Here is a 54,453-nt window from a genome sequence, read left to right on the forward strand (position 1 = left end):
CCCCGCCCCGCGCCGCCCCGCGCTGGTTGGTGGTGGCGCCGCCCCCGGGCCCCCCCCCCCGCCCCCCCCACTCCTCACACTCGGCACGGTGGCTTCAGTGGCGGGGGGAGGGGCCGGCACGGTGGCTTCAGTGGCGGGGGGAGGGGCCGGCGCGGTGGCTTCAGTGGCGGGGGGAGGGGCGCGGCGCGGTGGCTTCAGTGGTGGGGGGAGGGGCGCGGCGCGGTGGCTTCAGTGGTGGGGTGGGGGAGGGGTGCGGGCCTCGGCGGTGGTACGGCGGGAACTGTCCGCAGGGTGCGGAACGGGGAGAAGTAGAGGAAAGCTGTGCCGGCGAGCGACGCCAGGCTGGCGATCCACAGGGTGGCGTGCAGTCCGAAGACGGTGCCGAGTACTCCGCAAACAGGCTGCCCAGTGGTGCGGCGCCCCAGCCGACGAAGCTCATCGTGGCGCTGACCCGGCCCTGCAGCTCCGGTGGGCACACCCGTTGCCGGGCGCTCACCTGCAGGATGTAGCTGACGATCATGCAGAACCCGGCCAGCAGAGTCGCCACCACGAACCAGCTCACCTGCCAGCCCGGTCCGGTCAGTGCCTGCAGTGTGAAGGCCACGCCGATACCGGTCGACGACACGAGCAGTGTGCGCGCATCGCCGTACCGGCTGCTCATCTTCTCTGTCACGTGCGCCGGCCAGGCCGATCATGCTCAGTACGCCGATCGTGCTCGGCCGCAGGTGGATCTCGCGGACCAGGATCACGATCATCACCGCTCCGGCCGCGGCCTGGAACAGCATCGTGGTCGCGGTGTTCAGCGCGATCGGCCGCAGGAGTGGGTGCCGGAAGACGTAGCGCGTGCCGTCAGCGATCTCTCGCCGCAGGTTCGGCTGCTCCGGTCTGGCCGGCTTGCCGAGCAGTAGCCAGGCGGCTGACTGAGCAGGGTTGAGTCGATCCGACCCAAGTCTCGGCTCAGGGTTCGCTCAGGGTTAAAAGTGTCGAAACTGTCGGCCGGCTCCGACAGGATGGGTGGCCTGCGTCACATCCAGAAGGGGGACGTGCGGCATGGCTGCAATCGAGGCGACTGGCCTCGTGAAGACATTCAAGTCCAGGAAGAACACGGTCAAGGCACTCGACGGGATCGACCTCGAGGTGCCAGAGGGGAGCGTGCTCGGCCTGCTCGGGCCGAACGGTGCGGGGAAGACGACGACGGTCCGGATCCTCACCACGCTGATGGCGCCGGACGAGGGGTCGGCCCGGGTGCTCGGGCACGACGTGACGAAGGAAGCCGACACGGTTCGCTCGCTGGTCGGTCTGTCCGGTCAGTACACAGCAGTCGACGAGCTGCTCACCGGCCGGGAGAACCTTTGGATGTTCGGCCGGCTGTACCGGCTGAGCAGTGAGCAGGCGAAGCAACGAGCGGACGAGTTGCTGGAGATCTTCGACCTGACCGAGGCCGCGGACCGGATCCTGAAGACCTATTCGGGCGGCATGCGGCGCCGGCTGGACCTGGCCGGTTCGTTGATCGCCCATCCCAAGGTGCTGTTCCTCGACGAGCCGACCACCGGGCTCGACCCGCGTAGTCGCCTCGACCTGTGGCAGATCATCCGCGACCGGGTCAGCGAGGGGGTGACGATCCTGCTGACCACGCAGTACCTGGAAGAAGCCGACGAGTTGGCCGACAGCATCGCGGTGGTCGACCACGGTTCGGTCATCGCTCGCGGTACGGCGGACGAGCTCAAGGCCAAGGTGGGTGGTGAGCGAATCGAGGTCGTCATACACGATCCCGACGAGACCTACCGGGCGCTCGAGCTGCTCACCGGTGCGCTCGGCATCACCGACCCGGACGCGACCACGGTGGACAAGCACAGCCGGCGGATCACCGTGCCGGCGCCGGGCGGATCGAGTTCGCTGGTCGACGTGATCCGCACCCTCGACGGGGCCGCGATCCGGATCGCCGACATCGGGCTGCGGCGGCCGACGCTGGACGACGTGTTCCTCACCCTGACCGGGCGCGAGGCCGAAGCGAAGGAGCAGGTATGAGCACGGTTGACCGTCCGACGCGGGTGAACCCGATCGGCCGGGCGGTGTCGGACGCGGGTGTGCTGGCCTGGCGGAGCCTGAAGCGGGTCCCGCGGACGCCGGACATGCTGGTCTACGCGACCATCCAGCCGATCATGTTCGTGCTGCTGTTCGCCTACGTGTTCGGCAACGCGATCCCGATCCCCGGCTTCCCGGGGGCGCGGGCGTACCGCGAGTTCCTGATGTCCGGGATCTTCGCCCAGACGATGGCGTTCGCGGTCGCGTCGGCCAGTGTCGGGCTGTCCGACGACATGTCGAAGGGGCTGATCGACCGGTTCCGGTCGTTGCCGATGGCACGATCCGGCGTGATTGCCGGGCGGGTGATCGGCGACCTGGTCTTCAACGCCTTCGTGATGGTCGTGATGGTGCTCTGCGGGTTCATCGTCGGCTGGCGCTGGCACAACGGGTTCGGGCAGGCGCTGGCCGCGTTCGGGATCCTGTTGCTGTTCGCGTTCGCGATGCTGTGGGTCGGCGCGCTGATCGGCCTGTCCGTCGGCGGACCCGAGGTGGCGGCCTCGGCCGGATTGATCTGGCTCTTCCCGCTCACCTTCCTGTCCAACGCCTTCGTTCCCACGCCGAACCTGCCCGGCGGTCTGCAACCGGTCGCGGAGTGGAACCCGATCTCCGCCATCGTTGCCGCCTGCCGTCATCTCTTCGGCAACCCGTCGCCGTTCGCCAGTCCTGACAGCTTCCCCGCTCAGCATCCGGTGCTGCTCTCGCTGATCTGGTGCGCCGTCATCATCGCGGTCTTCGCCCCGCTGGCAGTCCGCAAGTACCGCAGCGCGACCACGCACTGAGTCCGTCACCTCGGCGGCCGGACCTCCGGGTCCGGCCGCCGCGTCATGCCTGAGCCATTGACAAGATTTATACGCCGTGCAAATACTTCGAACTGTGTTAAAGAAACCGGCGGCGAACTGGCGGGAGGCGCGGCGGGAGAGTGCCCGGGCCGCGGTGCTGACCGCCGCCTGGGAGCTGGTGCGTGAGGAGGGACTGGCCGCGTTGTCGTTGCGTGAGCTCGCGCGACGGGCCGGTATCACCACGCCGACGGTGTACGCGTACTTCGAGTCCAAGAACGCCATCCTGGACGCGATGTTCGCGCAGGCGGCGCAGGCGTTCCTCGACCTGAAGGCGTCGCTGCCGGTGACGGACGACCCGCAGCAGGACCTGTTGACCGAGGCGCGCGCCTTCGTCACGTTCTGCGTGTCCGACGTACCCCGGTATCAGTTGTTGTTCCAGCACTCGGTGCCCGGCTTCACGCCGTCGGCCGAGTCCTATGAGTTGGCGGTCAGGGCGCTCGACGTCACCCGCGAACTCCTCGCAAGCAACGGCGTGCACGATCCGCGGCACCTCGACATCTTGACGGCCGTGACCACCGGCCTCGTCGACCAGCAGGTCTCCAACGACCCTGGTGGCGACCGGTGGACCCGTCTGACCGAGGACGTCATCCTGATGTTCCTCGCTCAGTTCGCGAGCGAGAACGCCAGTGAATCAAGGGGGAAACCATGACCAGCGTGACCAAGCCCAAACTCCACCACCTCGCCCTGACCGTGACCGACCTGGACTCGAGCGTCCAGTGGTACGGCGAAGTGTTCGGTGTGCAACCCGTGCTCGACGTACCGCATCAGGGCGGTGTCGGCCGCATCCTGGCCGACGCGGACCGGCAGCTGATGATCGCCCTGCACCACCACGACACCAACGACGGTGCCCTGTGCAAGGAAACCGTCACCGGCCTCGACCACGCCGGCTTCGCCGTCGGCACCCGAGCCGACCTCGAGGAATGGCAGGACCACCTGGAGGCGCACGGCGTGGTCCGCGCCGACACCGCCGACAAGCCGCTCACCCAGTCCCCGATCGCCGACGAGCCCTACGCATCCGTCCTCGTCTTCCGCGACCAGGACAACATCCAACTAGAACTCTTCGCCCCAGCCCACCACTAGATCCAGTACGGCGTCCCGCGTGTCACTCGGCGTACAGCCGAGGGTCGCCCCACGCGGCGGCGCCGGCACCGGAGCAACTGCCTTTGCTGGTGACCAGGACGGCTTCCAGTTCGAGCGCGTCGGCGTGATCGAGGTTCACCTGCAGCGGGTGTGCCTGGTACTTGCCGAGGACAACGGGCTTGGTCGCCGTCCGGCTCGTCCCGTCGGTGATGTACGCGGTGAACTTGACCTTCAGCGTGGGATCGGGCGACTTGTCGGTCAGCCCGATCACCGCGTTGAAGCGGGTGTACTTGCGTTCGAGGTTCCAGGTTGCCGAGAGGGTCCGGCTGCAGGTCCCGATGGTGCGATAGAGCCCGTCGCCGAACGGCTGTGCGTGGATCGCGAAGGAGCCCTTGGTGAAGTAGCCGGTGATCGGCCGGATCTCCGCGAGGCTGTCGCCGGCGGTGTCGGTGCCGGTGGTCTCGCCGCTGCCTGCGGTGGTCCCCGCACCCGTCGTCGTCGGTGAGGGCGTCACCGTGACCGTCGTGGTGCTCGCCGGGCCGGGCACGGTCGCGGTGACCGTCGTGGTCGGCGGCGAGACGATCGCGTCGAGGTTGCCCTCGCGGGCGGCCCAGACCGTCGCCACCGCTCCGATCAGCGCGCTCACCAGCGCGCCGATGACCGTCACCAGCAACGGATGAGCCAGTCGGCCCGGACGGTTCCCATCACTGCTGTCGGACATGGTTGCGGCACTTCCCCCCGAGCAGCCCCGCGCCGCTCTACTCCTGCTTGATCGTCACCTGCGTACATCCGTTACAGGACGCGACGACGCGTACGACGGTGTGCAGCGGGCGGACCGTCGTACGGGGGAATGAGAAGCGCCCCGGTGGTTGTCCACCGGGGCGCCTGAGCTTGGTGGAGTCAGCCGGTGAAAGGTTCGGCGGCGACGATCTCAACGGTCACATCCTTGCCGTTGGGCGCCTCGTAGGTCGCCTTGTCGCCCTTCTTCTTCCCGAGGATCGCGGATCCCAGCGGGGACTGCGGCGAGTACACGTCGATGTCGACCGACGCGTCCAGGGCGAGCAGTTCGCGGGAGCCGAGCAGGAACGTCTCGACGTCGTCGTCGCCGGCGAACTTGATCGACACCTTCATCCCCGGCCCGATCTTCGCGCCGGCCTTCGGGGTCTCGCCGACCCGGGCCCGTCGCAGCATGTCCTCCAGTTGCCGGATCCGTGCCTCGATCTTGCCCTGCTCGTCCTTGGCGGCGTGGTAGCCGCCGTTCTCCTTGAGGTCGCCCTCGTCCCTGGCCTCGCTGATGCGCTGGGTGATCTCGGCACGGGCGGGGCCCTTGAGGTGCTCGAGCTCGGCCTTCAGCTGGTCGTAACCGTCCTGCGTCAGCCAGACAACGCTGTCCTCTTCGATCCTTTGCGTCACGGGCTGCTCCTTGTGTCGGTGGGATGGGCAGAAAATGCTTCTGGCCGCCGTCGTCGACGGCGACCAATCCACTGAGCGTAGCAAGTTACGGCCCGGAACCCCACAGTTCCTTGCCTCTTCAAGCACGGGGAAACCGCTTGCCCGGTGGTTTTCCCACATCCTGGGCCGTTCGACGGCAATCGGTTGCCATCAGGCGCCCGGAGTGCTCCTGACCTGCGCTTTTCGGTACGGCGTCCGTTGTCAGTGCGGTCGTGGACTGTCCGCGGTCGTGCAGCCGACGAGGACCACGGACGTGGCCGCGCGCTGGGTGGTGAGGGTGGCCGGCAACGACTGCTTCCGCGGGGAATCGGCCGGCACGGTGATGGTCAGCTCGCCGACGATCGAGAAGTCGGCAGCCTTGGCCTGCAACCGGCAACTGGCCTCGACGGACTTGGTCCGGTCGACCTGGATCGTCGCCTTCGCCGAGGTCGGCGAGGTGATCTCGTAACCCAGCAGCCGCGACGTCACCGGCGGGTTCGACCCCGCCAGCGCGGCCCACAGCAACCAGGCCAGCCCGGCCGCGGCCACTACGGCCACCACCCCGATGATCAACGGCCGCCGGGACCGTCCGCCCCGCCCGTACCGGGCGTCGAGGTCTGCTGTCGGGCTGTTGGGTGATGACTCAGTCAACGGGGGTCCAGGGGGTCGGTCGTAGGGGTGGGCCGGTGTTGGAGGACCATTGTGTCTTGTGAGTGGAGATCTTCGGTTGCTGCATGTGCATGCCCACCCTGATGACGAGTCGAGCAAGGGAGCCGCGTCGACGGCCCGGTACGTCGCCGAAGGCGTCGAGGTCCTGGTGGCCACGTGTACCGGTGGCGAACGCGGATCGATCCTGAATCCGAAGATGGACCGGCCGGACGTGCTCGAGAACATCTCCGAGATCCGCCGCAAGGAGATGGACGCGGCCCGGGAGATCCTCGGCATCCGGCAGGAATGGCTGGGCTGGGTCGACTCCGGCTTCCCCGAGGGTGACCCGGTGCCGCCGCTGCCGGAAGGCTGCTTCGCCGCGCAGAAGGTGGAGGACGCGGCCGCGCCGCTGGTGAAGCTGATCCGCGAGTTCCGTCCCCAGGTCGTCACGACGTACGACGAGAACGGCGGCTACCCGCACCCGGACCACGTGATGTGCCACCAGATCACCGTCGCCGCGTTCGAGGCGGCCGGTGACAAGGACGCCTACCCGGAGCTCGGCGAGCCGTGGCAGCCGCTGAAGCTCTACTACCACCACACGTTCCACTACGAGCGGATGAAGGCGCTGCACGACGGGATGATCGCGCGCGGCCTGGAGTCGCCGTACGCCGAACGCCTGAAGGACTGGAAGCCGGACCCGGAGAACGAGCGCCGGATCACCACCCGGGTCGAGTGCGCGCAGTACTTCGGCACCCGGGACAAGGCCCTGCTGGCGCATGCCACCCAGATCGATCCGGACGGCGCGTGGTTCGCCGTACCGCTGGAGGTGCACCAGCAAGCCTGGCCGACCGAGGACTACGAGCTGGCCCGGAGTCTGGTCGAGTCCGAACTGCCCGAGGACGACCTGTTCGCGGGGCTCCGCTGACGGCGGGCGACGACAGTGAGAGACTGGTGGCGTGACAGCGATGACCTTCCTTGCGACGGCCGAGATCGACCCGAACTCGGTGCGCCCCGGCTGGGTCGCGCTGCTGATCGTGCTGGCACTCGGTGCCGCCACGGTGCTGTTGATGCGCAACATGGGCAAGCAGTTGAAGAAGATCGACTTCGACGACGATTCTGCGGCCGGCCCAGCACCGTCCGGCGGCCCAGCGAGCACGGACAGCTCAGCGGCCCCGGCTGGCGATGCCGAGCCGAAGGCGACGGACGGCCCGACGACGACTGACGCGTCGACAGAGAGTGACGCGAAGGCGCACTCGCAGCACTGAAGGCTGCCGATCGGCCGGCACCCTCATCACGAGATGGTGTCGGACTGGGCAGCCCACCTCCGGCTGACCCTATAGTGAGCGCGTGTTCAATCGTGCCGAGGGCGGGATCGCTCTGTGACCGCGACCCGCGCCGCCCGGCACCGCATGCCCGGACGGCTGGTCGCGGGTGGCGCCGGAGCGGTCGTCATCGCCTCACTCGCGCTGGCGGCGACCCTGTTCGCGGCCGACAGTGAGCCCCGGGACATCGGTGGAATCGGCGGTCCCAGTCTGTTCGTCGGCTGGCTGCTGCCGGTCTTCCGGCTGATCTCCATGCTCGCGACCGTCGGTTGCGCGGGTGCTCTGCTGGCGGCCGTCGTACTGCTCCGGATCGAGGGCGGACCGCTCGGCATCCAGGGCCGGCGGGCGGTGCGGGACGCCAGCAACTCGGCGATCATCTGGGCGATCTGCGCGTTCGCCGGTGCGGTCGTCACCGCCGCGATCCTGCTCGACACCCCAGTCAATTTGCTCCGGCTCCGGCTGGACGACGCCCTCGGCGTACCGGAGGTCAAGGCGCTGCTGATCACCGGCATCCTCGTGGTCGCGCTGGCCATCGGCATCCGCCGGGTCCAGACCTCGTCGGCGGCCGGGCTCGGCGTGATCGTTGCCATCACCGCCCTGATCCCGACCGCGGTCACGGCGTACCCGCGGAACGAGTCGTACGTCGTCCTCGCCGGAACAGCCCTGGTCTTCCACGTCATCGCGGCGACCAGCTGGATCGGCGGACTCGCAGGCCTGGTCCGGTACGGGCGGGCGAGTCGCAGCGGACTCCCGATCGTGCTCGAGCGGTTCAACCAGGTCGCGCTCATCTCGTCGATCGCCGTACTCCTGAGCGGCCTGATCAGTGCGGCCGGCCGACTCGCGGCAAAGGGCGGCGGCTGGGAAGCGATCCCCGACGCCCTCACCGAAGACTCGTACGGTGCACTCCTGCTGGCCAAGCTGGCCGCCTTCGTGATCCTGATCATCGCCAGTTGGCTGCACCGCCGCCGTGCCACCGGCGACCTGGTCGAGAGCGGCCGCGGCTTCTGGCAGATCGTCGGCTTCGAGCTCTTCGTCATGGCTCTCACCCTGGGCCTGTCGGTCGCCCTCTCCCAGACCGCCTAACGTGGGGGTATGGCGCCCGTCAACGAGCTAGGCCGAAGCACCAGTCCCTATCTGCGGCAGCATGCGGACAACCCGGTGGCTTGGCGGGAGTGGTCCGACGCGGCGTTCCGGGAGGCGCGGGAGCGGGACGTGCCGGTGTTCCTGTCGGTCGGGTACTCGGCCTGTCACTGGTGTCACGTGATGGCGCACGAGTCGTTCGAGGACGAGGGTACGGCGGCCTACCTGAACGAGCACTTCGTCAGTATCAAGGTGGATCGCGAGGAGCGTCCGGACGTGGACGCGATCTACATGGCGGCCACGGTGGCGATGACCGGTCACGGCGGCTGGCCGATGTCGGTGTTCCTGACCCCGGACGCCGAGCCGTTCTTCTGCGGCACCTACTTCCCGTCCGAGCCGCGCAGCGGGATGGCGTCCTTCCGGCAGGTGCTCGAGTCGCTGATCGATGCCTGGCGGACGAAGCGCGACCAGATCGACGGCATCGGCCGCCGGGTGGTCGAGCAGTTGGGAGCTCAGCAGACTGAGCAGGGCGGGGCGATGGACCTCGACCGGGCGGCCGCGCTGCTGAAGGTCGACTTCGATCCCGTCGACGCCGGCTTCGGCGCCGCGCCGAAGTTCCCGCCGTCGATGGTGCTCGACTTCCTGCTGCGCCACCATCGCCGCACCGGTTCCGAGGACGCCCTGGCCATGGTCGCGGCGACCTGCGAGCGGATGGCCCGCGGCGGTATGTACGACCAGCTGGCCGGCGGCTTCGCGCGGTACTCTGTCGACGGCCAGTGGGTCGTCCCGCACTTCGAGAAGATGCTGTATGACAACGCCCTCCTGCTCGACGTCTACACGCACTGGTGGACGGTGAGCCGGAACCCTCTCGCGAAACGGATCGCCGAGGAGACCGCCGACTTCCTCCTCGCCGAGCTCCGCACCGCCGAGGGCGGCTTCGCCTCCGCGCTCGACGCCGACACGGAAGGGGAGGAGGGCAAGTACTACGTCTGGACACCGGAACAGCTCCACGAAGCGCTGACCGACGACGACGCCAAGTGGGTCATCGACCTCTGCGTCGTCACCGGCACCTTCGAGCAAGGCTCCTCGGTCCTCCAGCTCCGTCAGGACCCCAACGACCCCGATCGCTGGCAGCGCATCCGCTCGACGTTGCTCTCAACAAGGAGCCGGCGAACTTACCCCGGCCGCGACGACAAAGTGGTCGCCGCCTGGAACGGTCTCGCCATCACCGCGCTGGCCCGGGCCGGCGTGATCCTGGAGAAGCCCGCGTACGTCGAGGCGGCAGCCCAGGCGGCCAGATTGGTCCGGGATGTCCACCTCGACGACACCGGACGGCTGCATCGGACCTCCCGCGACGGCAAGGTCGGGACGGCCCACGGTGTGCTCGAGGACTATGCGGCGTACGCCCAGGCCTGTCTCACTCTTTTAGGTGTCACCGGCAACATCGAGTGGTTCGAGACCGCGCAACGCCTGCTGGACCGGACCCTCGAGCAGTTTGTTGCTGACGGCTCCTACTTCGACACGGCGGCCGATGCCGAGGAGCTGGTCTGGCGTCCGCAGGACCCGACCGACAACGCCAGCCCGTCCGGCGTGAGCCTAGCCGCCGAGGCCTTCACCACGCTGGCCAGCCTGACCGGATCAGTCCGGTATGAGAGCGCGGCAGAGCAGGCACTGAAGGCGTCCGCGACCATCGCCGCTCGTGCGCCCCGGTTCGCCGGCCGGGCCCTCGCCGTTGCCGAGACGGTTGCCTCCGGCCCACTCGAGATCGCGATCGTCGGTGCGTCCCCGGAGTTGATCAGGACCGCGCTGACCAGTGCTCCCTGGGGTACGGCGATCGTCCACGGCGAGCCGGGTCTCGCCGTACCGCTGATGGAGGGCCGTGGCCTGGTGGGTGACCGCCCGGCGGCGTACGTGTGTCAGAAGTTCACCTGCCGGCTGCCGGTCGTGTTGCCGGAAGACCTTCGCCGGGAGTTGACGCCGTCGAACTGACAACGACGGCGGTGCGGGTTTTCCCTGCGGTTTCGCGAGAATCCCTTGACTCGGGGCCCGGTGGGGACGAGAGTCCTCCCTCAGTCGGATGTAACAGATCTCGCATGTCCTGACACGCAGTGTCACAAATGAGGCAGTGGCACTGATGGGTCAGACATCCGGCGTCCCCAACTGAATTTGGTCGCTGCGCCCAAACAGCGACCACACCGTGAGGAGATGTTGTCTTGAAACGACTGACATCAGCAGGGGCGGTGGCCATCGCAGCGGCAGCAGGACTTGCCGCGGCGATCACCGGCTCACCCGCGGGAGCCGCTGATCGTGCGGCTCCGCTCCCGGCATCCGGCTTCAACCAGCCGGCCGCCGTTCAGGCCGAACAGGCGCTGACCGCGCAGACGGCCGCAGCTCTCGGACTGGCGAGTGGTGAGGTACTCAAGGTCCGTGACGTCGTGAAGGACCCGGACGGCACCGAGTACGTTCGCTACGACCGCACCTACAACGGCCTGCCGGTCGTCGGTGGCGACCTGATCGTCAAGCGCAAGGGCGCGACGGTCGGCCAGGTGACCTACAACCGCGGCGCGAAGTCCGTCGGTGTCGCGACCAAGCCGACTCTGTCCCAGTCGGCCGCGCTGTCCAAGGCCGCCAAGATGGCCGAGTTCAAGCCCACCGCCAACAAAGGCTCGCTGGTCGTCTTCGTCACCCCGACCAAGCCCGTGCTCGCCTATGAGGTCGTCACCACCGGCGTGAAGGCGGACCAGACCCCGTCGGTGCTGCACTCCTTCATCGACGCGAAGACCGGCGCCCTGCTGGATCAGGACGACGAGGTCAAGACCGGTACCGGTAACTCGCTCTACTCCGGCACCGTCAGCATCGGCACCTCGGGCAGCTACTCGATGAGCGACCCGAGCCGCGGTGGCAACTACACGACCGACCTCAACGGCGCCACCTCCGGCACCGGTACGACGTTCACCGACCCCGACGACACCTGGGGCAACGGCACCACGTCGAACCGCCAGACCGCCGGTGTGGACGCGCACTACGGTTCCCAGCTGACCTGGGACTACTACAAGAACGTTCACGGCCGCAACGGCATCTGGAACAACGGCCAGGGTGCGCGGTCGCGGGTGCACTACGGCAACGCGTACGTGAACGCGTTCTGGGACGGCACCCAGATGACGTACGGCGACGGCTCCGGCAACACCCGGCCGCTGACGAGCATCGACGTGGCCGGCCACGAGATGAGCCACGGTGTCACCGAGGCGACCGCCAACCTGAACTACTCCGGTGACGCGGGCGGCCTGAACGAATCGACCTCGGACATCTTCGGTACGGCGGTGGAGTTCTCCGCGAACAACTCGTCCGACCCGGGTGACTACCTGATCGGCGAGAAGATCAACATCAACGGCAACAACACGCCGCTGCGCTACATGGACAAGCCGTCGAAGGACGGCCGCAGCGTGGACTGCTGGTCGACCAGCACCGGTGGGATGGACCCGCACTACTCGTCCGGCCCGCTGAACCACTGGTTCTACCTGGCCTCCGAGGGCACCGGCAGCAAGGTGATCGGGGGAGTGACGCACAGCAGCACCGCCTGCAACGGCGCCACCATCGTCGGTGTCGGCCGCGACGTCGCCGCCAAGGTCTGGTACCGCACGCTGAGCACCAAGCTCAGCTCGGGCAGCACCTACCGCGACGCCCGCGAAGGTGCGATCAACTCGGCCAAGGAGCTGTACGGCGCCGACTCGGCCCAGTGCAAGGGCATCGAGGCCGCGTTCAACGGCATCTCCGTCCCGGCCGGTGCGGCTGCCTGCGGTGGCGGAACCGAGCCGCCGCCCACCGGTAGCAACCTGCTGCTGAACCCGGGCTTCGAGTCCGGTGCGGTGAACTGGACCGGTACTGCCGGCCCGATCACCAACAACACCGGGCGTCCGGCCCGCACCGGCACCTGGAAGCTGTGGCTGGGTGGCAACGGCACCACCTCGACCGAGAACATCGCGCAGTCCGTCGCCATCCCGGCGTCGGCGACCAGTGCGACGCTCTCGTTCTGGATCCGGATCGACACCGCAGAGACCACCACCTCGACCGTGTACGACACCGCCAGGATCCAGATCGTCGACGGTTCGACCACGACGACGCTGGCGACGTACTCGAACCTGAACAAGAACACCACCTACACGCAGAAGACCTTCAACGTCACCGCCTACAAGGGCAAGACGATCTCGGTGAAGTTCCTGATGAACGAGGACTCGTCGCTGCAGACCAGCTTCGTGGTCGACGACACCTCGCTGACCGCGGGCTGATCCAGCCGCGGTGATCCGTCCGGGGCGCGCGCGGCCTCCGCCCAGGCTCGCGCGCCCCGGATTCCTTTGTTTGAGGCCAAAGGAGCTCCGCCCATGCGAAAGTCCCTGTACTCCGGTCTCGGCGTCGTCCTCGTCGCCGGCGCATTGCTTGTCCCAGGCAACGTTGCCGGCGCGGTCGAGTCGCCGGACATCTCCGTCACCAACACCAAGGCGCATCTCGACCAGTTCCAGTCGATCGCCACCAGCAACGGCGGCAACCGCTACACCGGCCGCCCCGGTTACAAGGCCTCCGCCGACTGGGTGAAGGCCAAGCTCGACGCAGCCGGCTACACGACCGTGCTGCAGTCCTTCTCCACCTCGGCCGGTACGTCGTACAACGTCATCGCCGAATGGCCGCACGGCGACGCGAACCACGTCGTGATGGCCGGCTCACACCTGGACTCGGTCAGCTCCGGTCCGGGGATCAACGACAACGGCTCAGGCAGCGCCGGCGTACTCGAAACCGCCCTCGCTTACGCTGCCAGCGGCCAGACGCCCCGGAACCGGATCAGGTTCGGCTTCTGGGGTGCCGAGGAACTCGGTCTGCTCGGCTCGAAGTACTACGTCAACAACCTTCCCGCGGCCGACCGCGACAAGATCGAGCTGTACCTGAACTTCGACATGATCGCGTCGCCGAACCCGGGCTACTTCGTGTACGACGACAATCCGGCGGGCAACGGCGCCCGTGACGATCTGGTCGCGTACTTCACCAGCAAGAGCGTGCAGACCGAGTTCATCGACGTCCAGGGCCGGTCCGACCACGCGGCCTTCCGGTCGCTCGGCATCCCGACCGCGGGCACGTTCTCCGGCGCCGAGGGGACGAAGACGTCCGCCCAGGCGGCCAAGTGGGGAGGTACGGCGGGTCAGGCCTTCGACCCGTGCTACCACCGCTCCTGCGACACCATCAACAACCTCGACCTGACCTCGCTGGACCGCCAGATCGATGCCATCGGCCACATGATCTGGAACTACGCCCAGAAGGACTACAGCGGGGGCCCGCCGCCGACCGGGGACAACCTGCTCCAGAACCCGGGCTTCGAATCGGGTGCGGTGAACTGGACCGGGACCACCGGGGTGATCACCAACAGCACGTCACGGCCGGCGCACGGCGGCAGCTACAAGGCGTGGCTGCAGGGCAACGGCCGGACCACGACCGAGAACCTCGGCCAGTCGGTGGCGATCCCGTCCACCGCGACCGCGGCATCCCTGTCGCTGTGGATCCGGATCGACACCGCGGAGACGACCACCTCGACCGTCTACGACACGGTGAAGGTGCAGATCGTCGACGGATCCACGGTCACCACGCTGGCGACGTACTCGAATCTGAACAAGAACACGTCGTACGTCCAGAAGACCCTGAACGTCCTTGCCTACAAGGGAAAGACGGTCACGGTCAGGTTCCTCGGCCAGGAGGACTCGTCGTTGCAGACAAGCTTCGTGATCGACGACGTCGCGGTGACCACGAGCTGAAATCAGACCGGCTTGCAGAGCTTGCCCGGTGGGATGGTGGCTTCGGTGAGCAGGGTGCTCACCGGGGCCGTCATCGCCTTCACCTTCGGCTCCTCGAGCCGGGCGGTCTTACCGTTGGCCGTGACCGCGACGATCATGTCGTCGGGGTGCCGGGTACTCGGCTTGACCACCGGGAGGCCGGCCCAGTCGACCTGCTGCGCGGCCGCGGTGATGGTCGCCAGCAGGGTCTGATCCAGCTTGCAGCGGATCGTCTCCTTGCCGCGTGAGCTCACCGTGGCGACACCGTCGGTGTCGATCACCACCTTGTCGTCGAACCCGGCGAAGCCGCCGGTCCTGGTGACGACGAGTGGCAGCGCGGTACCGACCGGCGTCGACTGGGTCACGGTCGGCGTCGTCGGTGTAGGCGTGCTGGACGGGGTGCCGCCCGCGCCGCCGTCGGACTCGTTGCCGCAGCCGGTCAGGACGAGTCCCGCGACGGCGGCCACCACTGCGTATCTGCTCAGGTTCCTCACGCACCATGGATACACGCAGGCGGTGCGTTCGTTGCAGCTGTGACACGACTGAAATGTGGTCGTTAGACGACCGTGGAGACCAGATTCACCAGGGCTCGCGTGAGCATCACCCGGTCCTCGAACATCCTGAGCGTGACCGAGTCGCCGGGCTTGGTGATCTGTTCCAGCGGCAGCGCGGTGAAGGTCGCCCGGGCGAGCAGCGAGCCCAGGTAGCCGTACAGCACCTGCTCCTCGGTCGCCTCCATCCCGTCCTCGGCCAGGCCGGTCAGGAACGCCTTGAGGATCGTCTTGTGCACGAGCGGCAGAGCCTCGGGCGCCAGCTCACCGGCATGCGCGAGCCCGATCAGCAGCTGACCGAGGTCGAACCCGACCGCTTGCGGACAGTCGAAGCCCCAGTCGATCACCACGAACTCGTCCGGTTTCCCCTTCGGCACCAGGAGATTCTGCGGACTCGCGTCTCCGTGCTGATAGCACTGCGGCAACGCGTCGAGAGCATCCAGTACGGCGGGCAGCCGCTCGGCCAGTGCGAGCAGCTCGTCCCGCAGCCCGTGGTCGCCGACGTTGCACACCGCCTCCGCGAGCAGTGGATGGCGCCAGGTCTCCGGATCGGAGAGCGCCGGTACGGCGGACATCATCACGCGGCCGTTGGTGTAGTAGCGCAGCGCGTACCCGGGCCGATTGAAGTCACCGCCTCGCGGGAGCAGCGGCTCGACGAGATGCGGCTGGCGGCGGGCGGACAGCCGGCCGAGCAGGTACGCCGCTCGCTCGAACCGCTCCAGCGGCCACGGTCCCGGCTCCTGGATCACGTTCTCCATCCACAGGGTGCCGCGGTCGTCGTCGTACACGTCGATCCGGTAGGCCTCGGCCAGCCGCAGGCCCTCGGGGAGCAGGTCGGCGACGCCACTGCGATGGACGGCGATCTCCAGTTGCCAGGGCAGGTTCTGGATGAAGATCTCGCGGAACGGCTCGGGCACCAGGTGGAGGAACGGCCAGTGCCGGACCGACTGCAGTTTCTTGACGAAGCAGGACCAGTCGACGGTGTCCGTCTCCGGTGCGCCGGTGGGCAGGGTCGCCGTACCGAAGACGCGCAGCAGCGCCTCGGTGCTCGGCGTACCGATCGGGTAGTCGACCGGCTCGACCCGGACGTCTCGCGGATCGGCCTCCGGATGCCCGGTGACGGTCCGGACCAGCGCGGCCAGGTCGTCTCCGGTCAGCGCGTCGCGGCCCAGCGGTTCCAGTGCGGTGATCATGGCTGTAGTCCCCCCAAACGATGTCTACTGCCCATCGTGCGGGAGAATCTTCAGCCAGTCTTCAGGGCTGGCACGGAGGTGCCCGAAAGTCAGCCCGCCCGGTACGTCGCGATGCTCACGGCGATGTAATGGCAGATGAAGGCGGCGACCGTGAAGGCGTGGAAGATCTCGTGGAAGCCGAACCACAGCGGTGACGGGTTCGGACGCTTGGTGCCGTAGACGACCGCGCCGATCGAGTACAGCCCGCCGCCGACCGCGATCAGGGTGACCACGGCGGCGCCGCCCTGGTGGTAGAAGTCGCCCATCCAGAAGATCGCGACCCAGCCCAGCGCCAGGTAGATCGGGGTGTACAGCCAGCGCGGCGCGTGCACCCAGAAGATCCGGAACAGGATGCCGAGCAGCGCACCGCCCCAGACCATGCTGAGCAGCAGCACCCGGTCCTTGCCGTGCAGCAGGACCATGCCGAGCGGCGTGTAGGTGCCGGCGATCAGCAGGAAGATGTTGCTGTGGTCGAGCCGGCGCAGGATCGCCTCACCGGCCGGGCCCCAGTAGAACCGGTGGTACAGCGCGGAGATGCCGAACAGCAGCATCGCGCCCAGTGTGTAGACCGCCGCCGCCCAGCGCGCGCTCGAGCCGGGGGCCAGGCAGATCAGCACGATGCCGGCCGCGGTGGCGAGCGGGAAGGTGCCGGCGTGCAGCCAGCCGCGAAGCTTGGGTTTGAGCGGGCCGAGCCGCCCGGACAGCCGGTGACCGATTTCCTGGGGCTGGGTGCTGGAAGCGGTCATCGCCGTCCTTTCGAGGTGCCGGGCGGTGGTCTTACCTACGCAACCGTAACCTACGGACCCGTAGGTTCAATGGTCCATAAGGATGAAATGTAGGCGAGATCACCCGGATGCACACCTCTCCTCGCGTGTCCGACGCACGAACTGCGGTGAAAGTTCGATCTTCCTGGCAGCTCGCTGGGACCCTCTCAACCCCGGCCATTCTGGGCTAGCGTTGTGACCGAGAGCATTCGAGGAGAGCAACCTGCCCATGCGGACACCAGGCAAGCAGAAGCTGCGCGACGCGGTCTACGGCCTGTACGAGCGTCGAGTACGCCGGTCCCTGTCGCCGGACCGGATCCCGCGGCACATCGGCGTCATCATCGACGGCAACCGGCGCTGGGCCCGGGCGGCCGGTGACCCGGTGTCGCGCGGTCACGAGGCCGGGGCGAACAAGATCACCGAGTTCCTCGACTGGTGTGACGACGTCGGCGTCAAGGTGGTCACCGTCTGGATGCTCTCCACCGACAACCTGAGCCGCCCGTCCGACGAGCTGGAGCCGCTGCTGCGGATCATCGAGCAGACGGTCGAGGAGCTCACCTCGATCGGCCGCTGGCGGATCCACCCGGTCGGCGCGCTCGACCTGCTGCCCGGTGCCACCGCCGAGACCCTGAAGGCGGCCGAGACGGCCACCCAGGGCGTCGAGGGCATGCTGGTCAACGTCGCGGTCGGGTACGGCGGCCGCCGCGAGCTGGCCGACGCGGTCCGCTCGCTGCTGCTCGAGGAAGCGGCCAAGGGCATCTCGATCGAGGAGCTGGCCGAGCGCGTCGACGTCGAGCACATCGCCCGGCACCTGTACACGAAGGGCCAGCCCGACCCGGACCTGGTCATTCGTACGTCGGGTGAGCAGCGGCTGGGCGGGTTCCTGCTGTGGCAGAGCGCGCTGAGCGAGTTCTACTTCTGCGAGGCGCTCTGGCCGGACTTCCGGCACGTCGACTTCCTGCGGGCGATCCGGAGCTACGCACAGCGGGAGCGCCGGTTCGGGACGTGACACCGCGTCCACACCGGCGGCACGCCGTACGACGCCGCAGGTAGTAGGCGTACGTCGCCGTACCGAGTGCTGCTCCCCAGACGACCCAGAGGACGCCTGGGAGGTTCACCGCCCAGTTGTCCGCGTCGGTCGGGAGCTGTGCGTTCATCAGACCCGCGGGGATCAGTACGACGGCCACCACGGACGCGGGGATGATCGCCAGCAAGGGTGGGACCGGCTTGCCCGCCTTGAACCAGATCCAGCGTGGGTAGACCTCACCCCAGCGGCGGACCAGACCGTGGGTGAGGATGCCGCCGCCGATGCCCATCACGGCCAGTCCGAGGCCCATCTCGAGCATGCCGGGGGTGTCGGCCATCATCTGGTGGAACTCGTCGGTGATGCCCACCGGCCAGCCGAAGTACCAGGCCACCCGGGTGAACTCGTAGGGAAGGTTCGCCAGGACCGAGACGGCGACCGCCCAGCGTCCCCAGCGCAGCGCCTGGTGTGGCGTCGTCCAGGCTCGGACGCGGTGATCGCTGCGGCCGCAGGAGACGCAGGCGTCGCGGCTGCGGCGGTGGTACGCGATCGCCGTCGCGGCCCAGAGCAGGCCGCCGACGAAGAGGATGACCAGGTTCACCCGGTGCCAGTAGAGGATGTCGCCGACGCCGGCTTGGTCGCCCGGTACGCCGGTGAACGCGAAGACGATCAGCGCGGGGGAGAGCGCGACGAGCGCGATCAGCGTGTAGTCGGGGATCACCAGGGCCAGGCCGACCGCGAGGATCCCGGCGATCGTCTGCAGTACCCAGCCGCGCGCTCGCCGCTTGGTCATCACGATCGCGAGCACCGCGCCGCCCAGCCCGACGGCGGCCATGATCGGTGCCACGACGTCGGCTGACGACCCTTCCAGGATCGAGGCGGTCGCCCGGTCGTCGGCCACCTTCGCGAACGGGTAGGCCGCTCCACCGAATGACCAGTAGATGCCCAGTACGCCGTACGCGAGAGACCAGAGGGCTGTCGCATATCCGGTCAGTTTCGGCCAGTGTTTTCCCATGCGGCCAGCGTTCCGCGAGGCGGGCGCCGGACCGGATCACTCCGGAGGGTGAGCGGCCTCCCCCGTGCGGGTGGACAAGGTGTAACAAGCCGTTAACCCCGCGGACGGGCGTGTCGGGCTGCGCCGTTTGTGCGGCAGATCTACCCTCGTGGTGACGGTCGGAGGGGAAGCCGGCTGTCCGGGAGGCCCGATCAGCTTGAGAATCGTTCGCCAGCCGGTTGCCCCATGAGGGGCAGAACGGAGTGCCCGAGACCGCAGGTCTCGATCTCACTGGTTCCCGTTGTCGCTCGTGCGGCGCAGCGGACGGGGTCTGCACCAGACCCCGGGGCCAGCTCCCGGTCCAACACCTAACCACTGGTGGGCCGGGCGTGGTGCACGTCGCGGCCCGAGAGGACGTGCGACATGGCTGCCACCCACGCCAAGGCGTCAAGTACCTCATCCACACCGGCCCAGCGCACTTTCGTGCTGGACACCTCCGTGCTCCTGTCCGACCCGCACGCGATGATGCGGTTCGACGAGCACGAGGTGGTCGTCCCGGTGGTCGTCGTCACCGAATTGGAGGGCAAACGGCATCACCCGGAACTCGGCTACTTCGCTCGCACCGCGCTGCGGCTGCTCGACGAGCTCCGGATCCTGCACGGACGTCTGGACGCGCCCCTGCCAGTGGGGGAGAAGGGTGGAACTCTTCGGGTCGAACTGAACCATACGGACCCGGAGACCTTGCCGGCCGGCTTCCGGCTCGGCGACAACGACAGCCGCATCCTCGCGGTGGCCTGCAACTTCAAGGCCGAGGGCCGCGACGTGACGCTGGTCTCGAAGGACCTGCCGATGCGGGTCAAGGCGTCGGCCTGCGGCCTGATGGCCGAGGAGTACAGGGCCGAGCTGACGCTGGAGTCCGGCTGGACCGGGATGAGCGAACTCGAGGTCGAGACGCACGACGTGGACGACCTCTACGAGAACGGCGTACTGGAGCTCCGGCAGGCCGGTGAGTTCCCGACCCACACCGGGCTGGTGTTGCTGTCCGAGCGGGGCAGTGCGCTCGGCCGGGTGATGCCGGACAAGCGGATCCGCCTGGTCCGGGGCGACCGGGAGGCGTTCGGGATCCGCGGCCGGTCGGCCGAACAGCGGGTCGCGCTCGACCTGCTGCTGGACCCGGACGTCGGGATCATCTCGCTCGGCGGCCGTGCCGGTACCGGTAAGTCGGCGCTCGCGCTGTGCGCCGGGCTCGAGGCGGTGATGGAACGGCGGCAGCACAAGAAGGTGGTGGTGTTCCGGCCGCTGTTCGCGGTCGGCGGCCAGGAGCTCGGGTACCTGCCCGGCTCGGAGTCGGAGAAGATGCAGCCGTGGGCCCAGGCCGTGTACGACACCCTCGGCGCGCTCACCAGCGCTGACGTGATCGACGAGGTGATGGACCGCGGCATGCTCGAGGTGCTGCCGCTGACCCATATCCGCGGCCGGTCGCTGCACGACGCGTTCGTGATCGTCGACGAGGCCCAGTCGCTGGAGCGCAACGTGCTGCTCACCGTGCTGTCCCGGGTCGGCGCCAACTCGCGGGTGGTGCTCACCCACGACGTCGCCCAGCGGGACAACCTGCGGGTCGGCCGGCACGACGGTGTGGTCGCGGTGGTCGAGCAACTGAAGGGCCACCCGCTGTTCGCGCACGTGACCCTGACCCGGTCGGAGCGTTCCCCGATCGCCGCCCTGGTCACCGAGATGCTCGACGACCTGCAGCTGTAAGGAGTGTTTCTACTCTTAGGTAATAAGAGTCTGTAAAACAAAGGTAAGACTTCGGTGCGGTCGCCGTCAGGCGGCCGCACCGCCGTTTGTGACCTGCTTGTGATCACGATCGGTTTAGGCCAGAGTATGTTCCTGTTGCCAGCCGACGGGGGTCGGGTTTTCTCGGAAGGACAGATGAAAGCGAAGCGCTCCGTCGCGGCTCTCTCAGTGACTGGAATCGCCGTGGTCTCCGTTGTCGCCGGTATCGACCTCTTCAGCTCCCCCGGGAGCAGCTCCGCCTCGGAGCAGGTGTCCGGGCGCGCCGAGATGGCCGTCATGAACAGCGAGCGGGCGCGTGCCGCCAAGACCCCGTCCCCCAAGCCGCTCAGCGCCGAGGAGCAGGCCAAGGAGGTCTCCCGGCTGCGCAACCAGCTCGAGGCCGTCGAGCAGGCCCGGAAGCTGGCGCAGGACCAGGCCGAGGTCAAGATGGACGCCAAGAACGCCGCGCTGCGGCGGTACGAGGCGCTACGGAGGGCCAACCAGAGCTCCAGCGAGGAACGCGCCAGCCGCGACGCGGAGCGGAAGAAGCTCGAGGGCACCCCCAAGGAGGTCGCGATGAACCTCCTGCCCGACCACGGCTGGGGCGAGAGCCAGTTCAGCTGCCTCGAGAAGCTGTGGAACAAGGAGTCCCGCTGGCGCGTCGACGCCGACAACCCGACGTCGTCGGCGTACGGCATCCCGCAGGCCCTCCCCGGCAACCGGATGGCCGCCTACGGCTCCGACTGGCGCACCAACCCGGTCACCCAGATCAAGTGGGGCCTCGACTACATCGAGAACCGCTACAACACCCCCTGCTCCGCCTGGGCCCACTCCCAAGCCAAGGGCTGGTACTGACCCACCCTCCTCCCCGTTGCGTCCGAAGATCTGTGGCCTGTAGCCCTCGGATCTTCGGACGTTGTGTTGTCAGCCGCGCCATCCACCGGCACGGAGGAGCTGGGCGACTTGGGTCAGGTAATGATCGGGGGAGATCCGGAGCCCGATGACGGGGATCCGCAAGACGCGGTCGTTGCCGATCGTCAGCTCGTTCTGCCGGCTGGCATCGGCCAACGCCTGGGCCGCCTCCAGATGGTGCAGGCCTTCGATCTCCACGACGACGTTGTACGCCGACCAGCCAGAGTCGACGTGGAACGCGCCGTCGGGCCCGCGCCGCCGGACCTGCCGATCAGGTTCCGGCAGGCCGAACTTCCGGCAGAGCCGGGCGAATTCGAGTTCGCCGATGGATTGCGCGCCGTTGGACAGGTCAGCCAGGATGCGCGAGATCAGCTTGCGACGGCGATGACGTCGTACTGCTGAGAACGCTTCGCCAAGGGCCTCGGGCGTCGTGATGCGTTGTTGCACTGACATTGCCAGCACTAGAGCGGCCTGGCGGTCGGAGCGCGCCCAGAGCGCGGCCCTGACAGCGGCGATCGGTGGTCGAACGCGTGGTACTCCCACCTCGATGAGATCGCCTGGCTGTCGGCGGCGCGTTTCGTGAACCATGACGTCGCGAGGTCGGCGTGGCCGCGAAGACTTCGGCGTCGAGACGTGCAGCACGTCCTCGAACGCCCTCAGACCGGCCGCCCGAAGAGCCGTCGAACCGTCGAGAGCGGCGCCGGGGCCGACCTCGAAGATCGCCGACCACCAGGTCGCTGTCTCCGTCAGTTGGCCGGTATGCGTCGCAACGGTCTGTCGCTGGTGCGCAACCCACCGGCCGGCCTTCAGTTCGGCGACGACCTGCCATCGCGTGATGCCGAGCGCCACGAGTTGAGAGCGCGACACGACACCGCCCTGCCGGGCGCCGAGATCCCGCGCCAATCGCCGCCGTCGCACACGTTCGCTCCGCTCCACGCAGTGCCCACAGCCCGCCTCTCCTGTACATCTGCTGTCTGCCACGCCCAGAACATGCCGTGATCCTCCCCTTCACCCGCCTCTCGCTTCCCCGGCTGTGGAGAACCTGCCCCTTACGTCCGAAGATCTGTGGCCTATAGCCCTCGGATCCTCGGACGTAAGCAGGTTGGGGGAAGATGTGCGGCGTGAGCGAGGTGGCGCGGGCGGTCAGTGAGCGGGGCGAACTTGTGCTGCGGCGGCGGTTGGATGACGGGGCGCTGGAGTTGCGGGTGAACGGTGTGTTCGTGATGGACGACCGGGAGACGTCGAGCGAGGAGCTGCTGGCGTCGGCCGCATTGGCATCGGTACGGCGTCCTGAGCGGGTGCTCGTGGGCGGGCTGGGGCTCGGCTACACCGTGCGTGCGTTGTTGGCCGACCCGCGGTTGGGGTCGGTGGTCGTCGCGGAGATCGAGCCGGATGTGGTCTCGTGGATGCGGACCGGTCTGGTGCCGTCCGTACTGGACGATCCACGGGTGTCCGTGATCGTCGGGGACGTCCGGACTGTGGTCGCCGAATCCCCGGACGCCTCCCTCGACGCGATCCTTCTCGACGTCGACAACGGCCCGGATTTCCTTGTCTACAACGAGAACTCGGCCATCTACGACTCCCCGTTCCTCACCACTTGCCAGTCCAAGCTCCGGGCCGGCGGGGTCCTGACCGTCTGGTCGTCGTCCGCGTCCGAAGCGTTGGGGAACGCTGTCGCGTCAGTTTTCGGTGGGTGTGAGGTGATGCCCGTCCCGGTGCGGTTGCAGGGACGGGACGAGACGTACTACGTCTATCAGGGCAGCTCGTAGTTCTCCTGCGTGGTTGTCCACAGCTTGTTTGTCAGGGCCATTCGACAGCGCTGAGCGACGTACTCTGCAGGTATGGGTGACAACGTGGAATTCAGGATCGAGCACGACACGATGGGCGAGGTCAAGGTGCCTCGGGACGCGTTGTGGCGGGCGCAGACCCAGCGTGCGGTGGAGAACTTCCCGATCTCCGGCCGGCCGCTGGCGCCGGCGCTCGTGCACGCGCTGGCCCAGATCAAGGCCTCGGCCGCGGTGGTGAACGCCGAGCTCGGCGTCCTCGACCGGGCGCAGGCCGACGCGATCGTCGCCGCCGCGGACCAGGTGGCCGCGGGGGAGTACGACGCGGAGTTCCCGATCGACGTGTTCCAGACCGGCTCGGGGACGTCGACGAACATGAACGCCAACGAGGTGCTCGCCACCCTCGCCACCCGCGCGCTCGGCGCCGAGGTGCACCCGAACGACCACGTCAACGCGTCGCAGTCCAGCAACGACACCTTCCCGTCGGCGATCCACGTCGCCGCCAGCGCGGGCGTCGTACAGGAGCTGTTGCCGGCGCTCGAGCAGTTGGCGCAATCCCTGTCCGACAAGGGATCCGAGTTCGCCGAAGTGGTGAAGTCCGGGCGGACTCACTTGATGGATGCGACGCCGGTGACACTTGGGCAGGAGTTCGACGGGTATGCGATGCAGATCCGGCGCGGTGCCGACCGGGTCCGCGCCACGCTGCCACGGGTGACCGAGTTGCCCTTGGGCGGTACGGCGGTCGGGACGGGGATCAACACGCCACCCGGGTTCGCCGCCAAGGTGATCGCCGAGCTGAACCGGCGTACCGGCCTGGAGCTGAGTGAGGCGGCGGATCACTTCGAGGCGCAGGGGGCGCGGGACGGGCTGGTCGAGCTGTCGGGGCAGCTCAAGACGATCGCGGTCAGCCTGACCAAGATCTGCAACGACCTGCGCTGGATGGGATCCGGGCCGCGGGCCGGGCTGGGTGAGATCCAGTTGCCCGACCTGCAACCGGGGTCGAGCATCATGCCGGGCAAGGTGAACCCGGTGATCTGCGAGGCGACCCTGATGGTCGCCGCCCAGGTGATCGGCAACGACACCACCATCACCGTGGCCGGTGCCGGCGGCAACTTCGAGCTGAACGTGATGCTCCCGGTGATCGCACGCAACCTGCTCGAGTCGATCACCCTGCTGGCGAACAGTTCCCGGCTGCTGGCCGAGCGCTGTGTCGACGGCATCACCGCGAACGTCGAGCACGCCCGCGCGCTGGCCGAGTCGTCACCGTCGATCGTCACCCCGCTGAACCGCTACATCGGGTACGAGAACGCGGCCGCGGTCGCCAAGAGCGCGCTCAAACAAGGGAAGACGATCCGCGAAGTGGTGATCGAGAACGGTCATGTGGAGAAGGGCGATCTGACCGAGGAACAGCTGGACGCGGCCCTCGATGTGCTGTCGATGACCAGGCCGGCGCTGAATTCGGACCAGTCGTGACGGTGTTGAATGCCACGCTGCCGCGTGGCGGGTCATGGGGCTGTGACTCCCGGCCTTCCCTCGTCACTCCAGTCGCTTCGCTCCCTCCGCTCCTCAGTCCAGGCCGGGAGGCCCCATGACCGGGGCGGCGCCTGAGCCGGGGCGCTTCTGGGAGCCGGGCACGGTGATCGAGTGGGTGTACCAGGGGACCGGCCGGCACGAGGACAAACCGAACGTCCGGCCGATGACGGTGGTGCGGGACGACGAGGACGGGCTGGTCGCCTGGCTCGCGCCGGGCACGCCGCTGATCAAGCCGGTGCTGACCGACGGCCGGGAGACCAGGTACGCCGGTCCGGTCGCGATGTTCACCGAGGAGCGGGTGCTGAAACTCGACGTCTGGCGCGGGACCGGGATCCTGAAGGTGCTGCCACCGGGCAAGCCGTGGTCGGTCTGGCACTTCTGGGCGGACGACGGCACGTTCCGCGGGTGGTACGTGAACCTCGAGGCACCGCATCAGCGGGATCTCGGCGGACGCCGTACCAGCACGGTCGATCACGTCCTCGACCTCTGGATCCACCCGGACCGGATGATCGAGTGGAAGGACGAGGACGAGCTGGAAGGAGCGGTGACCGCGGGTCGGTTCACGTCCGCCGAGGCGGCCGGGATCATCGCCGACGCGCACGCCGCGGTTCGTGAGATCGAGGGCTGGACGTCACCGTTCTCGGACGGCTGGCAGGACTGGACCCCACCCGCCAACTGGCGCCTGCCAACAGCCCCGACGACCCACCAACCAACGCTGATCGCCGAGGAGCTGCACAGTTGACCGCCCAAGCCGTCCTCCTCACTGGCGGCCAGGGCGTCGGCAAGACCACCCTCGGCCAGGCCATCGGTCGCCTGCTGACCTCCCGCCAGCACTCGACCGGTGTGCTCGACTTGGATGCCGTAGCCCAGTTCGGCCCTGCGGGTTCTCCGGGCCCGGCCATCGCCGGTCGCCCGCTCCCCGGCGGCCTCCGGTTCCACGACCAGTTGCGTGTTCACAACCTCGCCGCGGTGTGGACCACCTACCGCGACGCGGGTGCCCGCTTCCTAGTTGTCAGCGGGCCCGTGGACACGGCCGACCACCGTGCGGCGTACGCCTCGGCTTTGCCGGACTGCGACGTACAGGTGGTCAGGGTGGTCACTCCGCCGGACCTGATCGCGGAGCGTACCCGGACCACACGTGGTCCCGGGTGGAGCCTCCAAGCCGCCCTCGACGAGGCTGCGAACCACCAGCCGATCCAGGATCACACCGTCACCAACGACCGGACGCCCGCCGAGGCCGCCGCGGAGATCGTCGGGAAGCTCGGCTGGCCCGCCGATTGACGTCGCAACGGGTGGGTCACGAGGGGGTTCCTTCCGCCGGATTCGGTCTTACCGTGGAAACATGTACACGATCGAGCTGCAAGCAGAGGAGCTGCGACTACTGCGATCCGCGCTGGGGTCGTACCTCCAGGCCTTCGGCCACAACGAAGCCGACGTCGTCCAGGCCGCCAAGACGCTCCTTCTGAAGTTGCCAGAGCCCGTGGACGCCAAGGCGGGCTAGGCCTCCACGGGCTCCAGTACGGCGACCGGGATGGTCCGGTTGGCTTTCGTCGCGTAGCGCCCGATACGCGGATCCTCGGCCAGGATGACGTCGGTCCAGACGGTCTGACGTTCCTGGCCGGTCAGCTCACGCGGATGCACGGTGACGTGCTGCGCGCCGAGCTGGACGTCCGTGGTCTGGACCGCGCGCAGGTTGCGGAACCAGTCCGGATCGCTCTTCGACCCCGAGCCGGTTCCCCAGACCAGTAGGCCGTCCGGCCGTTCCAGGTACCGCACACAGGTCGAGTGCGGTACGCCGGTACGTCGGCCGGGCGTGGTCAGCATCAGGACGTGGACGTCCTTGCTGCCGCTCGCCAGCCGCCCGTCGAGGGTGCGATACATCCACACCCCGATCCGGTTCCCGATTCGCGTCATCCGCTTGCTCATAGCCACCACCCCCGCTTCCGAGGGTCCTGCGCAGCCGGTTGAGCCGTCAAGCCTAACTACGCGGACGCACAGTAAGCGGCACCGGCTTCTTCGTATCCGTGAAGAAGTCGTTGCCCTTGTCATCCACCACGACGAAGGCCGGGAAGTCCTCGACCTCGATCCTCCACACCGCCTCCATCCCGAGCTCGGCGTACTCGATCACGTCCACGGACTTGATGCAGTCCTGCGCCAGCCGCGCCGCCGGTCCACCGATCGAACCCAGGTAGAACCCGCCGTGCTCCTGGCACGCCTGCGTCACCTTCGCCGATCGGTTGCCCTTGGCAAGCATCACGAACGATCCGCCGGCCGCCTGGAACTGGTCGACGTACGCGTCCATCCGTCCCGCCGTGGTCGGCCCGAAGGAGCCGGACGCGTACCCCTCGGGCGTCTTGGCCGGGCCGGCGTAGTAGACCGCGTGGTCGCGCAGGTACTGCGGCATCGGCTCGCCGGCGTCCAGCCGCTCCTTGATCTTCGCGTGCGCGATGTCCCGCGCGACGACCAGCGGGCCGCTCAGCGAGAGCCGGGTCTTCACCGGCAGCTTGGTCAGCTCGGCGCGGATCTCGCTCATCGGCCGGTTCAGGTCGATCCGGACCACGTCGGTGTCGTCGTCCAGGTGCTCGTCGGTGGTGTCCGGCAGGAACCGGGCCGGGTCGCGCTCGAGCTGCTCCAGGAACACACCCTCCGGGGTGATCTTCGCCAGCGCCTGCCGGTCGGCCGAGCACGACACCGCGATCGCGACCGGGCAGGACGCGCCGTGCCGCGGCAGCCGGATCACCCTAACGTCGTGGCAGAAGTACTTGCCGCCGAACTGCGCGCCGATGCCGAACTCCTGGGTCAGCTCGAAGACCTTCTCCTCCAGCTCCAGGTCGCGGAACCCGTGCCCGAGTGGCGAACCCGTCGTCGGCAGCGAGTCGAGGTAGTGCGCGGACGCGTACTTCGCGGTCTTCAGCGCGTACTCCGCCGACGTGCCGCCGACGACGATCGCGAGGTGGTACGGCGGGCAGGCCGCCGTACCCAGGGAGCGGATCTTCTCGTCCAGGAACTTCATCATCCCGTCCGGGTTGAGCACCGCCTTGGTCTCCTGGAACAGGAACGACTTGTTCGCCGAGCCACCGCCCTTGGCCATGAAGAGGAACTTGTACGCCGGGTCGCCCTTGGCCGGGGTGGAGTACAGCTCGATCTGGGCCGGCAGGTTGGAGCCGGTGTTCTTCTCGTCCCACATGGTCAGCGGGGCCATCTGGGAGTAACGCAGGTTCAGCTTGGTGTAGGCGTCGTACACACCGCGGCTGATCCACTCCTCGTCGACCGCACCGGTGAGGACGCCCTCGGACTTCTTGCCCATCACGATCGCCGTACCGGTGTCCTGGCACATCGGCAGCACGCCGCCGGCCGAGATGTTCGCGTTCTTCAGCAGGTCGAGCGCGACGAACCGGTCGTTCCCGGACGCCGCCGGGTCGTCGATGATCCGGCGCAGCTGCGCGAGGTGCGCGGTCCGCAGGTAGTGCGAGATGTCGTGCATCGCCTCCGCGGTCAACGCCTGCAGCACCTCCGGCCGCACCTGCAGGAAGGTCCGGTCGCCGGCCGTGAAAGTGCTGACACCCTCGGTCGTCAGCAGCCGGTACTCCGTCTCGTCGGCACCGAGCGGCAACAGGTCGGAGTAACTGAAGTCGGCGGACACCGGCGTACCTCCATCACAAGTGGTCTGAGCCCTCCAAGCCTAGATTGCCCCGTCCGGCCGACTGAGGTTAGGCCAGGCTCAGGGATCGGATCAGGGGTGAATCGGGGAGGAAACCTGACTGCTGTGCGCCGGGTGCGCGCGTAAGGTTTTCTCGTGGCTCAGGACGAGGTTCCCCAGGACAACCGACCGCAGGATTCCGTGCCCGCGCAGCCGCCGGCACCGCTGACCGGTGACGAGCTGGCGATGCGGCGCCGGGTGTCGGACCTGGAGCGGGAAGAGGTCGCCGACATCCTGCGGGAGGCCGCGGGCGAGGGCCGGTTGTCGTACGCCGAACTCGAGGAGCGACTCGAGACCCTGTACGCCTCCAAGACGTACGGCGACCTGGTCGAGATCACCGCCGACCTCCCGAACGGCCCGCGCGCACCCGGTGTGCCGGCCGTCAGCCAGCAGCAGTACTCCGGTGTCACGGTCCAGACCGGGCCGGTGCTCAACGCGTTCATGTCGGAGACCAAGCGCACCGGCAACTGGCTCGCACCCCAGCACCAGGAGGTCAACGCCGTCCTCGGCGACGTCACCCTGGACTACACCGAGGCCCAGCTCCCGTACGACGAGGTGTACGTCGACGTGAAGTCGATCCTGGCCGACGTGAAGATCCGCGTCCCGCAGAACGCGATCGTCCACCTCGACAGCAACCCCATCCTCGGCTCCGTCTCCGAACAACAGTCCGGCCCCGCCGACCCCAACACCCCCGCCGGCCACCCCAAAACCTTCCACATCCGCGGCACCGCCATCCTCGGCGAAATCAAAATCAAACGAGGCCCCCGCCTAACCAAACGCCTCGGCCTCGCCTGAACACGGCAGACGCCGACCGCCACCAGGGAGTGCCCAAGGCGTTATAGCATCGCTGCTATGACGTCGGGCAGGGGATGGGATGAGGTTCGTGGGCGGCGGATGGGGGAGCCTGGGGTTGAGGAGGCGTATGACGCGACCCGGCGTGCCTTCGAGCTCGGGGCGGCGGTGCGGCGGATGCGTGAGCAGCGCGGCTGGACCCAGACCCGGCTGGCGGAAGCCGCGGGGATGACTCAGTCCGCCCTGGCCCGCTTCGAAGCCGGTGGAACCGTGCCAACCCTCGCGCTGCTGGAACGGATCGCCCAGGCATTCGATGCTCGCCTGGTGGTTCGTTTCGACGAGGGGAACTCCGCCGCCTAGGACGTTGTGGAGTTGCGGTGGGAGTCGAGGAGGGCGGTCAGCCAGGTGGCGAGGGCGGGGAGGTCTTTGACGTTGTCCCGGGGTACGGCGAGATGCTTGGCCCAGACGTTGTTCGGGATGAGTGGGACGGTCATGAGGGGCGCCGGGCCGCCTGGGGTGCCGATGGTGCCGAGCTCGGTCCAGGCTATGAACGCCTTCCGGCCGGTGCGGATACCCTCGCCGTCGACGATCACGACCGGGCGCCGGGTGATCAACTGCCAGACGCACATACCGACTAGGCAGAGCACGGCCGAAAGGCCGAGCAGGGTGAGGATGACCTCGGCCTTGCCCGCGTCCGGCAAGTCGATCAGTGAGGACACCTGGGAGCCACCGAACAGCAGTACGACGGCTGCGAGCCGGATCAGCGCCGGGCGTCGCCGTACTGGAAACACCACTCGTCCGGTTCGCCGCAGTTCTTCCGCCCATACCTCGGCGGACTGGTCCCCCATTACAGCCATCTGACCCCCAGCTTTCGACTCCCCCCGGAGCAAGCTCACTATAGGTGGTTCGTGGGCGCAGGAGAGGAGACTGCACTGTATGAGCTTGCTCCGGTGGATGTTCGTGGGCGGGCCGGACGGCTTCTGGCGGCTGGCTGAGCGTGACTCCTTCTGGCTTCCGACCGCCGTGCTGCTCACAGGAGGCCTGGGCGCCGGGATCGGCGCGCTGGTCGGCGTACTCACCCGAAGCTCGCCCCCCGACGCAGCCTTCGTCGGAGCGATGGTCGGCCTCGGCAGCGGGCTCGTTTGGATCGTGTTTGCGACGACGGTCCACGGCGTCCGCTGGCTGCACGGGCGGCTCCGCAAGGGTTAGGCGTCGCGGACAAAGTCGATGTCCTTCAGTTCGAGCCCTCGAAGACCTCCTCGTACAGCTCCTTCAGCTCCGCCGCGGTCGCCTCCCGGCCCGTCTCGTCGGTACGACGCTGGACGTGCCGCGCGAACTCCTTCTCCTGCGCCGGCGTCATCCGCACGCCGTACGACGCCTCCAGCACGTGCGCGATCCCGCCCTTCCCCGACTGGCTGTTCACCCGTACGACGGCCTCGTACCCGCGCCCCACATCGGCCGGATCGATCGGCAGATAGGGCACATCCCACAACTCGTCCTCGGCCGTCCGCTGGGCGAACCCCTTCCGGATCGCGTCCTGGTGCGTGCCGGAGAACGCCGTGTAGACGAGGTCCCCGACGTACGGGTGCCGCGGATGGATCGGCATCCGGGTGCACTCCTCGACGACGCGGCGGATCTCGTCGATGTCGGAGAAGTCGATCATCGGGTCGACTCCCTGCGCGTGCAGGTTCAGCGCGAGGGTGGCGATGTCGACGTTCCCGGTGCGTTCGCCGTTGCCGAAGATGCAGCCCTCGACCCGTTGCGCGCCGGCGAGTACGGCGAGTTCCGCGCACGCGATGCCCGTGCCGCGGTCGTTGTGCGGGTGCACCGACAGGATGACGCCGTCGCGGCGGGGCAGGTTCTTGTGCATGTACTCGATCTGGTCGGCGTACACGTTCGGTGTCGCGGCCTCGATCGTGGCCGGCAGGTTGAGGATCACCGGCCGCTCCGGCGTCGCGTCCCACCGCTTGGTCAGCTGGTCGGCCAGCTCCAGCACGAAGTCCGGCTCGGTCAGGTTGAACACCTCGGGGGAGAACTGGAACCGCACCGAGTCGCCGGCCAGTCGCAGGATCTCCTCCGCGCCGGTGTAGATCATCGACGCCAGTTCGTCGCGCGTACGACGCAGTACGACGTCCCGCCATACCGGAGCCGTGGCGGCGTACATGTGAATCACGACCGGGCTACGCATCCCGGCAACGGATTCGACCGTGCGCTGGATCAACTCGGGTCGCGCCGGCGTGAAGACGACGATGGTGACGTCGTCCGGCACCAGGTCAGCCGAGGCCAGCAGCCGGACGAAGTCGAAGTCGGTCTGCGAGGCGGACGGGTACCCGACCTCGATCTCTTTGTAGCCCATGGCAACCATCAGCTCGAAGAACCGCCGCTTGCGGGCCGGGTCCATCGGGTCGGCCAGGGCCTGGTTGCCGTCCCGCAGGTCGACCGGCACCCAGAGCGGGGCGGTGGTGATCCGGCGGTCCGGCCACTCGCGGTCGACCGGCGCGACCGGCACCTTCGCGAAGATGTCGCGGTAGCGGTGGCTGGGCATGGGGGAGTGCTGCTGGCGGTTCCAGTCCATCGATCTCGTCCTTCGATTCCACAGTGGACGACCGGCAGGCAACAAGCACTCCACGGTGGGGGTGCCGGTCGAATCAGCTCCCGCCGTGGCGGCCAAGAAGGAGAAGGCTCCAGGACATGCGGACCACGCTAACCGAGATCAACTCCTCAGACAAGCTGAGAACTTCGCGCACCCCGAGGCCGGCTCCGGGACCCCCTAGACTGACCCGCATGATCCGTCGCCACCCCCTCGCCGAGCAGGCCGCCGAGGAGATCCTCCGGCGCATCGGCAGCGGTGAGTGGCCGCTCGGCCAGAAGCTTCCGGGTGAGACGACACTGGCCGCGCAACTGGGTGTCGGCCGCTCGACCATCCGCGAGGCGGTTCGGGAACTGGCCGGCCGCCGGGTGCTCGAGAGCCGTCAGGGCGCCGGTGTGTTCGTCATCGCGCAGCAGGCCGCGGAGGACTGGGACAAGGTTCTCCGCAAGGCCGACATCAACGACGTGCTGGAAGGGCGGCTCGCGATCGAGACCGAGGCGGCCCGGCTGGCCGCGACCCGTCGTACGCCGGCCGATCTCAAGAACTTCCGGTACACGCTCGCGGACCGGAAGAAGGCGTCGGAGAAATCACCGGACGACTGGTACGTCGAAGCGGATCTGGCCTTCCACCGGGCCGTGGTCACCGCCGCGCACAACGCCGTACTGACCGAACTCTTCGACACCTTCGTGCCGCGGATCCGCCGGGCGATGCTGGACATGCTGAAGCTCGACCAGGTGCACCGGCACCGTCACGACCAGGCCGCCCACGAGGCGATCGCCGACGCCATCCGCGACCGCGACCCCGACCTCGCCGCAACCCGCTCCCGCGAACACCTCAGCGCGGTCCGAAGCGCAGTGAGCTAAGCCGTGTGCAAACCGACAGGACGTATACGCCCACTGTCGGCCGCTCCCCGCGTGAGCCCACCAGGTATCCGACTCGATCGCCGTACACCTCCTGTCGAACTGCAGACCTAGGCGCGATGCCGATCGTGCAGTGAACGTAGCCAGGGCGTCAGGGCGTCGAGGTCGCCGACGTTGTCCTGCGGGATGCTCAACGGCCGGGTACGACGATCAGCCGGGCGGATCTGCACCGTCCGGATCCCCGGCAAGCCGACCGGGTCGTCGATGCTGGTGATACCCGACCACCGCAGGCTGCGGCCGCGGGTGATGCCCTCGGCATTCACGGTGACGACCGGCCGGTTCATGACCAGTTGCCACAGGGTGAGGCCGGTGCCGTAGACGAAGGCGGCCAGCGCGGTCAGCCGCAGTACGCCGAGCGTCCCCGAGACGTCGTCGTTGCGCAGATGGTCGAGATTCGTCCACGCCGACATCACCATCAGCAGCGCGAACCCGGCCAGCCGGATCGTCAGCCGTCCGCGCCGCGGCGGGAAGACCACGCTGCCCTTGCTCTCGAACTCGGCGGACCACGTGTCGGCCGACATCAAGCACCCCAGGTCGCGGCGTGCTCGGCAGCCGTCGGCGGGTCCGCGCCGTTCCGAGTGCACGTGATCGCGGCGGCCTTCACCGCGTAGTCGACGACATCCCGCAAAGCCTCAGCCGTCAGGCCTTCCAGCCGGGTCGAGCCGAGCAGCCCGCGCGAGTGCAATCCGGCGATCAGCGCCGACATGAACGAGTCGCCCGCACCGACGGTGTCGACCACCTGGATCGACGGCGCCGTCACCTCGACCCGCGCGTCCCGGCTGATCCCGATCGCACCGTCCCCGCCGCGCGTGATCACCACGGCCCGGGTCCGGTCGACGCTCAGCAACTCCGCCGCGATCTCGTCGGCCGACAGCCCGGGCCGCAGGAACTCGCAGTCCTCGTCACTCAGCTTCACCAGGTCGGACAGCGCGGCCAGCTCTCGTACGGCGGTCCACGTCGACACCGGGTCCGGCGTGATCGTCGGCCGCGCGTTCGGATCGAGCGTCACCGTCACCGGCTGGTCCGCCATCGTCTTCAGGAACGCGTGGATCGCCTCAGCGCCCGGCTCCAGCACGGTCGCGATCGACCCAGTGTGGACCGCCGGGCAACCCCGCGACAGCGACAGTGCCGGCGGCTCCCAGGTGATGTCGAACTGGTACGACGCCACCCCGGCCGGATCGAGGGTCGCGGTCGCCGTACTGGTCCGGAAACCGGGGTCGACCGAGCCGGGCGCGAGCTGGACCCCGTTCCCGAACAGGTGCGCCCCGAGCTGGTCGCCGTACGCATCGGTCCCGAAGCGCGTCACCAGCTCGGTCGGTACGCCGAGCCGCGCGAGACCGACCGCCACGTTCGCGGGAGACCCGCCCGGCGTTGCGTTGGTTTTGCCATTGCCGTTCCGGGCGGTCTTCGCGGTGCCGACGATATCCACGAGAGCCTCGCCGATGACGAGGACAGGTGCACTCATCGGGCGTGCTCGAAGTCGATGGCGGAGTAGGCGCGGAGCTTCTCCAACTGGTGCACGCTCTCGATGCTGCGGATCGTGCCGCTGCGCGACCGCATCACCAGCGAGTGGGTGCGCGCGGTCGACCGGCCGTACCGGACGCCGCGCAGCAGCTCGCCGTCGGTGATCCCGGTGGCGACGAAGAAGCAGTCGTCGCCGGAGACCAGGTCGTCGGTGCTCAGCACCCGGTCGAGGTCGTGGCCGGCGTCGATCGCGCGCTGCCGCTCCTCGTCGTCCTTCGGCCAGAGCCGGCCCTGGATCAGTCCGCCGACGCACTTCATCGCACAGGCCGCGATGATGCCTTCCGGCGTACCGCCGATACCGAGCAGCATGTCCAGACCGGTATCCGGCCGGGCCGCCTCGACCGCACCGGCCACGTCGCCGTCGCTGATGAACTTGATCCGCGCACCGGTGGCCCGGATCTGGGTGGCCAGGTGCTCGTGCCGCGGGCGGTCCAGCAGGACGACGGTGACGTCGTCGACCGTGGAGCCCTTCGCCTTCGCCACCCGGCGGATGTTCTCCGCGACCGGGAGCCGGATGTCGACCACCTCGGCCGCCTCCGGGCCGACCACCAGCTTCTCCATGTAGAAGACCGCGGACGGGTCGTACATCGAGTTCCGCGCCGACACCGCCATCACCGCGATGCCGTTGTTCATGCCCTTCGCGACCAGCGTCGTACCGTCGACCGGGTCGACCGCGACGTCGCACTCCGGGCCGTCGCCGGACCCCACCTGCTCGCCGTTGTAGAGCATCGGGGCGTTGTCCTTCTCGCCCTCGCCGATCACCACCGTGCCGTTCATCCCGACCGTGCCGATCAGGGTGCGCATCGCGTTGACGGCCGCGCCGTCGGCGCCGTTCTTGTCGCCGCGGCCGACCCAGCGGCCCGCCGCCATCGCCGCGGCCTCGGTCACCCGCACCAGTTCCAGGGCGAGGTTCCGGTCGGGCGCATCCGCCTCGACCTCGAGATGGGCAGGTGGCGTCGTCGGATCGCTCATGCCACCGGATCGTAGCCAACCGCCGACCTGGGTGTTCGGGCGCATTGGGCGGCACGAGACACTGTGGGCATGAGTTCCACAGGTGACGACGGTGCGCCCGCGGCCACGGAGGACCCGCGGGTGGCGGCCAAGGCGCGGGAGAAGGCCCGGGCCCGGGCCGAGGAGATCGCTTACCGGGAGCAGAACCGGAAGGACCGGGCCAAAGCGCGGACGATGACCAACATGGTCTGGGCGCTGCTGGCCTGTTTCGTCGTGGTCGCGTTCCTGATGATCGTCACCTGGCGCCCCAAGGAGGAGCGGGTGGGCAAGGCGGTCGAGTACACCGCGCAGCTGGAAGACGCGAGGAAAGTCGCGCCGTGGGTCCGCGGCCCGGAGCCGATGCCGCAAGGCTGGACCGCCACCAGCGTGGAATTCCGCGCCCCCGAACAGAGCCCGATGACCTGGCACCTGGGCGTTCTCACGAACGAGAAGAAGTACGTCGGCCTCGAGCAGTCCAACGTGACCGGGACGAAATTCCAGTCCGACGAACTCGGCAAAACCACTGACGACGGTACGTCGAGTGTCGAGGGTGTCAGCTGGCAGCGGAAGGTGCTGCAGGAGCGCAAGGGTGAGAACGCCTTGGTGCTGGTCGGTTCCGGCGTCACCACGATCGTGGTCGGGAATGCCGGCTACCCGGCCCTTGAAGCGTTTGCTTCGGTGCTGCGCTGATCATTTCCTGACCACGTTCCGGACGGTCGTTGACACCTGAGGTAGCGGCGAGGTTCCATCGATTCTTCGGCTTGCAATGCGCTCGGGGAAATCGGCAGAGGAGCTGCTTTGATTTCTGCAACCCAGGTCAGGTGTTGACCGAGCATGTTCGTCACGGGGTTGTTGCTCGCCGCGGAGGGCTCTCCGCATCTCGGCGTACCACGGCAATTGCTGTCCTATCACGGTGACACTCTGCTCGGTGCGTCCCTCGAGACCGCCCGGAATTGTGGGTTCGACCAGCTGATCGTGACGCTGGGTGCCGCGTCGGATCAGATCCGCGACCGGATCGACCTCAATGGCGTCCGGGTGGTCGAGTCACCGCACGCGGACACCGGCTCCTCCTCGATCGTGCCCGCGCTGGATGCGGTCGACCGCCGTACCGACGGGATCGTGGTGTTGCTCGGCGACCAGCCGGGAGTGACGTCGGCCACGGTGTGGTCGCTGGTCGCCGAGGTCGCCGGACCGGCCACCCCGATCGGAGTCAGCCGGTACGACGACGGTCGCGGGCACCCGTGCTGGTTCGGCCGCGAGCTGTTCGGCGAGCTGCGGCAGCTCCGCAGTGACAGCGAGCTCTGGGAGCTGATCGAGCTCAGTTCGTACCCGATCACCCAGGTCGATGCCATCGGCAACGTTCCGCTCCGGGTCGAGACCTGGGACGACTATCGCAACCTCGTCTCCGGCTACAACCCGGCCCACGGCGCCTTCACCCCCGGTGCCTTCGACGACACGCATCCGACCCCGCTACCCACCCGCGCCCCCCACCGCCGCCACCGCGCCGCGCCCTGACGGACCGCCAGGCCATCACAATGCCCGCTCCGCGGCAGTCTCGCGCGGGCGCGCGTGAGCGGGGGTGGAGTTGTGATGGGCTGGCGGTCCGCTAATCCGCGCCCGCCAGCCTCAGGCCCACCACACCGGTGACGATCAGGGCGATGCAGGCCAGGCGGGCCGGCGTGATCGGCTCGTCGAACAGCAGGACGCCGAGCGTGACGACGCCGATCGAACCCAGCCCGGTCCAGACCGCGTACGCCGTACCGACCGGAAGGCGATCCAACGTCTTCGCCAGCAGTACGACGGAGATCACGCCGAAGATCAGCACGCCGACGGTCGGCCAGAGCCGGCTGAATCCCTCGCTCGGCTTGAGGCTGAGCGCGAACGCGATCTCGAATGCTGCCGCCGCGAGCAGTACCAACCACGCCATCAGGCCGCCAGTGCTCCTCTCAGATGCCTCAGCGTGACCGTCGCGACCCGGGCGCCGAGGGCCTCGGCGGTGCGCAGGTCCGTCGCCGGCGGTGCCTTCTCCGCCGACAGATCGGCGTCTGACTGCGCCATCGCGCCGAGCCAGCTGCCGAGCCGGTTGAGGTCCTCGATGCTCGCGGTGCTCTCCGCCCAGCCGGGGTAGATGTCCAGGCCGACCCAGATCATCCCGTGCTGCGCGGCGAACACGGCGAGGTCGACCAGGCTGTTCAGCTTGTCGCCGGACATCGCCTTGGAGTTGGTGAAACCGGCGGCGATCTTGTCCCGCCAGGCCAGGTTGTCGGCCCAGGCCCGCACGCTCTCCTCGGCGAACTTCTTGAACACCGCGCTCGGACTGCCCATGTACGTCGGCGCGCCGAAGATGATCGCGTCCGCGGCGGCGAGCCGGTCCCAGACGTCCTCGGTCAGCTCGTCCAGCGGGATCAACTCGGCGACGGCGCCCGGCACCGACGATGCGCCTGCGGCGACTGCCTCGGCCTGCCGGGCGGTGTGGCCGTACCCGGAGTGAAAGGCGATCGCGATCCGGGCAGGGGAGTTGCTCATACTTCCTCCATAGTCTTTAGCGGACTACAGTCCGTCTTATGAACGACAGTACCGGACCGCAGTCCGCTTCACAACAGGGTCTCCCGGTCGTAGGACAGCCACGGGCCGAACGGGCGGACGCGCGACGCAACCGGCTGCGGGTGCTTGAGGCGGCCGATCGGCTGTTCACCGAGCAGGGCGTGAAGAACGTGTCACTGGACGCGATCGCGGCGGAGGCAGGCGTCGGCAAGGGCACGGTCTTCCGCCGCTTCGGGGACCGGGCCGGGCTGGCGGTCGCGCTCCTCGATGAGCGCGAGCAGGAACTCCAGGCGAAGATCCTCACTGGGCCGCCGCCGCTGGGGCCAGGCGGTCCCGCGGTCGACCGGGTGACGGCGTTCCTGGACGCGTACCTCGATCTCCTCGACCGCCACGTCGAGCTGTTCATGGACAGCGAGAACGCCTCCGACGGTGCCCGCTACCGCATCGGCTCCTATCACCTCTGGCACCGCCACCTGGCCCTACTGATCGAAGAGGCCCGCCCGGCCCTCGACGCCGACTACACGGCCCACGTCGTACTGGCTCCGCTCGCCGCCGATCTGCACAACGCCCTCCGGGAGCAGGGCTTCGATCTCAGCCGGATGAAATCGGGCCTCCGCACTGTGGTCACCATCCTGCTCGGGGCGGTCAACGGCGGTGAGAGGGTTTGAACTTGCCCTTGATCGTGACGATGTCGGTGGCGTTTCCGGTCAGCTTCTCGGCCCAGTCGAGGGCGTCCTGAAACGTCGGTCGCCGTTTCTCGTACGCCTTGTCGAACGAGAAGTACAGCTTGCGTTCCTGGAGCGGCTCCTCGGCGAGTTCGGCCACTGCCAGCGATGCCGGGATCGACCGCAGTTCCTGCCATTGCGGGCGCAGCATCCGCAAGTACCGCAGGCCGGTCAGTTGCTCCAGGCCGGAGATGTCCGCGGCGGGCGCATCGGTCAGGTCGAGCGCGTACAACCGGGGGCAGGAGGCCAACGGCCGCAGGTCGATCGGCTTCTCACTGCGCAGGACGACCTGTCCTACGGTCGGATGGCCTTCCAGCCCGGTCAGGTCGATGGTGTCGGTGGCAAGGTGAACGACCTCCACCGGTGTCTCGCCGAGCGGTGACAGGTCGACGCCCGCACAGTTGCTCACCGCAACCTTCCACAGGGTCGGTGCACCTCGTACGGGCCCGAGATCGACCCAGGGGGCGTTGCTCACCGACAACTCGCGGATCACCGCACGCATCCCGCGGACCGGCGCGGCATCCATCCCGGTCACCTTCAGCGTGCAGATCTCGTCGTACTGGCGTTGGTACTGGTACAGATCGCCGGAGTCGATCCGTAACCCGCCGTCGTCCTGCGTGATCCGGCCGGAGGTGAAGGCCTCCGCATGCGCACGCAGCAACTCGGTCACCGAGTCCGCGACGTAGACCGGGCCCTCGTCTTGGTGACGCCCGATCAGGATGACCTGCCCGGGCCGGCCGTGTGGACCGGGCGCCATGTCGACCGCGAGATAATCGCCGAATCCGTCGGTGGCGAACGGGATCCAAGCCAGATGATCGCTCAGTCGACGGATCGCTGCCGGTGGTCCGAAGTCGTTGACGAACGAGTGGTGCACATACCGCCGCCATCCGCGCGGTACCCACCAGCGTTGCTCCGGATCGCAGAACTCCGCGAGCATCTCCAGGCCGAACCACCTGAAGCCGTGGAGCAGGATCCCGCCGTCGGCAACGGCGTACAGGGCCTCGAGATCCCGGGGCAACCGCACGCCCGCATCGTCCAGGACTTGCCGGCGACGCGACGGTGGGAGAGGAGGGGACAGCTCCACGTCGTTCGGATCGAGCACTTGACCGAGCTGTCGGTGGTACTCGGTCAGCAGAGCGGCCGCTTCTCCGGGATCACCGGACTCGTCCGCGTCCGGGGCGGCTGCCAGCCGATCGATCTCGGGCGGCTCGGAGTCCTTGTCGAACAGGTAATAGAAGCCGCGGTCATGCGTGCGGTCGAGTCGCTCACTCAGGACAGCTCGGTAGCGGCCGCGGGACTCCACCTCGAGGTCGACCGTGAGCTGCCCGTCGGCCGCCGCCGCGGTGTGCACCTCCCGGAGGCTCTCGAACACCTCGATGTCGTCGCCCTTCAGTTCCTTCGGCTCGAACCAGAAGCCGCGGTGTCCCGCGCCGCCGTCGCCGTTCGCGTAGCCGCGCAACACCGCACGCTTCCAGCCCGCCGGAGCGGCCTCGGCGATCGCCTCGGCCAGCTCCGTCAGTAGGGCCGAGACATGCGCCCGCCGATCCCCGTCCACGTGTCGATCAGCTTCGGTTGCTCAGCAAGGCGATCGCCAGCTTTCGCTGTTCCTCCGACGGAGGCCGCGTCCACGTGAATCCCGACAGGTCTTCCTCCAGCATTCGCGCCATCACGACGGACAGCACGTCCTTCGGCTCGGCGTACTGCATCTCCGGCCTGATCTCGCGGTAGCGGTTGGCGACGCGCTGGTAGCAGAAGATCAGCGTGTTGATGTACTTGCTCTTCTCGACCTCGGCCCGGTCGAAGGCGTCCTCGTAGGCCGGGTCGAGGTCCTTCATCACGTCCTTCATGACGTCCAGCTTGTTGCGGTACTCCACCGGGGGCCCGGACAGCGCACTCGCCTCGTCGTACATCCGCGCCACGTGCTCGGGATTCTCGGTGAGAACGCCCATCGTGAGGTAGCCGCTGTCCTCGTCGGCGTAACCGCCGGCGAACTCGTGGTCCACGCCCTGGGCGGAGGTCGCGGACATCATCGCGCTGGTGAACTCGTACTTGTCCATCCCGTCGATCTCGTCGACGTCCTCGCCCATCCACTCGTCGTCGTAGTAGATGACGCCGTCGATCTCGCCGTCGGCGTACCGCATGATCAGGTCGTGTACGGCGCGCGCCGGATCCTGCATCGCCGCCGGACCCAACGCGGCGAACCCTTCGGTCAGCGCGAACAGCGAGATCAGCATCATCGGCCGGTGGACCTTGAGGATGCCGTCGGCCCGCTTCAGGTAGCAGCCGCGTTCGTCGTCGTACGCCTCGAGGCCGCTCATGAAGGCCTGCTCCTGCTCGGGCGTCAGGGTGAGCTGCCACTGCCACTTCTGCTCGGCGTTCCACTTCTTGGAGAAGTCCTCGCCCTTGAGCGGGTCGCGAATCTTCAGGAACCACACGACGAAACCGACGAACCCGAGAACGAGCACACCCACGACGATGAGGGCGGGAACCATCTGGAAAACCTCCGAAAATCAGCAGAGCCGAACAAAGCCGGGACCCTAGCCGGTCGGGAGGGTCAGTCTGATTTCCGGAAGATCGGCCAGCGACGAGTAGGTTCGCGCGCCGGTCTCGGTGAACCCGTAGCGGGTGTAGAAATGCCGGGCCCGGATATTTGCCTCGAGCACCCAAAGCCAGATCGCCCTGCATCCATTGCCCTGGAGGTCCGCAACGGCCGCATCCGCCAGAGCGCGTCCGACGCCACAGCCCCACGAGTCCGGATGGACGTACAGGGCATAGAGCTCTCCGGTGCCGGCCGGTGCCTCGGCATCACGCTCCGGTCCCACCCCGGCGTACCCGACGATCCGTTCGCCGTCCGAGGCGCCGTACAGGTCGTCGGGTCGGGCGGGTCGGATCGCGAGGCTCAGTTGGGCTTTTCCTCGTGGGCGGCCTGGGCTTTGGCGAGGCGTTCGCGGGCGCCGTCGAGCCAGCGTTGGCAGGTGGCGGCGAGTTCTTCGCCGCGTTCCCAGAGCGCGAGGGACTCCTCGAGAGAGGTGCCGCCGGCTTCGAGTTTGCGGACCACCTCGACCAGCTCCTCCCGGGCCTGCTCGTAGGAAATCTCCGGACGATCGCCGCTCACGTGTTCTCCTCGGACTTGACTTCGACTGTGAATCGGCCGTCGCTGACCCGCGCCTGCAGCAGATCGCCGGCCGCCACCTGCGCCACTTCCCGTACGGCGGTCCCGTCTGCCAACTGCAGAACGGAGTACCCCCGTTCCAGCGTCGCCTTCGGGGACAACGCCCGTACGCTGGCCAGCCGGTGCGTGATGTCGTCACTCGCCCGATCCAGCCGGTGTGTCAGCGTTCGCCGGCTCCGCTCGACCAGCGCCGCGACCTCGTCGGACCGCCGCTGCAGATCGGTGACCGGCGCTGCGAGTGAAGGACGGCTGCGAATCGCCGCCAGCGCATGCATCTCTCGCTCCAGCCAGCCCTTGACTGCTCGCAGTCCGCGCTCCCGCAGCAGCCGGACGCCGTCCAGCTCCTCGCGCACATCCGGCACGATCCGCTTCGCCGCATCCGTCGGAGTCGACGCACGAAGATCCGCGACCAGGTCGAGCAAGGGGGAGTCCGGCTCGTGCCCGATCGCGCTGACAATCGGCGTACGCGCCTGAGACACCGCTCGGATCAGGCCTTCGTCCGAGAACGGCAGCAGATCCTCCAGCGACCCACCGCCGCGCGCGATCACGATCACCTCGACCGACTCGTCGGCGTCCAGCTTCCGCAGCGCGGTCATCACCTCACCGGCAGCCGCCGGCCCCTGCACCGACGCGTACTCCACCCGGAACGCCACCGCCGGCCAGCGACGCTTCGCGTTCTCCAGGACGTCGCGCTCCGCCGCGGAATCGCGCCCGCAGATCAACCCGATCGTGTGCGGCAGGAACGGCAACGCCTTCTTCCGGTACGACGCGAACAATCCTTCAGCGGAAAGTAGTTGCTTGAGCCGCTCGATCCGCGCCAGCAGCTCGCCGATGCCGACGTGCCGGATCTCGTTCACCGCGAGCGCGAGCGTGCCGCGGCGGGCGAAGAAGTTGGGTTTCGCGTTCACCACCACACGCGAACCGTCGGTGACCGGCGGATCGACCGCCTCGAACACCCGGCGGTTGCAGGTGAACCGCAACGAGATGTCCGCGTCGGTGTCGCGCAACGTGCCGAAAACCGTCGTCGTCCCGCGGCCGATCGACACGTCGGTCAGCTGGCCCTCGACCCAGACCGCGCCGAGCTGGTTGATCCAGCTCGCAATGCCGTTCGCGATCGTGCGAACGGCTGCAGGCGCTTCCGGCGAGGTTTCCAATGCCACCCCCAGACCCTACGACCCCACGCCGACAATCCGTGCGACGACCTTCTCCAGCAAGTCGTCGGGCAGCACGCCGGGCAGGGTCAGCTGCTCGAGCATGTATCCACCGACGGTCAGATAGAGCAACAGCGGATCACCGGGCAGACCGTGCTCTTTGTGCAGCCGGATGTTCTCGTCCAGGTTCTCTCGCACCCGCTTGGCGAGCGCCTCCTGGAGCGCGGGCCGCCGGGTGGCCTCCAGCCGGAGCTCGAGCAGCGCGAGATACCCGGCGCGATCCTTGGTCAGCCGGTCCTGCAGCAGCTGGATCAACGAGGTCAGGAACTCGGTCGACGGCGGCTGGTCAAGGTGCGCCGGATCCGCGCCGAGCCGGTCGTGGATCCGCAGTCCGGCCTGCAGCAGGAGGTCGTCGCGATTGGTGAAGTAGTTCGACGTCGTACCGTTCGGCACCTCGGCCGCGACGTCGACGGATCGAAACGTCAGCCCCCGCGCCCCCTCGGCTGCGAGCACCTCGATCGCGGCGTCCACCAGCGCGGTCCGCCGTTCCGGATTGGTCCGCATGAGTCCTCCCTTGCGTGAAAGCACTATGACCAGAGTACTATGCATGGAGTGGTTTGACGCAAGGAGGCTCGACCATGCGAGAACTGACCTACTTCATCGCGTCCACCCTCGACGGCTACATCGCCGATCCGAGTGGTGGTGATCCCACCGACGTGAGTCCGGGTGGGTTCTTCCTGTCCCAGGGTGATCACTCGGAGCCACTGCTCACGGCGTACCCCGAGACGTTGCCCGGCGCCGTTCGCGAACTGCTCGGGCTCGACGCGCCCAACAAGGTCTTCGACACTGTCCTGATGGGCCGCAAGACCTGGGAGCTGGGCAAGGCGCTCGGCAACACGAACAGCTACCCGCGCCTGCGCAACTACGTCTTCTCCCGGACCCTGACCGAGAGCCCTGATCCCACGGTCGAGTTCGTCTCCACCGATCCGGGTGCCAAGGTCCGCGAGCTCAAGCAGGAGGACGGCTTCGGCATCTGGCTGTGCGGAGGCGGCGGCCTGGCCGAAACCCTCTGGCCGGAGATCGACCGCCTGATCGTCAAGGTCAACCCGGTGGTGATCGGCGCCGGCATCAAACTCTTCGACGGCGCCGATTTCGCCGTACGACGCCTGTCACTGACCGACCACCAGGTGTACAAGAGCGGCATCGCCGTACTCACCTACCGCAAGCCCTGACCGCATGCGCCCGCGCCTCGGCCTCACGCCCGGGACTGGGGGAGCGGTAATTCCTTTGCGGGCAAGGTGTTTCGGCCGCATTATTGAGGTATTGGAACACCTCCCGGGGGAGCCGTCCGGACAGGGCGGACGGCTCCTCGTTGCGGTCAGCAACTTCTGTGGAGCTGGTGATGCTGGTCACAAAACCGGGCGGCTCGGGTGGTACTCGATCGGGCCCGTACCATGGGTGACGTGACTGCCCAGCCTGAAAACACTGGTACGACAACCGCGGTGAGGACCAAGCGGGTGCTGCTCGCTGCACCACGCGGGTACTGCGCCGGCGTGGATCGGGCGGTCGTGGCGGTGGAAAAGGCGCTCGACCTGTACGGTCCGCCGGTCTACGTGCGCAAGGAGATCGTGCACAACAAGCACGTCGTGCAGACCCTGCAGGCGCGTGGCGCGATCTTCGTCGACGAGACCGACGAGGTGCCCGAGGGCGAGACGGTGATCTTCTCCGCCCATGGCGTCGCCCCGGTGGTGCACCAGGAGGCGGCCGCGCGGCAGCTGAAGACGATCGACGCGACCTGCCCGCTGGTCACCAAGGTGCACCACGAGGCCAAGCGGTTCGCCGCCACCGACTACGACATCCTGCTGATCGGCCACGAAGGCCACGAGGAGGTCATCGGGACCAGCGGCGAGGCGCCGGACCACGTCCACCTCGTCGACGGCCCCGGCGACGTCCCGAACGTGACGGTCCGTGACCCCGAGAAGGTGGTCTGGCTGTCCCAGACCACGCTGTCCGTCGACGAGACGATGGAGACGGTACGGCGGTTGCGCGAGCGGTTCCCGAACCTGCAGGACCCGCCCAGCGACGACATCTGTTACGCGACCCAGAACCGCCAGGCCGCGGTCAAGAAGCTGGCCCCCGAGGCCGACCTGATGATCGTGGTCGGCTCCCGCAACTCCTCGAACTCGGTCCGCCTGGTCGAGGTCGCCGTCGAGCACGGCGCCAAGGCCGGCTACCTGGTCGACTACGCCGCCGAGATCGACGAGGCCTGGCTGGAGGGTGTCGACTCGGTCGGCGTCAGCAGCGGCGCGAGTGTGCCCGAGGTGCTGGTCCGCGACGTCCTGCGCTGGCTGGCCGAGCGCGGGTACGCCGAGGTCGAGGAGGTCACCACGGCCGAGGAGAGCCTGACGTTCGCCCTGCCCCGGGAGCTCCGCAGTGACCTCAAGGCGGCCGGTCTGCCGACCACCGGCACCTCGGATCACGCCTGGACTATTTGATCACCAGCTTGGTGGTCTTGCTGGTCTCGAACGGTCCGTCGGTGCCGCAGTACCGCACCGTGTAGGTGAAGGTGTACGTGCCCGGCTTCGTGTAGGTGTGTGAGTCGATCGGGTAGGTCTCACTGCCGGTGGTCCGCTTCTTCGCCTTCTCACACGTCACCGCACCGGCGTCGGAACCGCCCGGGAACTTGCCGTCGCCCCACGTGTAGTTCGTGCCGAAGGACAGGTTCAGGAACGACGTGTCGGACGGCAGGTTCTTCCCGTCCGCCAGCGGCACGAGCACCGTGCCCGAGACCGTGACGTCCATCGTGACGGTCCGGCCACTGATGGCCGGCTTCAGTACGACGTTGACATCGAGCGGCGGCTGGGCCGGCGTGTGCGTGGTCGTTGTCTCGGTCGTCGTGGTTGCCCCGGCTCCGGTCGTGTTGCCGGGGGTTGACGGCTTGTCCGGGGTCTTCGTCACGAACGATTTCGGCGAGGTCTGCGTCGCGGTTGGCGGTCCGGTGACGACCGTTGTCGACGCGCCCGGGGTGCCGGTCACCGGCGGGCTGCTGTTGATGTCGGTGAGGTTGCCTGCGGCAACTGCGACGGCGACCACCGCGGCCGCGGCCAGCGTCACCACGCCGGCGGTACGACGACGCCGTACCGAGCGAACCCGAGCGAACACTGCCTCGCTCGGCACCCCGTTCGGCGGTGGCGGATCGGCGACGAGTTGCTCGAACTTGCCCTTGAGATCGTCAGACATGGTCAGCCCTCCTTCTGGACCGTGGCGGGGATTGCGGTGATCAGTTCGTGTTCGCGGAGCTTGGCGAGTCCGCGGGAGACGTTCGACTTCACGGTGCCGATCGAGCAGTTCATGATCTGGGCGATCTCGGCTTCCGGCAGGTCCTCGAAGTAGCGCAGTACCAACGTCGCGCGGGTACGGCGGGGGAGTGTCGCGAGCGCCCGCAGCAAGAGGTCGCGATCGTCGACGGTGCCGTACTGCTCCCGGGCCTGCGGCTCGGGCAGTTGCTCGGTCGGCGTCTCACCCCGCCACTTCCGCCGCCACCACTGGGTGCTGGTGTTCACCATCACCGTCCGGGTGTAACTCTCGAGCGCATTACCGCTGCGCAGCGAATTCCGGTGGAACCACACCTTGGTCAGCGAGGTCTGCACCAGATCCTCGGCCAGATGCCACTCCCCGGTGAGCAGGTACCCGAACCGTTGCAGCGCGGTGAAACGCCCATCCACGAATTCGGCGAACTCGTGGTCGCGTCCTGGATCCATCCCAACCCCCATCTCATCCAACTCGGTCAGACATGTGATGACCGGACCAGAGCAAAAGGTTGAGCCGCGATCCGCGAGTATTTTCGCGGCCCCGGGCGCGGGTCGGCTCAGCGGGTGGCGTCGTACTGCTGCTGGGCTGTGGTGATGGCCGGCAGGTGTTCCTCGGCCCACTCGCTGAAGGCGGTGATCGGCTTGATCAGCGATTCGCCCATCGGGGTCAGGCTGTAGACGACGCGGGGTGGGACCTCGGCGAAGATCTCGCGACTGACGAGACCGTCGCGCTCCAGCCGGCGCAGGGTCTGGGTCAGCACCTTGGGCGCCACGCTGCCGATCCCGTCGCGGAGCTCGGTGAACCGGAGCGGGCCGTTCCGCAGCAGCAGGACGGCGAGAACGGTCCACTTGTCGCCGATCCGGTCGAGGATCACGCGGGTCGGGCAGTTCGGGTCGAACACGTTGCCTCGCCCATTAGTAACCACGAGGTACTTATAGCACGTTGAAGTAGCCAGTTACCAATGGATACTATTAGGGAAGAAGTTGAGAGTTCACTCAAATGATGATGGGAGTGCGACAGGATGAAGATCGCGATCTACGGCGCGAGTGGCATGGTCGGCAGCCGGGTGGCGGCCGAGGCGGTCAACCGGGGTCACGAGGTGGTCGGGGTCACCCGCTCGGGTGGCGACCTGCCGGCCGGCGTACGGGCGGTCCAGGGCAACGCGAACGACATCGCCTCGGCGAAGGAGATCGCGGCCGACGCGGACGCGCTGGTCGCGGCGATCGGCCCGAGCCGCACCGGCGGGGACCACCAGGACTACCTCGACGCGATCGCCAACCTGGTTGCCGCCGTACAGGGCACCGAGACCCGCCTGCTCGTGGTCGGCGGCGCCGGCAGCCTGGTTGTCAACGGCAACCGAGTCGTCGACGGCCCGGACTTCCCGGCCGAGTACAAGGCCGAGTCCCTGACCGTCTCCCAGGCCCTCGAGGATCTGCGCGCCACTGACGAATCGGTCAACTGGACGATGCTGTCGCCGGCCTTCGTGATCGCGCCCGGCGAGCGCACCGGCACCTTCCGGCTCGGCCTCGACGAGCCGGTGGGCACCCAGATCTCGGCCGAGGACTTTGCGATCGCCCTCGTCGACGAGATCGAAACCCCGGCCCACAACCGCCGGCGCTTCACCCTCGGCTACTGACTGCTGAGCGGCTTGCCCAGGTACCCGCGGGCGATCATCGTCACCCACTGATAGACGGCATCTTCCGCGGGTGCCAATGGTCCGGGGCGGAAGTGAGGCGACTCCGCCCCGCGCTGCACCGACTCACAGGCCGCCCAGTCCTCGCGATTCGTCACGTCCCAGAACTCCACCGCGTACGACGGATCGCTCACCTCGGCCGGGAAGTACCACGAGCACTCGATCGCCGTCACTCCCGGCGCCCGCGGCTCCAGCCGATGCGTCATCACGTAGTCCGGATGCAGCGAGATCAGTAGGTTCGGGAACAGCCCGAGATAGTTCACCCGCCGCGGATCCACCCCCGGCAACAGCACTCCACCCGACCGCCCGTCGAGCGACATCGTCTCGGCACCCGGTCGCAGGTCCATCAGGCCGCCGACCCACGCGCCCGGCAGGTTCCAGTTGTCACCCGAGTTCGGCGGCGACACCTTGCACAGCTCGGGGTGGATCAGCGGGCAGTGGTAGCACTCGTGGTAGTTCTCGACGATCGTCTTCCAGTTCGACGCGACGTCGTACTGATGCCGCGCCTTCAGCATCAGCGTTTCCGGCGCGTACGGCGCGACGAGTTCGGTCAGCCCACCAAGGTGCTCGGAGAACGGTCCCGCCGTACCGGTCGCGTTCACGAACAGCCACCCGTGCCACACCTCGGCCGGCAGTTCGACCAGCTTGTACGGCGTGGTGTCGAACGACTCACCCATTCGCGGCGCCGTCTTCACGGTGCCGTCGAGTTCGTACGACCACCCGTGATACGGACAGACCACCGACCGCCGATCGCTCGCCTCGTCACACGGCAGCAACTCGTGTCCGCGATGCCTGCAGGTGTTGGCGAACGCGCGCGGCCGATCGCCGAACGTCAGCACCACCGCGATATCGCCGACGTTCACCGCGCGATGCGTCGTACCCGCGGCCAACTCGTCCACCCGGCCGAGGCAACTCCAGTTCCCGGCGAAGAAGTGCCGCCGTTCCCACGCGAGTACGGCGGGATCGGTGTACGCCTCCTGCGGCAGCATCACCGACTCCCCATGCGGCCGCAGCGAGGCCTCCAACCCACGAGCATCAACCGGAGCGTTCACCATTCGCCCACTATCAGCCGAAACCCCACCCGCCGTCGACCAACCGGCATGTCGGAGCGCTTGCTTGTGAGCGCCCGCCCCCGGTGAGCCCCGCCCCCGGTGAGCCCCGTCCCGGTGAGCCCCCGTCCCGGTGAGCGCCTGCTACTGAGCGCCTGCCACGTACTGGGCGAGGACGTAGTCCCAGCCGGTGTCGTAGCCGGCCCGGGCGCGCACCCCGTCGGGCCGCCGCTCCCAGCCGCTGTGGACCAACTCGACCTCGGTCCCCTCGTCCACCGCGGTGAAGGTGACCGTTACGTGCCCCGCCTCCTGCGGATCACTCCCCGGATGCCAGGTGAAGCTGACCGACTTCGGCGGATCCCAGTCCGACACCGTCCCCCACGACCCGACCTCGCCATCGGCGTCGTACTCGACGATCCGTCCACCCACGGCCCCTTCGAGCCGCACCGAGCGGGCCTTCTCCGCCGCGATCGAATGGGTCGGCAACGGCCACCACGCCGACATCTCCGCCGTGAACACCTCGAACGCGCGCTCCGGCCCCACCGGCACGACAACCTTCTTCACCAACGGCGCCAACTCTTGCTCCACGCTCATCCCCGCTCCTCCTCGGTCCGCCCAGCTTGTTTGGTAGGGCGATCCGCCGGCTGCTCGGTCCGGCGGATGTGGTCGGCGTACGCCTCCAGCGCGTCGCCCCAGAACTGGTCGAGCCAGGCACGCAACTCGTCCAGGCCGGTCCGCTCGACCCGGTAGATGTTCCGGGTACCGCGTGACTCGTGGTTCACCAGACCCACCGCCCCGAGCACCTTCAAATGCTGTGAGATCGCCGGCCGGCTCACCGGCACCCGCTCAGCCAGGCCACCCACCGAACTCGGCCCACCCTGCCGCAACGTCTCCAGAATCGCCCGCCGCGTCGGATCCCCCAGCGCATCCAGCACCGGCCCAGCCACCTCGAGCAATCCGTAAGTCCCCACGAACGGTAAGCTGCCACTAACCAAGTCTCGCGTCAAGACCTCAACAGTCCACCGCACCCGCAGCTGTGGGCTGCGGGTGCGGTGGACCGGGGCGGGCTGGGGTCAGTTGAAGGGGTCGAGGGTCAGGTAGGCCTGTTGGGGGTTGCCGTCGTGGACGAGGGACTCGTGGTTGCCGACGTCATCGAAGGCGAACGCGTAGGCCTTGCCGTCGGCCATCTGGGCGTGGATCTTGCGGGCGTAGTGGTTGGTGACGTTGTCGAGGTAGAAGTTGGCGTTGTTCGGGTCGGGCTGGTTCGGGTTCACCAGCAGGGTGGAGCGGTTGTAGCCGGCGCAGAGCGTGCGCGAGATCGGGCCGCGGACCTGGTCGTTCGGTGCGTCGAGCAACTTGAAGCAGCCGAAGATGCTGGCCGAGTCAGGCTTCTGGAACGACGTGACGATCGCGCCCGAGTTGTTGGTGAAGTTCATGACGTTGCCGGAGACGCGGCCGAAGTACTTGATGCTCGGCTGGTCCCCGAACGGTGTGACCGTCAGCGTCTGCGAGCTGTACTTCGCCCAGACCCGGTTCACGTAGTCGTCCATGGCGTTGGCCGGTAGCGCGCCGGTCTCAACGCCGTACAGGGGTGAGAGCGCCCGCAGTACGGTCCCGTTCGGTGCCGTCTGGATCAGGTTCGCCCAGCCGCCGGGCTGACCGCGGAGTGCGGTGTAGAAACCGTTGTACCCGCCGGGCTTCAGATGGCCGGTGTTCTTGCTCGTCCCGTCGGCGAGTTGCACTCCGACGGCGTAGGGCGCCGAGAACATGTCCACCTGGGTGCTGTTGATCCACAGACCCGAGTCGTTGAGCGTGTACTCGGACCAGTTGAACAGGATGTTCCGGTTCGGGTCGCTCGGGTTCTGTACGGCGGGTTGGACCAGACCGCCGGTGGTGAGCTTGAAGACGAGCTTCTGACCGTACGAGAAGTAGACCCGGCCGGAGAACTTCGGCATCCGGATGGTGAACGACTGCCCGTTGGCCGGACCGGCGATCGACGCGTCCGGCGCGGGGGTCGGCGGGTTGCCGCCGGCCGGCCAGGCGTGAAAGTTGCCCGCGGCATCGGCCCAGCCTTGCTGCCCGGTGGCCAGGTTGGTCCCCAGGTTGTAGATGTACACCGGGTCCGCACGACCCGAGTTGTTGCTGATCTTCAGCGGAATCGTCGCGGGGACGGCCGCCGCGGGACTGTCGTTGGTTGCGGTCAGAACGCCGGCGATACTCGCCGCGGCCACGGCGATCGCGAGCACGTGATGCTTGATGCGCACAGTTCCTCCTCAGGTTGTCCCGTACGAGAAGGCGAGGCGCCGGCCGGCCGAGCCGCTGCGTTACCAGGGCACACCAGCCCCGCGAACCGGCGCTCAGGTCCGAACGACGAGGGACGGTGGATCATCGAACGACCAGGTGAGAGCGCTCTCATCGTTCCGACCCACCCACCCCCTGTCAACACCCCACCCCTGTCGGCTTTCCGACACCTCAACCCCTCGGCCGGCCTGTGGGCGTGGTGGTCAGCCGGCTTGGGGTGGGGGCCAGCGGCGGGTGGGGGTTTCTTCTACTGCGAGGAACTCGGAGGCGGTGAGTGGGCGGACGGAGGCTTCGATCGACTCCATGGCGGTCAGCTCCGCCTCGGTGACGTGAAGGTCTCTGAGCTTCCGAGCCGTGATGAACACCCGGCGCTCGAACGACCCGACCGTGCCGTTGTACGCCTCGACGGCCGAGGTCAGCGACCGACCGACCCGGCTCAGGTGATCGCCCATCGTGCTGAGGCGTTCATACAGCTCGCGCCCCAGCTCGAACACCTGCTGCGCGGACTCGGTCAGGGCGGACTGGTTCCACGCGTACGCCGCCGCGCGCAAGGTGGCGATGAGCGTCGTCGGCGTCGCCAGGATCACTCGGCGTTCGGCGGCGTACTCCAGCAACGACGGCTCCACGTCGAGCGCCGCGGACAGGAAGGACTCCCCAGGGACGAACAGGATGACGAACTCCGGCGACGGTGACAGCCGGGTCCAGTAGGCCTTCGACGACAACTGATCCACATGGGTCCGCAGGTGCCGGGCATGGGCGCGCAGCCGGTCCTCGCGGAAGGCGGCGTCGTCGGACTCGGCCGCCTCCAGGAACGCGGCCAGCGGGACCTTCGAGTCGACGACAATGTTCTTGCCCTCGGCAAGTCTCACCACCATGTCGGGCCGCAGCAGGCCGTCCTCGCCCACGGTCGTCGTCTGCTCGGTGAAGTCGCAGTGCGCGACCATCCCGGCCAGCTCGACGGTACGACGCAGATGCAGCTCGCCCCAGCGCCCGCGCACCTGCGGCTTCCGCAAAGCGGTCGACAACGACGCCGTCTCCCGCCGCAACGCTTCGCCGCTCATCCGCACTTCGTTGACCTGTTGATGAAGCTGGCTCTGCCACGCCGCGCGTCCCTGCTCCAACTGGTTCAGCTGCGCGTGCAAGCGATCGAGTGCCTCTTTCACCACCGCCTGCCCCGACATCTGTTGCCCGACGCTGGTCCGCTCCTGCGTCAGGTCGACGACCCGGTCCTCGGCCGCGTCCCGCTCAGCTGTCACCCGGGCGAGCTGGGCGCCATCCCGCCCGCGCACCCAGAGCACGCCGAACACAGCCCCGAGGAGCAGCCCCACCACGAGGAACAGCAGCAGCATCAACACCGTCGTACCGGTCATGTGACAGATAGTGCCGAACGCCGCCGACAGTTTCCGTCGAATCCGGCGGAGTGCCGGAAGAATGCCGGGAAAGTGCTCGAAGAGTGCCGGGTGTGTTCCGCCGTCGCGATGAAGACTCGAAGTCAGCAGTCCATCGCGGGGAACGAGTAGCCCTGCGCCTTCAGAAGGGGGAGCACCTTGTCCAGAGCGGCGACCGTCTGCGAGCGATCTCCGCCGCCGTCGTGCAACAAGATGATGTTGTGCCGGTGGGCGTGGGTCAGGATGTTCTGAACGATCGCCTGTGTGCCGGGTCGGGCCCAGTCGCGCGGATCGACGTCCCAGAGGACCTGCACCATGCCGGCCGCCTTGATGTCGGCACGGACCTTGGGGTTCGTGGCGCCGTACGGCGGCCGGAAGCAGGTCGACTGAGGTCCGTCGAAGATCTCGTGGTGCCGTTTGGCGGCGGACACCGCGGTCAGTTGCGGATGGGTGATCGAGTGGTTGCCGATCGTGTTGCCGGCGGCAAGCACTTGTTCACGGAGACCGGGGTGGGCGGCCTGCATCGAGCCCAGCTCGAAGAAGGTCGCATGCGCACCGTGCTTGGCCAGCACCTGCAAGATCCTCGGCGTCCAGACCGGGTCCGGACCGTCGTCGAAGGTGAAGAACAGCACCTTCTTGTTGCCTGCGGCAAGCGCAGCGGTCGGGTTCGGGACCGGTCGCCGCGGTGAGGTCGGCGCGTTGACGTTGGGCGTCGTCGTCGGTGTCGCCGATGGCGTTGCCGATGCCGACGTGGTCGCGACCGCGGGTTTGGGCGGGTGCGACCTTCCCAGCGCGACGGCGATCAGCGAACCGATCACGAGAACGGCCAGCGCAGTACCGGTCGCGACGAACGCGGCGAACCTTCGGGACATGATGCTCCCTCGCAGATCAGGCGGATGTACCCCGGTCGCTCCCCCTCAGGAGCCCTCACAGTCAGCCTCGAGTTGCTGTGCCGGACACCAGAGGAGACGCGCCATCACCTGGTCTGGTTGGCGTTCTCGTGTTGCGGTGAGATCTCAGCTGCCGTGAGGTCGGTCGCCCGCGGAGTCGCGACAGTGGCCGCCGTACCGCGGTGGTAGAGCCTGCCCTCGAGCGACTTCACACTCGCGACGAGAACGAAGCTCATGCTCACGAGCAGCGCCCACGCGCCGAATTTCGCCGGATGCACGAGCCGCCAGACGTCCACCTGATCGGGGTAGTTCCACGCGTCCAGGAAGGTGCCGAAGTTCTCCGCGACCCACAGGAAGAACCCGATCAGCCCGAACGAGACCGCGAGCGGCATCCGGTACCGCCGTTCACCCACCGAGTAGAAGACCCAGGTACGACGCAGTACGACGAGCAACCCGATCGCGATCGGAATCCGGAGGTCAACGATCCAATGATGAGTGAAGAAGTTCGCGTAGATCAGCACCGCGAGGACGGTCGTCAGCACCGGCCGATACCCGCTGACCCGCAGGTCGAACCGTCGCCACGCCTGGCAAATGTAGCTGCCGACCGCGGCGTACATGAACCCGGCGAACAGCGGTACGCCGCCGATTTTGGTGTACGCCTGACCCGGGTACTGCCACGACCCGACCTGCACCTTGAACAACTCGAGTCCGAGCCCGACCAGGTGGAATCCGAAGATCACCGCCACCTCCCGCCAGGTCTCCAGCCCGACCACCCAGAACAGCAGCGTCAGCCCCAGGCAGTACACGAGCAGCGCGTCGTACCGGGGGATCGGCAGGTCGACGT

Annotated in this window: 62 protein-coding genes (1 of these 62 cut by a window edge); 29 read left to right on the plus strand and 33 right to left on the minus strand. The window is 67.9% G+C overall.

Annotated features, from left to right (window positions below; all coding sequences use genetic code 11):
- Positions 1–160: 160 nt before the first annotated feature.
- Entirely contained in the window at positions 161–673 is a 513-nt protein-coding gene (locus V9K99_RS20435; RefSeq protein WP_337012564.1) for a hypothetical protein, read from the minus strand.
- A gap of 20 nt (positions 674–693) precedes the next feature.
- Here V9K99_RS20435 and V9K99_RS20440 point away from each other — a divergent pair, with 20 nt between their 5' ends.
- From V9K99_RS20440 to V9K99_RS20460, 5 genes are all read left to right on the plus strand, one after another.
- Positions 694–840 carry a hypothetical protein gene (locus V9K99_RS20440; protein WP_337012563.1) on the plus strand — a complete coding sequence of 49 codons (147 nt, stop codon included), beginning with the start codon at positions 694–696 and terminating at the stop codon, positions 838–840.
- Positions 841–1,050: 210 nt separating this feature from the next.
- A complete protein-coding gene (locus V9K99_RS20445) occupies positions 1,051–2,028 on the plus strand; it encodes an ATP-binding cassette domain-containing protein (RefSeq protein ID WP_337012561.1) in 978 nt (325 codons plus the stop codon).
- On the plus strand, positions 2,025–2,864 hold the full coding sequence (locus V9K99_RS20450; RefSeq protein WP_337012559.1) for an ABC transporter permease: 840 nt from the start codon (positions 2,025–2,027) through the stop codon (positions 2,862–2,864). The genes V9K99_RS20445 and V9K99_RS20450 overlap by 4 nt, the downstream gene beginning before the upstream one ends.
- Positions 2,865–2,958: 94 nt before the next feature.
- Positions 2,959–3,573: a TetR/AcrR family transcriptional regulator gene (locus tag V9K99_RS20455; RefSeq protein WP_337007482.1), complete on the plus strand. Its 615-nt coding sequence runs from the start codon at positions 2,959–2,961 to the stop codon at positions 3,571–3,573.
- Entirely contained in the window at positions 3,570–4,004 is a 435-nt protein-coding gene (locus V9K99_RS20460) for a VOC family protein (RefSeq protein ID WP_337007481.1), read from the plus strand. The genes V9K99_RS20455 and V9K99_RS20460 overlap by 4 nt, the downstream gene beginning before the upstream one ends.
- Before the next feature lie 22 nt (positions 4,005–4,026).
- Here the strand turns inward: V9K99_RS20460 and V9K99_RS20465 are convergent, their stop codons facing one another.
- The 3 genes from V9K99_RS20465 to V9K99_RS20475 form a co-directional block, all read right to left on the minus strand.
- Positions 4,027–4,725 (minus strand): NPCBM/NEW2 domain-containing protein, encoded by a 699-nt coding sequence (locus V9K99_RS20465; RefSeq protein WP_337007479.1) that lies wholly within the window; start codon positions 4,723–4,725, stop codon positions 4,027–4,029.
- A gap of 179 nt (positions 4,726–4,904) precedes the next feature.
- Positions 4,905–5,417, minus strand: a complete 513-nt coding sequence (greA, locus tag V9K99_RS20470; protein ID WP_337007477.1) for a transcription elongation factor GreA — start codon at positions 5,415–5,417, stop codon at positions 4,905–4,907.
- A 240-nt stretch (positions 5,418–5,657) separates the two neighbouring features.
- Positions 5,658–6,086 (minus strand): DUF4307 domain-containing protein, encoded by a 429-nt coding sequence (locus V9K99_RS20475; RefSeq protein ID WP_337007475.1) that lies wholly within the window; start codon positions 6,084–6,086, stop codon positions 5,658–5,660.
- A gap of 58 nt (positions 6,087–6,144) precedes the next feature.
- Between V9K99_RS20475 and mca the strand changes: the two genes are divergently transcribed.
- The 6 genes from mca (at position 6,145) to V9K99_RS20505 (ending at position 14,280) form a co-directional block, all read left to right on the plus strand.
- Complete coding sequence (gene mca, locus V9K99_RS20480; protein WP_337007473.1) at positions 6,145–7,008, plus strand: mycothiol conjugate amidase Mca; 864 nt, start codon at positions 6,145–6,147, stop codon at positions 7,006–7,008.
- 31 nt (positions 7,009–7,039) lie between these two features.
- Positions 7,040–7,348, plus strand: coding sequence for a hypothetical protein (locus V9K99_RS20485; protein ID WP_337007471.1), 309 nt, complete (start codon positions 7,040–7,042; stop codon positions 7,346–7,348).
- A 114-nt stretch (positions 7,349–7,462) separates the two neighbouring features.
- Positions 7,463–8,488 (plus strand): CopD family protein, encoded by a 1,026-nt coding sequence (locus V9K99_RS20490; protein WP_337007469.1) that lies wholly within the window; start codon positions 7,463–7,465, stop codon positions 8,486–8,488.
- A gap of 9 nt (positions 8,489–8,497) precedes the next feature.
- Positions 8,498–10,474, plus strand: a complete 1,977-nt coding sequence (locus V9K99_RS20495) for a thioredoxin domain-containing protein (protein WP_337007467.1) — start codon at positions 8,498–8,500, stop codon at positions 10,472–10,474.
- Positions 10,475–10,725: 251 nt separating this feature from the next.
- Positions 10,726–12,771, plus strand: coding sequence for a M4 family metallopeptidase (locus tag V9K99_RS20500; protein WP_337007465.1), 2,046 nt, complete (start codon positions 10,726–10,728; stop codon positions 12,769–12,771).
- Between the two features lie 93 nt (positions 12,772–12,864).
- Positions 12,865–14,280, plus strand: a complete 1,416-nt coding sequence (locus V9K99_RS20505; protein WP_337007463.1) for a M28 family metallopeptidase — start codon at positions 12,865–12,867, stop codon at positions 14,278–14,280.
- 2 nt (positions 14,281–14,282) lie between these two features.
- Here the strand turns inward: V9K99_RS20505 and V9K99_RS20510 are convergent, their stop codons facing one another.
- The 3 genes from V9K99_RS20510 to trhA form a co-directional block, all read right to left on the minus strand.
- Positions 14,283–14,792 carry a hypothetical protein gene (locus tag V9K99_RS20510; protein ID WP_337007461.1) on the minus strand — a complete coding sequence of 170 codons (510 nt, stop codon included), beginning with the start codon at positions 14,790–14,792 and terminating at the stop codon, positions 14,283–14,285.
- 62 nt (positions 14,793–14,854) lie between these two features.
- Positions 14,855–16,042, minus strand: coding sequence for a phosphotransferase (locus tag V9K99_RS20515; RefSeq protein ID WP_337007459.1), 1,188 nt, complete (start codon positions 16,040–16,042; stop codon positions 14,855–14,857).
- Between the two features lie 89 nt (positions 16,043–16,131).
- Complete coding sequence (gene trhA / locus V9K99_RS20520) at positions 16,132–16,827, minus strand: PAQR family membrane homeostasis protein TrhA (protein WP_337007457.1); 696 nt, start codon at positions 16,825–16,827, stop codon at positions 16,132–16,134.
- A gap of 247 nt (positions 16,828–17,074) precedes the next feature.
- Here trhA and V9K99_RS20525 point away from each other — a divergent pair, with 247 nt between their 5' ends.
- The 3 genes from V9K99_RS20525 (at position 17,075) to V9K99_RS20535 (ending at position 21,494) form a co-directional block, all read left to right on the plus strand.
- Positions 17,075–17,854 (plus strand): isoprenyl transferase, encoded by a 780-nt coding sequence (locus V9K99_RS20525; protein ID WP_337007455.1) that lies wholly within the window; start codon positions 17,075–17,077, stop codon positions 17,852–17,854.
- Positions 17,855–19,286: 1,432 nt separating this feature from the next.
- Positions 19,287–20,621 carry a PhoH family protein gene (locus tag V9K99_RS20530; RefSeq protein ID WP_337007454.1) on the plus strand — a complete coding sequence of 445 codons (1,335 nt, stop codon included), beginning with the start codon at positions 19,287–19,289 and terminating at the stop codon, positions 20,619–20,621.
- 174 nt (positions 20,622–20,795) lie between these two features.
- Positions 20,796–21,494 (plus strand): hypothetical protein, encoded by a 699-nt coding sequence (locus V9K99_RS20535; RefSeq protein ID WP_337007452.1) that lies wholly within the window; start codon positions 20,796–20,798, stop codon positions 21,492–21,494.
- Positions 21,495–21,563: 69 nt separating this feature from the next.
- Here V9K99_RS20535 and V9K99_RS20540 read toward each other — a convergent pair whose 3' ends face one another.
- Positions 21,564–22,469, minus strand: coding sequence for a hypothetical protein (locus V9K99_RS20540; protein WP_337007450.1), 906 nt, complete (start codon positions 22,467–22,469; stop codon positions 21,564–21,566).
- A gap of 194 nt (positions 22,470–22,663) precedes the next feature.
- Here V9K99_RS20540 and V9K99_RS20545 point away from each other — a divergent pair, with 194 nt between their 5' ends.
- The 5 genes from V9K99_RS20545 (at position 22,664) to V9K99_RS20565 (ending at position 26,369) form a co-directional block, all read left to right on the plus strand.
- Positions 22,664–23,320 (plus strand): spermidine synthase, encoded by a 657-nt coding sequence (locus tag V9K99_RS20545; protein ID WP_337007448.1) that lies wholly within the window; start codon positions 22,664–22,666, stop codon positions 23,318–23,320.
- Between the two features lie 72 nt (positions 23,321–23,392).
- Positions 23,393–24,808: a class II fumarate hydratase gene (locus tag V9K99_RS20550; RefSeq protein WP_337007446.1), complete on the plus strand. Its 1,416-nt coding sequence runs from the start codon at positions 23,393–23,395 to the stop codon at positions 24,806–24,808.
- A gap of 115 nt (positions 24,809–24,923) precedes the next feature.
- Positions 24,924–25,610, plus strand: a complete 687-nt coding sequence (locus V9K99_RS20555; protein WP_337007444.1) for a DUF402 domain-containing protein — start codon at positions 24,924–24,926, stop codon at positions 25,608–25,610.
- Positions 25,607–26,149, plus strand: coding sequence for a hypothetical protein (locus tag V9K99_RS20560; protein ID WP_337007442.1), 543 nt, complete (start codon positions 25,607–25,609; stop codon positions 26,147–26,149). The genes V9K99_RS20555 and V9K99_RS20560 overlap by 4 nt, the downstream gene beginning before the upstream one ends.
- A gap of 61 nt (positions 26,150–26,210) precedes the next feature.
- Positions 26,211–26,369: a hypothetical protein gene (locus V9K99_RS20565; protein WP_337007439.1), complete on the plus strand. Its 159-nt coding sequence runs from the start codon at positions 26,211–26,213 to the stop codon at positions 26,367–26,369.
- Here the strand turns inward: V9K99_RS20565 and V9K99_RS20570 are convergent.
- Together V9K99_RS20570 and V9K99_RS20575 are read right to left on the minus strand one after the other, a co-directional pair.
- Positions 26,366–26,794 (minus strand): nitroreductase/quinone reductase family protein, encoded by a 429-nt coding sequence (locus tag V9K99_RS20570; protein ID WP_337007437.1) that lies wholly within the window; start codon positions 26,792–26,794, stop codon positions 26,366–26,368. The two genes, V9K99_RS20565 and V9K99_RS20570, sit on opposite strands and share 4 nt — an antisense overlap.
- 52 nt (positions 26,795–26,846) lie before the next feature.
- Positions 26,847–28,511, minus strand: coding sequence for a fumarate hydratase (locus tag V9K99_RS20575; RefSeq protein ID WP_337007435.1), 1,665 nt, complete (start codon positions 28,509–28,511; stop codon positions 26,847–26,849).
- Positions 28,512–28,664: 153 nt separating this feature from the next.
- On the opposite strand from V9K99_RS20575, the gene V9K99_RS20580 reads away from it, so the two are divergent.
- Together V9K99_RS20580 and V9K99_RS20585 are read left to right on the plus strand one after the other, a co-directional pair.
- Positions 28,665–29,363, plus strand: a complete 699-nt coding sequence (locus V9K99_RS20580; protein WP_337007433.1) for a DUF1707 SHOCT-like domain-containing protein — start codon at positions 28,665–28,667, stop codon at positions 29,361–29,363.
- Between the two features lie 57 nt (positions 29,364–29,420).
- Positions 29,421–29,720 (plus strand): helix-turn-helix domain-containing protein, encoded by a 300-nt coding sequence (locus V9K99_RS20585; RefSeq protein WP_337007431.1) that lies wholly within the window; start codon positions 29,421–29,423, stop codon positions 29,718–29,720.
- Here V9K99_RS20585 and V9K99_RS20590 read toward each other — a convergent pair.
- Positions 29,717–30,217 carry a hypothetical protein gene (locus tag V9K99_RS20590; protein WP_337007429.1) on the minus strand — a complete coding sequence of 167 codons (501 nt, stop codon included), beginning with the start codon at positions 30,215–30,217 and terminating at the stop codon, positions 29,717–29,719. The genes V9K99_RS20585 and V9K99_RS20590 overlap by 4 nt on opposite strands.
- Positions 30,218–30,296: 79 nt before the next feature.
- Between V9K99_RS20590 and V9K99_RS20595 the strand changes: the two genes are divergently transcribed.
- Positions 30,297–30,569 carry a hypothetical protein gene (locus V9K99_RS20595; protein WP_337007427.1) on the plus strand — a complete coding sequence of 91 codons (273 nt, stop codon included), beginning with the start codon at positions 30,297–30,299 and terminating at the stop codon, positions 30,567–30,569.
- Between the two features lie 25 nt (positions 30,570–30,594).
- Here V9K99_RS20595 and V9K99_RS20600 read toward each other — a convergent pair whose 3' ends face one another.
- Positions 30,595–31,935 carry a 2-isopropylmalate synthase gene (locus V9K99_RS20600; protein ID WP_337007425.1) on the minus strand — a complete coding sequence of 447 codons (1,341 nt, stop codon included), beginning with the start codon at positions 31,933–31,935 and terminating at the stop codon, positions 30,595–30,597.
- Positions 31,936–32,144: 209 nt separating this feature from the next.
- Here V9K99_RS20600 and V9K99_RS20605 point away from each other — a divergent pair, with 209 nt between their 5' ends.
- Positions 32,145–32,813 (plus strand): FadR/GntR family transcriptional regulator, encoded by a 669-nt coding sequence (locus V9K99_RS20605; RefSeq protein ID WP_337007423.1) that lies wholly within the window; start codon positions 32,145–32,147, stop codon positions 32,811–32,813.
- Between the two features lie 107 nt (positions 32,814–32,920).
- On the opposite strand, the gene V9K99_RS20610 is transcribed toward V9K99_RS20605, so the two are convergent.
- From V9K99_RS20610 to glpX, 3 genes are read right to left on the minus strand one after another with little or no spacing between them, the layout of a single operon-like run.
- The gene (locus tag V9K99_RS20610) at positions 32,921–33,391 is read right to left on the minus strand and encodes a hypothetical protein (protein WP_337007421.1); all 471 of its coding nucleotides are present in this window, start codon (positions 33,389–33,391) and stop codon (positions 32,921–32,923) included.
- Complete coding sequence (locus V9K99_RS20615) at positions 33,391–34,335, minus strand: carbohydrate kinase family protein (RefSeq protein WP_337007419.1); 945 nt, start codon at positions 34,333–34,335, stop codon at positions 33,391–33,393. The genes V9K99_RS20610 and V9K99_RS20615 overlap by 1 nt, the downstream gene beginning before the upstream one ends.
- The gene (gene glpX, locus V9K99_RS20620; RefSeq protein WP_337007417.1) at positions 34,332–35,366 is read right to left on the minus strand and encodes a class II fructose-bisphosphatase; all 1,035 of its coding nucleotides are present in this window, start codon (positions 35,364–35,366) and stop codon (positions 34,332–34,334) included. Before glpX ends, V9K99_RS20615 begins: the two co-directional genes overlap by 4 nt.
- Positions 35,367–35,435: 69 nt before the next feature.
- Between glpX and V9K99_RS20625 the strand changes: the two genes are divergently transcribed.
- Together V9K99_RS20625 and V9K99_RS20630 are read left to right on the plus strand one after the other, a co-directional pair.
- Positions 35,436–36,074: a DUF4245 domain-containing protein gene (locus tag V9K99_RS20625; protein WP_337007415.1), complete on the plus strand. Its 639-nt coding sequence runs from the start codon at positions 35,436–35,438 to the stop codon at positions 36,072–36,074.
- A 144-nt stretch (positions 36,075–36,218) separates the two neighbouring features.
- Positions 36,219–36,899 carry a nucleotidyltransferase family protein gene (locus V9K99_RS20630; RefSeq protein WP_337007413.1) on the plus strand — a complete coding sequence of 227 codons (681 nt, stop codon included), beginning with the start codon at positions 36,219–36,221 and terminating at the stop codon, positions 36,897–36,899.
- Positions 36,900–36,990: 91 nt separating this feature from the next.
- Here the strand turns inward: V9K99_RS20630 and V9K99_RS20635 are convergent, their stop codons facing one another.
- Positions 36,991–37,311 (minus strand): DMT family transporter, encoded by a 321-nt coding sequence (locus V9K99_RS20635; RefSeq protein ID WP_337007411.1) that lies wholly within the window; start codon positions 37,309–37,311, stop codon positions 36,991–36,993.
- Positions 37,311–37,910, minus strand: a complete 600-nt coding sequence (locus tag V9K99_RS20640) for a flavodoxin family protein (protein WP_337007409.1) — start codon at positions 37,908–37,910, stop codon at positions 37,311–37,313. Before V9K99_RS20640 ends, V9K99_RS20635 begins: the two co-directional genes overlap by 1 nt.
- A 38-nt stretch (positions 37,911–37,948) precedes the next feature.
- Between V9K99_RS20640 and V9K99_RS20645 the strand changes: the two genes are divergently transcribed.
- On the plus strand, positions 37,949–38,596 hold the full coding sequence (locus V9K99_RS20645) for a TetR/AcrR family transcriptional regulator (protein ID WP_337007407.1): 648 nt from the start codon (positions 37,949–37,951) through the stop codon (positions 38,594–38,596).
- Here the strand turns inward: V9K99_RS20645 and V9K99_RS20650 are convergent.
- From V9K99_RS20650 to V9K99_RS20675, 6 genes are read right to left on the minus strand one after another with little or no spacing between them, the layout of a single operon-like run.
- Positions 38,574–40,208: an SMI1/KNR4 family protein gene (locus V9K99_RS20650; protein ID WP_337007405.1), complete on the minus strand. Its 1,635-nt coding sequence runs from the start codon at positions 40,206–40,208 to the stop codon at positions 38,574–38,576. The genes V9K99_RS20645 and V9K99_RS20650 overlap by 23 nt on opposite strands.
- Positions 40,209–40,215: 7 nt before the next feature.
- Entirely contained in the window at positions 40,216–41,145 is a 930-nt protein-coding gene (locus tag V9K99_RS20655) for a hypothetical protein (protein WP_337007403.1), read from the minus strand.
- A gap of 45 nt (positions 41,146–41,190) precedes the next feature.
- Positions 41,191–41,628 (minus strand): GNAT family N-acetyltransferase, encoded by a 438-nt coding sequence (locus V9K99_RS20660; protein ID WP_337336405.1) that lies wholly within the window; start codon positions 41,626–41,628, stop codon positions 41,191–41,193.
- Positions 41,553–41,768 carry an exodeoxyribonuclease VII small subunit gene (locus V9K99_RS20665; protein ID WP_132208222.1) on the minus strand — a complete coding sequence of 72 codons (216 nt, stop codon included), beginning with the start codon at positions 41,766–41,768 and terminating at the stop codon, positions 41,553–41,555. The genes V9K99_RS20660 and V9K99_RS20665 overlap by 76 nt, the downstream gene beginning before the upstream one ends.
- Complete coding sequence (gene xseA, locus V9K99_RS20670; protein ID WP_337007400.1) at positions 41,765–42,985, minus strand: exodeoxyribonuclease VII large subunit; 1,221 nt, start codon at positions 42,983–42,985, stop codon at positions 41,765–41,767. The genes V9K99_RS20665 and xseA overlap by 4 nt, the downstream gene beginning before the upstream one ends.
- A 9-nt stretch (positions 42,986–42,994) precedes the next feature.
- Positions 42,995–43,540, minus strand: a complete 546-nt coding sequence (locus V9K99_RS20675) for a TetR/AcrR family transcriptional regulator (RefSeq protein ID WP_337007398.1) — start codon at positions 43,538–43,540, stop codon at positions 42,995–42,997.
- Positions 43,541–43,614: 74 nt separating this feature from the next.
- Here V9K99_RS20675 and V9K99_RS20680 point away from each other — a divergent pair, with 74 nt between their 5' ends.
- Complete coding sequence (locus V9K99_RS20680; protein ID WP_337007396.1) at positions 43,615–44,208, plus strand: dihydrofolate reductase family protein; 594 nt, start codon at positions 43,615–43,617, stop codon at positions 44,206–44,208.
- Positions 44,209–44,430: 222 nt separating this feature from the next.
- A complete protein-coding gene (locus V9K99_RS20685) occupies positions 44,431–45,471 on the plus strand; it encodes a 4-hydroxy-3-methylbut-2-enyl diphosphate reductase (RefSeq protein WP_337007394.1) in 1,041 nt (346 codons plus the stop codon).
- Here V9K99_RS20685 and V9K99_RS20690 read toward each other — a convergent pair.
- The 3 genes from V9K99_RS20690 to V9K99_RS20700 form a co-directional block, all read right to left on the minus strand.
- Positions 45,464–46,216 carry a hypothetical protein gene (locus V9K99_RS20690; protein WP_337007392.1) on the minus strand — a complete coding sequence of 251 codons (753 nt, stop codon included), beginning with the start codon at positions 46,214–46,216 and terminating at the stop codon, positions 45,464–45,466. The genes V9K99_RS20685 and V9K99_RS20690 overlap by 8 nt on opposite strands.
- A 2-nt stretch (positions 46,217–46,218) precedes the next feature.
- Positions 46,219–46,737, minus strand: a complete 519-nt coding sequence (locus V9K99_RS20695; protein WP_337007390.1) for a SigE family RNA polymerase sigma factor — start codon at positions 46,735–46,737, stop codon at positions 46,219–46,221.
- A gap of 107 nt (positions 46,738–46,844) precedes the next feature.
- The gene (locus V9K99_RS20700) at positions 46,845–47,213 is read right to left on the minus strand and encodes a winged helix-turn-helix transcriptional regulator (protein ID WP_337007388.1); all 369 of its coding nucleotides are present in this window, start codon (positions 47,211–47,213) and stop codon (positions 46,845–46,847) included.
- A 96-nt stretch (positions 47,214–47,309) separates the two neighbouring features.
- On the opposite strand from V9K99_RS20700, the gene V9K99_RS20705 reads away from it, so the two are divergent.
- Positions 47,310–47,924 carry an NAD(P)-dependent oxidoreductase gene (locus V9K99_RS20705; RefSeq protein ID WP_337007387.1) on the plus strand — a complete coding sequence of 205 codons (615 nt, stop codon included), beginning with the start codon at positions 47,310–47,312 and terminating at the stop codon, positions 47,922–47,924.
- Here the strand turns inward: V9K99_RS20705 and V9K99_RS20710 are convergent.
- The 7 genes from V9K99_RS20710 to V9K99_RS20740 all read right to left on the minus strand — a co-directional run.
- Positions 47,918–49,036 carry an aromatic ring-hydroxylating oxygenase subunit alpha gene (locus tag V9K99_RS20710; RefSeq protein WP_337007384.1) on the minus strand — a complete coding sequence of 373 codons (1,119 nt, stop codon included), beginning with the start codon at positions 49,034–49,036 and terminating at the stop codon, positions 47,918–47,920. The genes V9K99_RS20705 and V9K99_RS20710 overlap by 7 nt on opposite strands.
- A gap of 138 nt (positions 49,037–49,174) precedes the next feature.
- Positions 49,175–49,624 carry an SRPBCC domain-containing protein gene (locus V9K99_RS20715; protein ID WP_337007382.1) on the minus strand — a complete coding sequence of 150 codons (450 nt, stop codon included), beginning with the start codon at positions 49,622–49,624 and terminating at the stop codon, positions 49,175–49,177.
- Complete coding sequence (locus V9K99_RS20720; protein ID WP_337007380.1) at positions 49,621–50,001, minus strand: ArsR/SmtB family transcription factor; 381 nt, start codon at positions 49,999–50,001, stop codon at positions 49,621–49,623. The genes V9K99_RS20715 and V9K99_RS20720 overlap by 4 nt, the downstream gene beginning before the upstream one ends.
- Positions 50,002–50,103: 102 nt before the next feature.
- Entirely contained in the window at positions 50,104–51,294 is a 1,191-nt protein-coding gene (locus tag V9K99_RS20725; RefSeq protein ID WP_337007378.1) for a glycoside hydrolase family 64 protein, read from the minus strand.
- A gap of 240 nt (positions 51,295–51,534) precedes the next feature.
- Positions 51,535–52,701: a DNA recombination protein RmuC gene (locus V9K99_RS20730; RefSeq protein ID WP_337007376.1), complete on the minus strand. Its 1,167-nt coding sequence runs from the start codon at positions 52,699–52,701 to the stop codon at positions 51,535–51,537.
- Positions 52,702–52,823: 122 nt separating this feature from the next.
- Positions 52,824–53,591, minus strand: coding sequence for a polysaccharide deacetylase family protein (locus V9K99_RS20735; protein ID WP_337007374.1), 768 nt, complete (start codon positions 53,589–53,591; stop codon positions 52,824–52,826).
- A gap of 104 nt (positions 53,592–53,695) precedes the next feature.
- Positions 53,696–54,453: the 3' portion of a DUF817 domain-containing protein gene (locus tag V9K99_RS20740; RefSeq protein ID WP_337007372.1), read on the minus strand. Its footprint extends 97 nt past the window's final position; 758 of the gene's 855 nt are visible here — the last part of the coding sequence; the start codon falls outside the window, past its right edge; it ends in the stop codon at positions 53,696–53,698.

It is taken from the genome of Kribbella sp. CCNWLW201 (assembly GCF_037203805.1).
Lineage (GTDB): Bacteria > Actinomycetota > Actinomycetes > Propionibacteriales > Kribbellaceae > Kribbella.

Excerpts from the sequence above, each read along its gene's own strand:
- V9K99_RS20440 (WP_337012563.1), top strand. The coding sequence starts at position 694 with ATGCTCAGTACGCCGATCGTGCTCGGCCGCAGGTGGATCTCGCGGACC.
- V9K99_RS20445 (WP_337012561.1), top strand. The coding sequence starts at position 1,051 with ATGGCTGCAATCGAGGCGACTGGCCTCGTGAAGACATTCAAGTCCAGG.
- V9K99_RS20450 (WP_337012559.1), top strand. The coding sequence starts at position 2,025 with ATGAGCACGGTTGACCGTCCGACGCGGGTGAACCCGATCGGCCGGGCG.
- V9K99_RS20460 (WP_337007481.1), top strand. The coding sequence starts at position 3,570 with ATGACCAGCGTGACCAAGCCCAAACTCCACCACCTCGCCCTGACCGTG.
- V9K99_RS20465 (WP_337007479.1), bottom strand. The coding sequence starts at position 4,725 with ATGTCCGACAGCAGTGATGGGAACCGTCCGGGCCGACTGGCTCATCCG.
- V9K99_RS20495 (WP_337007467.1), top strand. The coding sequence starts at position 8,498 with ATGGCGCCCGTCAACGAGCTAGGCCGAAGCACCAGTCCCTATCTGCGG.
- V9K99_RS20505 (WP_337007463.1), top strand. The coding sequence starts at position 12,865 with ATGCGAAAGTCCCTGTACTCCGGTCTCGGCGTCGTCCTCGTCGCCGGC.
- V9K99_RS20515 (WP_337007459.1), bottom strand. The coding sequence starts at position 16,042 with ATGATCACCGCACTGGAACCGCTGGGCCGCGACGCGCTGACCGGAGAC.
- trhA (WP_337007457.1), bottom strand. The coding sequence starts at position 16,827 with ATGACCGCTTCCAGCACCCAGCCCCAGGAAATCGGTCACCGGCTGTCC.
- V9K99_RS20525 (WP_337007455.1), top strand. The coding sequence starts at position 17,075 with ATGCGGACACCAGGCAAGCAGAAGCTGCGCGACGCGGTCTACGGCCTG.
- V9K99_RS20530 (WP_337007454.1), top strand. The coding sequence starts at position 19,287 with ATGGCTGCCACCCACGCCAAGGCGTCAAGTACCTCATCCACACCGGCC.
- V9K99_RS20535 (WP_337007452.1), top strand. The coding sequence starts at position 20,796 with ATGAAAGCGAAGCGCTCCGTCGCGGCTCTCTCAGTGACTGGAATCGCC.
- V9K99_RS20545 (WP_337007448.1), top strand. The coding sequence starts at position 22,664 with ATGTGCGGCGTGAGCGAGGTGGCGCGGGCGGTCAGTGAGCGGGGCGAA.
- V9K99_RS20550 (WP_337007446.1), top strand. The coding sequence starts at position 23,393 with ATGGGTGACAACGTGGAATTCAGGATCGAGCACGACACGATGGGCGAG.
- V9K99_RS20555 (WP_337007444.1), top strand. The coding sequence starts at position 24,924 with ATGACCGGGGCGGCGCCTGAGCCGGGGCGCTTCTGGGAGCCGGGCACG.
- V9K99_RS20565 (WP_337007439.1), top strand. The coding sequence starts at position 26,211 with ATGTACACGATCGAGCTGCAAGCAGAGGAGCTGCGACTACTGCGATCC.
- V9K99_RS20570 (WP_337007437.1), bottom strand. The coding sequence starts at position 26,794 with ATGAGCAAGCGGATGACGCGAATCGGGAACCGGATCGGGGTGTGGATG.
- V9K99_RS20585 (WP_337007431.1), top strand. The coding sequence starts at position 29,421 with ATGACGTCGGGCAGGGGATGGGATGAGGTTCGTGGGCGGCGGATGGGG.
- V9K99_RS20590 (WP_337007429.1), bottom strand. The coding sequence starts at position 30,217 with ATGGCTGTAATGGGGGACCAGTCCGCCGAGGTATGGGCGGAAGAACTG.
- V9K99_RS20595 (WP_337007427.1), top strand. The coding sequence starts at position 30,297 with ATGAGCTTGCTCCGGTGGATGTTCGTGGGCGGGCCGGACGGCTTCTGG.
- V9K99_RS20600 (WP_337007425.1), bottom strand. The coding sequence starts at position 31,935 with ATGGACTGGAACCGCCAGCAGCACTCCCCCATGCCCAGCCACCGCTAC.
- V9K99_RS20605 (WP_337007423.1), top strand. The coding sequence starts at position 32,145 with ATGATCCGTCGCCACCCCCTCGCCGAGCAGGCCGCCGAGGAGATCCTC.
- V9K99_RS20610 (WP_337007421.1), bottom strand. The coding sequence starts at position 33,391 with ATGTCGGCCGACACGTGGTCCGCCGAGTTCGAGAGCAAGGGCAGCGTG.
- V9K99_RS20615 (WP_337007419.1), bottom strand. The coding sequence starts at position 34,335 with ATGAGTGCACCTGTCCTCGTCATCGGCGAGGCTCTCGTGGATATCGTC.
- glpX (WP_337007417.1), bottom strand. The coding sequence starts at position 35,366 with ATGAGCGATCCGACGACGCCACCTGCCCATCTCGAGGTCGAGGCGGAT.
- V9K99_RS20625 (WP_337007415.1), top strand. The coding sequence starts at position 35,436 with ATGAGTTCCACAGGTGACGACGGTGCGCCCGCGGCCACGGAGGACCCG.
- V9K99_RS20630 (WP_337007413.1), top strand. The coding sequence starts at position 36,219 with ATGTTCGTCACGGGGTTGTTGCTCGCCGCGGAGGGCTCTCCGCATCTC.
- V9K99_RS20635 (WP_337007411.1), bottom strand. The coding sequence starts at position 37,311 with ATGGCGTGGTTGGTACTGCTCGCGGCGGCAGCATTCGAGATCGCGTTC.
- V9K99_RS20640 (WP_337007409.1), bottom strand. The coding sequence starts at position 37,910 with ATGAGCAACTCCCCTGCCCGGATCGCGATCGCCTTTCACTCCGGGTAC.
- V9K99_RS20645 (WP_337007407.1), top strand. The coding sequence starts at position 37,949 with ATGAACGACAGTACCGGACCGCAGTCCGCTTCACAACAGGGTCTCCCG.
- V9K99_RS20655 (WP_337007403.1), bottom strand. The coding sequence starts at position 41,145 with ATGGTTCCCGCCCTCATCGTCGTGGGTGTGCTCGTTCTCGGGTTCGTC.
- V9K99_RS20675 (WP_337007398.1), bottom strand. The coding sequence starts at position 43,540 with ATGCGGACCAATCCGGAACGGCGGACCGCGCTGGTGGACGCCGCGATC.
- V9K99_RS20680 (WP_337007396.1), top strand. The coding sequence starts at position 43,615 with ATGCGAGAACTGACCTACTTCATCGCGTCCACCCTCGACGGCTACATC.
- V9K99_RS20685 (WP_337007394.1), top strand. The coding sequence starts at position 44,431 with ATGGGTGACGTGACTGCCCAGCCTGAAAACACTGGTACGACAACCGCG.
- V9K99_RS20690 (WP_337007392.1), bottom strand. The coding sequence starts at position 46,216 with ATGTCTGACGATCTCAAGGGCAAGTTCGAGCAACTCGTCGCCGATCCG.
- V9K99_RS20695 (WP_337007390.1), bottom strand. The coding sequence starts at position 46,737 with ATGGATCCAGGACGCGACCACGAGTTCGCCGAATTCGTGGATGGGCGT.
- V9K99_RS20705 (WP_337007387.1), top strand. The coding sequence starts at position 47,310 with ATGAAGATCGCGATCTACGGCGCGAGTGGCATGGTCGGCAGCCGGGTG.
- V9K99_RS20710 (WP_337007384.1), bottom strand. The coding sequence starts at position 49,036 with ATGGTGAACGCTCCGGTTGATGCTCGTGGGTTGGAGGCCTCGCTGCGG.
- V9K99_RS20715 (WP_337007382.1), bottom strand. The coding sequence starts at position 49,624 with ATGAGCGTGGAGCAAGAGTTGGCGCCGTTGGTGAAGAAGGTTGTCGTG.
- V9K99_RS20730 (WP_337007376.1), bottom strand. The coding sequence starts at position 52,701 with ATGACCGGTACGACGGTGTTGATGCTGCTGCTGTTCCTCGTGGTGGGG.
- V9K99_RS20735 (WP_337007374.1), bottom strand. The coding sequence starts at position 53,591 with ATGTCCCGAAGGTTCGCCGCGTTCGTCGCGACCGGTACTGCGCTGGCC.